This is a genomic window from Acidimicrobiia bacterium (assembly GCA_018057765.1).
Classification (GTDB): domain Bacteria; phylum Actinomycetota; class Acidimicrobiia; order IMCC26256; family JAGPDB01; genus JAGPDB01.
Genome location: JAGPDB010000004.1, coordinates 1 through 57,671 on the forward strand (window position 1 = coordinate 1; position 57,671 = coordinate 57,671).

At 36.0% G+C, this 57,671-nt stretch carries 51 protein-coding genes and 5 tRNA genes; 42 read left to right on the forward strand and 14 right to left on the reverse strand.

Features of this window, described 5'->3' with window-relative positions; translation table 11 throughout:
* The first annotated feature begins 120 nt into the window (after positions 1-120).
* Together KBF89_02485 and KBF89_02490 are read left to right on the forward strand one after the other, a co-directional pair.
* A complete protein-coding gene (locus tag KBF89_02485; protein MBP9115193.1) occupies positions 121-288 on the forward strand; it encodes a hypothetical protein in 168 nt (55 codons plus the stop codon).
* A complete protein-coding gene (locus tag KBF89_02490) occupies positions 285-737 on the forward strand; it encodes a hypothetical protein (GenBank protein ID MBP9115194.1) in 453 nt (150 codons plus the stop codon). Before KBF89_02485 ends, KBF89_02490 begins: the two co-directional genes overlap by 4 nt.
* Positions 738-747: 10 nt before the next feature.
* On the opposite strand, the gene KBF89_02495 is transcribed toward KBF89_02490, so the two are convergent.
* The gene (locus tag KBF89_02495) at positions 748-1,758 is read right to left on the reverse strand and encodes a hypothetical protein (protein MBP9115195.1); all 1,011 of its coding nucleotides are present in this window, start codon (positions 1,756-1,758) and stop codon (positions 748-750) included.
* Between the two features lie 198 nt (positions 1,759-1,956).
* Between KBF89_02495 and KBF89_02500 the strand changes: the two genes are divergently transcribed.
* From KBF89_02500 to KBF89_02525, 6 genes are all read left to right on the forward strand, one after another.
* The gene (locus KBF89_02500) at positions 1,957-4,080 is read left to right on the forward strand and encodes a site-specific DNA-methyltransferase (GenBank protein MBP9115196.1); all 2,124 of its coding nucleotides are present in this window, start codon (positions 1,957-1,959) and stop codon (positions 4,078-4,080) included.
* A 2-nt stretch (positions 4,081-4,082) separates the two neighbouring features.
* Complete coding sequence (locus KBF89_02505) at positions 4,083-6,767, forward strand: DEAD/DEAH box helicase family protein (protein MBP9115197.1); 2,685 nt, start codon at positions 4,083-4,085, stop codon at positions 6,765-6,767.
* Positions 6,768-6,849: 82 nt separating this feature from the next.
* The gene (locus KBF89_02510) at positions 6,850-7,632 is read left to right on the forward strand and encodes a MerR family transcriptional regulator (GenBank protein MBP9115198.1); all 783 of its coding nucleotides are present in this window, start codon (positions 6,850-6,852) and stop codon (positions 7,630-7,632) included.
* Positions 7,633-7,749: 117 nt separating this feature from the next.
* Positions 7,750-7,890 (forward strand): hypothetical protein, encoded by a 141-nt coding sequence (locus KBF89_02515; GenBank protein ID MBP9115199.1) that lies wholly within the window; start codon positions 7,750-7,752, stop codon positions 7,888-7,890.
* Positions 7,887-8,093: a recombinase family protein gene (locus tag KBF89_02520; GenBank protein ID MBP9115200.1), complete on the forward strand. Its 207-nt coding sequence runs from the start codon at positions 7,887-7,889 to the stop codon at positions 8,091-8,093. The genes KBF89_02515 and KBF89_02520 overlap by 4 nt, the downstream gene beginning before the upstream one ends.
* Positions 8,094-8,309: 216 nt before the next feature.
* On the forward strand, positions 8,310-9,395 hold the full coding sequence (locus tag KBF89_02525; protein MBP9115201.1) for a recombinase family protein: 1,086 nt from the start codon (positions 8,310-8,312) through the stop codon (positions 9,393-9,395).
* Here the strand turns inward: KBF89_02525 and KBF89_02530 are convergent.
* A tRNA-Lys gene (locus KBF89_02530) sits at positions 9,346-9,421 on the reverse strand. The genes KBF89_02525 and KBF89_02530 overlap by 50 nt on opposite strands.
* A 121-nt stretch (positions 9,422-9,542) precedes the next feature.
* Between KBF89_02530 and KBF89_02535 the strand changes: the two genes are divergently transcribed.
* The 5 genes from KBF89_02535 to KBF89_02555 all read left to right on the forward strand — a co-directional run bounded on the left by KBF89_02535 (position 9,543) and on the right by KBF89_02555 (position 12,384).
* Positions 9,543-10,439 (forward strand): TIGR01777 family oxidoreductase, encoded by an 897-nt coding sequence (locus KBF89_02535; GenBank protein MBP9115202.1) that lies wholly within the window; start codon positions 9,543-9,545, stop codon positions 10,437-10,439.
* 4 nt (positions 10,440-10,443) lie between these two features.
* On the forward strand, positions 10,444-11,286 hold the full coding sequence (locus KBF89_02540) for a hypothetical protein (protein MBP9115203.1): 843 nt from the start codon (positions 10,444-10,446) through the stop codon (positions 11,284-11,286).
* A gap of 89 nt (positions 11,287-11,375) precedes the next feature.
* Positions 11,376-11,449: transfer RNA gene (locus tag KBF89_02545), tRNA-Arg, on the forward strand.
* A 178-nt stretch (positions 11,450-11,627) separates the two neighbouring features.
* Positions 11,628-11,704: transfer RNA gene (locus tag KBF89_02550), tRNA-His, on the forward strand.
* A gap of 26 nt (positions 11,705-11,730) precedes the next feature.
* Entirely contained in the window at positions 11,731-12,384 is a 654-nt protein-coding gene (locus KBF89_02555) for a hypothetical protein (GenBank protein MBP9115204.1), read from the forward strand.
* Between the two features lie 22 nt (positions 12,385-12,406).
* Here the strand turns inward: KBF89_02555 and KBF89_02560 are convergent, their stop codons facing one another.
* The 6 genes from KBF89_02560 to KBF89_02585 form a co-directional block, all read right to left on the reverse strand.
* Entirely contained in the window at positions 12,407-14,110 is a 1,704-nt protein-coding gene (locus KBF89_02560) for an MFS transporter (GenBank protein MBP9115205.1), read from the reverse strand.
* A gap of 51 nt (positions 14,111-14,161) precedes the next feature.
* A complete protein-coding gene (locus tag KBF89_02565; GenBank protein MBP9115206.1) occupies positions 14,162-15,103 on the reverse strand; it encodes a hypothetical protein in 942 nt (313 codons plus the stop codon).
* A gap of 6 nt (positions 15,104-15,109) precedes the next feature.
* The gene (locus tag KBF89_02570; protein ID MBP9115207.1) at positions 15,110-17,107 is read right to left on the reverse strand and encodes a hypothetical protein; all 1,998 of its coding nucleotides are present in this window, start codon (positions 17,105-17,107) and stop codon (positions 15,110-15,112) included.
* A gap of 1 nt (position 17,108) precedes the next feature.
* Positions 17,109-17,183 (reverse strand) — tRNA-Gly (locus KBF89_02575).
* A 52-nt stretch (positions 17,184-17,235) separates the two neighbouring features.
* A tRNA-Pro gene (locus tag KBF89_02580) sits at positions 17,236-17,313 on the reverse strand.
* A gap of 48 nt (positions 17,314-17,361) precedes the next feature.
* Entirely contained in the window at positions 17,362-18,084 is a 723-nt protein-coding gene (locus KBF89_02585; GenBank protein ID MBP9115208.1) for a VIT family protein, read from the reverse strand.
* Between the two features lie 86 nt (positions 18,085-18,170).
* Here KBF89_02585 and tig point away from each other — a divergent pair, with 86 nt between their 5' ends.
* From tig to KBF89_02680, 19 genes are all read left to right on the forward strand, one after another.
* On the forward strand, positions 18,171-19,619 hold the full coding sequence (tig, locus tag KBF89_02590) for a trigger factor (protein ID MBP9115209.1): 1,449 nt from the start codon (positions 18,171-18,173) through the stop codon (positions 19,617-19,619).
* A 162-nt stretch (positions 19,620-19,781) separates the two neighbouring features.
* Positions 19,782-20,351, forward strand: coding sequence for an ATP-dependent Clp protease proteolytic subunit (locus KBF89_02595; protein ID MBP9115210.1), 570 nt, complete (start codon positions 19,782-19,784; stop codon positions 20,349-20,351).
* Between the two features lie 17 nt (positions 20,352-20,368).
* Positions 20,369-21,628, forward strand: coding sequence for an ATP-dependent Clp protease ATP-binding subunit ClpX (gene clpX / locus KBF89_02600; GenBank protein ID MBP9115211.1), 1,260 nt, complete (start codon positions 20,369-20,371; stop codon positions 21,626-21,628).
* A gap of 160 nt (positions 21,629-21,788) precedes the next feature.
* Positions 21,789-24,254: a S8 family serine peptidase gene (locus tag KBF89_02605; protein MBP9115212.1), complete on the forward strand. Its 2,466-nt coding sequence runs from the start codon at positions 21,789-21,791 to the stop codon at positions 24,252-24,254.
* A 48-nt stretch (positions 24,255-24,302) separates the two neighbouring features.
* Positions 24,303-24,833 carry an NUDIX domain-containing protein gene (locus KBF89_02610; protein MBP9115213.1) on the forward strand — a complete coding sequence of 177 codons (531 nt, stop codon included), beginning with the start codon at positions 24,303-24,305 and terminating at the stop codon, positions 24,831-24,833.
* Positions 24,811-25,479, forward strand: coding sequence for a hypothetical protein (locus KBF89_02615; protein ID MBP9115214.1), 669 nt, complete (start codon positions 24,811-24,813; stop codon positions 25,477-25,479). Before KBF89_02610 ends, KBF89_02615 begins: the two co-directional genes overlap by 23 nt.
* A 46-nt stretch (positions 25,480-25,525) precedes the next feature.
* Positions 25,526-28,153, forward strand: a complete 2,628-nt coding sequence (gene valS, locus KBF89_02620; protein ID MBP9115215.1) for a valine--tRNA ligase — start codon at positions 25,526-25,528, stop codon at positions 28,151-28,153.
* Positions 28,146-29,468, forward strand: coding sequence for a bifunctional folylpolyglutamate synthase/dihydrofolate synthase (locus KBF89_02625; protein ID MBP9115216.1), 1,323 nt, complete (start codon positions 28,146-28,148; stop codon positions 29,466-29,468). The genes valS and KBF89_02625 overlap by 8 nt, the downstream gene beginning before the upstream one ends.
* Before the next feature lie 64 nt (positions 29,469-29,532).
* A complete protein-coding gene (locus tag KBF89_02630; protein ID MBP9115217.1) occupies positions 29,533-30,390 on the forward strand; it encodes an FTR1 family protein in 858 nt (285 codons plus the stop codon).
* A gap of 7 nt (positions 30,391-30,397) precedes the next feature.
* Positions 30,398-31,519 (forward strand): iron uptake system protein EfeO, encoded by a 1,122-nt coding sequence (gene efeO, locus KBF89_02635; GenBank protein MBP9115218.1) that lies wholly within the window; start codon positions 30,398-30,400, stop codon positions 31,517-31,519.
* The gene (gene efeB, locus KBF89_02640) at positions 31,520-32,785 is read left to right on the forward strand and encodes a deferrochelatase/peroxidase EfeB (protein ID MBP9115219.1); all 1,266 of its coding nucleotides are present in this window, start codon (positions 31,520-31,522) and stop codon (positions 32,783-32,785) included.
* Positions 32,786-32,845: 60 nt separating this feature from the next.
* Positions 32,846-33,247: a nucleoside-diphosphate kinase gene (gene ndk / locus KBF89_02645; protein ID MBP9115220.1), complete on the forward strand. Its 402-nt coding sequence runs from the start codon at positions 32,846-32,848 to the stop codon at positions 33,245-33,247.
* 124 nt (positions 33,248-33,371) lie between these two features.
* Positions 33,372-34,370: a rod shape-determining protein gene (locus tag KBF89_02650; protein ID MBP9115221.1), complete on the forward strand. Its 999-nt coding sequence runs from the start codon at positions 33,372-33,374 to the stop codon at positions 34,368-34,370.
* Between the two features lie 68 nt (positions 34,371-34,438).
* Positions 34,439-35,254: a rod shape-determining protein MreC gene (gene mreC / locus KBF89_02655; protein ID MBP9115222.1), complete on the forward strand. Its 816-nt coding sequence runs from the start codon at positions 34,439-34,441 to the stop codon at positions 35,252-35,254.
* A 4-nt stretch (positions 35,255-35,258) separates the two neighbouring features.
* Positions 35,259-35,870, forward strand: coding sequence for a rod shape-determining protein MreD (gene mreD / locus KBF89_02660; protein ID MBP9115223.1), 612 nt, complete (start codon positions 35,259-35,261; stop codon positions 35,868-35,870).
* Positions 35,871-35,883: 13 nt separating this feature from the next.
* Complete coding sequence (gene mrdA / locus KBF89_02665; protein ID MBP9115224.1) at positions 35,884-37,824, forward strand: penicillin-binding protein 2; 1,941 nt, start codon at positions 35,884-35,886, stop codon at positions 37,822-37,824.
* On the forward strand, positions 37,824-38,993 hold the full coding sequence (gene rodA / locus KBF89_02670; protein ID MBP9115225.1) for a rod shape-determining protein RodA: 1,170 nt from the start codon (positions 37,824-37,826) through the stop codon (positions 38,991-38,993). Before mrdA ends, rodA begins: the two co-directional genes overlap by 1 nt.
* Before the next feature lie 24 nt (positions 38,994-39,017).
* Complete coding sequence (locus KBF89_02675; GenBank protein MBP9115226.1) at positions 39,018-39,704, forward strand: SOS response-associated peptidase; 687 nt, start codon at positions 39,018-39,020, stop codon at positions 39,702-39,704.
* Between the two features lie 39 nt (positions 39,705-39,743).
* Positions 39,744-41,555, forward strand: coding sequence for an ABC transporter ATP-binding protein (locus KBF89_02680; GenBank protein MBP9115227.1), 1,812 nt, complete (start codon positions 39,744-39,746; stop codon positions 41,553-41,555).
* 26 nt (positions 41,556-41,581) lie between these two features.
* Here the strand turns inward: KBF89_02680 and KBF89_02685 are convergent, their stop codons facing one another.
* Complete coding sequence (locus KBF89_02685; GenBank protein ID MBP9115228.1) at positions 41,582-42,169, reverse strand: class I SAM-dependent methyltransferase; 588 nt, start codon at positions 42,167-42,169, stop codon at positions 41,582-41,584.
* A 12-nt stretch (positions 42,170-42,181) separates the two neighbouring features.
* Positions 42,182-43,267, reverse strand: a complete 1,086-nt coding sequence (locus tag KBF89_02690; GenBank protein MBP9115229.1) for a fatty acid desaturase — start codon at positions 43,265-43,267, stop codon at positions 42,182-42,184.
* A 210-nt stretch (positions 43,268-43,477) separates the two neighbouring features.
* Here KBF89_02690 and KBF89_02695 point away from each other — a divergent pair, with 210 nt between their 5' ends.
* Together KBF89_02695 and KBF89_02700 are read left to right on the forward strand one after the other, a co-directional pair.
* Positions 43,478-45,193, forward strand: a complete 1,716-nt coding sequence (locus tag KBF89_02695) for a CHASE domain-containing protein (GenBank protein ID MBP9115230.1) — start codon at positions 43,478-43,480, stop codon at positions 45,191-45,193.
* Positions 45,171-45,578 carry a response regulator gene (locus tag KBF89_02700; protein ID MBP9115231.1) on the forward strand — a complete coding sequence of 136 codons (408 nt, stop codon included), beginning with the start codon at positions 45,171-45,173 and terminating at the stop codon, positions 45,576-45,578. Before KBF89_02695 ends, KBF89_02700 begins: the two co-directional genes overlap by 23 nt.
* Here KBF89_02700 and KBF89_02705 read toward each other — a convergent pair.
* The 4 genes from KBF89_02705 to KBF89_02720 form a co-directional block, all read right to left on the reverse strand.
* The gene (locus KBF89_02705) at positions 45,575-46,249 is read right to left on the reverse strand and encodes a Crp/Fnr family transcriptional regulator (GenBank protein MBP9115232.1); all 675 of its coding nucleotides are present in this window, start codon (positions 46,247-46,249) and stop codon (positions 45,575-45,577) included. The two genes, KBF89_02700 and KBF89_02705, sit on opposite strands and share 4 nt — an antisense overlap.
* Before the next feature lie 90 nt (positions 46,250-46,339).
* Positions 46,340-46,669: a hypothetical protein gene (locus KBF89_02710; protein MBP9115233.1), complete on the reverse strand. Its 330-nt coding sequence runs from the start codon at positions 46,667-46,669 to the stop codon at positions 46,340-46,342.
* A 206-nt stretch (positions 46,670-46,875) separates the two neighbouring features.
* Positions 46,876-47,019 (reverse strand): hypothetical protein, encoded by a 144-nt coding sequence (locus KBF89_02715; GenBank protein ID MBP9115234.1) that lies wholly within the window; start codon positions 47,017-47,019, stop codon positions 46,876-46,878.
* Positions 47,020-47,272: 253 nt separating this feature from the next.
* Positions 47,273-48,040, reverse strand: a complete 768-nt coding sequence (locus KBF89_02720; GenBank protein ID MBP9115235.1) for a pyrimidine reductase family protein — start codon at positions 48,038-48,040, stop codon at positions 47,273-47,275.
* A 157-nt stretch (positions 48,041-48,197) separates the two neighbouring features.
* Here KBF89_02720 and KBF89_02725 point away from each other — a divergent pair, with 157 nt between their 5' ends.
* The 8 genes from KBF89_02725 (at position 48,198) to KBF89_02760 (ending at position 57,637) form a co-directional block, all read left to right on the forward strand.
* Positions 48,198-49,805 (forward strand): copper resistance protein CopC, encoded by a 1,608-nt coding sequence (locus KBF89_02725; GenBank protein MBP9115236.1) that lies wholly within the window; start codon positions 48,198-48,200, stop codon positions 49,803-49,805.
* A gap of 429 nt (positions 49,806-50,234) precedes the next feature.
* The gene (locus KBF89_02730; protein ID MBP9115237.1) at positions 50,235-52,235 is read left to right on the forward strand and encodes an Rne/Rng family ribonuclease; all 2,001 of its coding nucleotides are present in this window, start codon (positions 50,235-50,237) and stop codon (positions 52,233-52,235) included.
* Positions 52,236-52,387: 152 nt separating this feature from the next.
* Positions 52,388-54,322 (forward strand): PilZ domain-containing protein, encoded by a 1,935-nt coding sequence (locus KBF89_02735; protein MBP9115238.1) that lies wholly within the window; start codon positions 52,388-52,390, stop codon positions 54,320-54,322.
* A gap of 101 nt (positions 54,323-54,423) precedes the next feature.
* Entirely contained in the window at positions 54,424-54,723 is a 300-nt protein-coding gene (gene rplU / locus KBF89_02740) for a 50S ribosomal protein L21 (GenBank protein MBP9115239.1), read from the forward strand.
* A 35-nt stretch (positions 54,724-54,758) separates the two neighbouring features.
* Positions 54,759-55,058: a 50S ribosomal protein L27 gene (rpmA, locus tag KBF89_02745; GenBank protein ID MBP9115240.1), complete on the forward strand. Its 300-nt coding sequence runs from the start codon at positions 54,759-54,761 to the stop codon at positions 55,056-55,058.
* Between the two features lie 6 nt (positions 55,059-55,064).
* Positions 55,065-56,303, forward strand: a complete 1,239-nt coding sequence (obgE, locus tag KBF89_02750) for a GTPase ObgE (protein MBP9115241.1) — start codon at positions 55,065-55,067, stop codon at positions 56,301-56,303.
* On the forward strand, positions 56,300-57,208 hold the full coding sequence (gene proB, locus KBF89_02755) for a glutamate 5-kinase (GenBank protein MBP9115242.1): 909 nt from the start codon (positions 56,300-56,302) through the stop codon (positions 57,206-57,208). The genes obgE and proB overlap by 4 nt, the downstream gene beginning before the upstream one ends.
* A gap of 174 nt (positions 57,209-57,382) precedes the next feature.
* The gene (locus KBF89_02760; protein MBP9115243.1) at positions 57,383-57,637 is read left to right on the forward strand and encodes a helix-turn-helix domain-containing protein; all 255 of its coding nucleotides are present in this window, start codon (positions 57,383-57,385) and stop codon (positions 57,635-57,637) included.
* The last annotated feature ends 34 nt before the right edge of the window (positions 57,638-57,671 follow it).

Consider the following 57,671-nt stretch of genomic DNA (forward strand, 5'->3'; position numbering starts at 1 on the left):
ATATTGCATTAGTAGCAACGCCAGGAAACTTGGACTGCACAGCAATACCAATCTCAGATTTATCATCAGAAATCGCCAGGATTGAGAAAGTCATATTGACATAATACTATAAAATATAAATTGGTACACCCAACCATTTCTGATTGGAACCGTTTTGAGGAGTGGATTTATGGTTTAAATGGGCTTGCTCAGTTCGTGAAAAATGAAGAAGAAGAGGGATATAAACCTTATAACCCGCAAATATTAACTTCGTCAATGACTACTGCTACAGACTGGAATCAGAAATGAGTAAGAGAACTAGCAACAACGAAATGCATCAAAACGCTACAGATATAGAACTCTCTCCTAAGCAAACTATGGCTTTGGACTTACTTCTTCAAGGGCAAGGAATTACAGCTGTTTCTAAAGAGATTGGCGTAGACCGGTCAACAATCTACAGATGGCAAGGCGATGTCAACTTTGAAGCTGAGAAAAACAAGAAGGCTCGTGAGTTGAGAGATGCAACTAACGCACGTTTAGTGCAGCTTGCTGAAAAGTCGTTATCTGTTGTTGATGATGCACTAGAAAGTGGTGATGCGAAGGTAGCACTCTCAGTATTAAAGGGTATTGGCTATCTAAATGGTTCTATTTCCCCTATAGGTCCGGCTGATCCGGAGCAATTGGAGATGGAACGTCTGTTAGATGAAAAACGCAAAGATCATGAGGATACAATGAATAGGTTAATGTTTTCTTTATGACTAATAAGGTCTATATATCTATTTGGAGTGCATCTATAAACTCGTTTCGAAGCTTGTTGAGCTTGATCACTTCTTTGCAGAAATAGTCGTCGTTTAAGCCATAAACCAAATAATTCCAACAAACAACGTTTATAAGGAATGTTTGAGCCATCATCAAGTTGTCCAAAATGCTTGGATGTAATGAAACTGCGAGTGCTTTTTGACCACCTATCGTTTTTATCTTTGAATATTGAAGAATTGCGTAGTCAGGGGAATGTGAAAGGAAACTGAAGTTTGCGTAGGGCTTCCTTGCTTTAACGGCTACATTGCTCATTGAATAATACTTTTTAATGAAGTTGGAAACTAAAGATGTGCGATCAGGTACGCCAAATCCAAAAACTTTTTTAGTTTTTATATAATCGTATAACTCAATGTAGCTTTCGCTGTGAATATCTAGGTCTAAGTCCTCGAAGAGTTCTTTAACAGTTTTTATAGACGAAGTGAGCTTTGCATCTATCTTGCTTGGTAGTCGACTTTCGATGTCAGGGTCGTCAAGGAAAAGCTCTTCTTCTTTCAAGCCCGATAAAATTTCACAAAGCTCAATTTTTGCGGTACGTTTAAAAATCTCTTGAATCGCCCCGGGTTCTCCTACTTTTCTAGCACTGAATTTACTGATTCCTTCATCGTTTGTGACTGATAAGGTATCACCAATAATCCAGTTTATCTTCGCTAATTGCTCAATTTCTGTTCTCAGTATTGGAAAAATTGATACTTGCGTAGACCCAATATTGTTTGAAGCAATTGAAATAAATACACTTTGAAGTAGTAACCAGCACGAGTGAATTTTGCGGACGAAATAGTAACGAACAAGTTCTGTGGCATCTTGGGACAATACTTCGCCCATAATTTTAAGCATAGGTATCGAATTTGGGTCTTTGTATAACTTTGTTGCTCCAACGTGCCACTTACTGAAGCTTTGTTCAAAGCGGTCGTATAAACGGCCTTCAAAATGCATTAGTAAGTCCATATGTTGCTGTACCATGCTTTCGCTCCTTGGTTTTTCTGCTCTTTATCTATATTCTCCCATATCGAAGTCTCGTTTTTGCGTAGACATTTTGACTCATAGTGAATCTTCTGGTTCGAAACACCTAATAGCTGTCGTGAAAGGGCTCTTTAATTTTTGTTTATTCAAGTAACTTGGCACGATTTAACCTAAAATACATTGGTCGAAGGAGACAGAATGCTTTTAAGTGAACATGAGAAAAGGGATATTATTCAATATCTTGAAGCTGGCAAACCTCTGCCTGAGAAATACCGGTTTCTGCTTTTTGATGACAAACGAGAGATTGAACTTGTCTGGAATGGCAAAACAAGTGAAGTGACGAACACAGTTCTTCCGTTTCAGGTAATTGAGCAGATCGATGAACCAAGAGGTGAAGACAAAATCAACATGAGTGCCACGCTTTTTGACGACAGCGGCCGTCAAATCCACGGGTGGACAAACAAGCTTATATGGGGAGATAACAAGCTGATACTTTCTTCTCTGAAAAATGGCCCAATGCGAAAAGAAATTGAAGCACAAGGAGGCCTCAAGCTTATATATATTGATCCACCTTTTGATGTAGGTGCAGATTTTTCAATCGATATTAAGGTCGGTGAAGGAATAGATGAGGAGACTTTAACCAAGAAGCCTTCTGTAATTGAAGAAGTCGCATACAGGGATACTTGGGGAAAAGGCGTTGACAGCTTTAACGCAATGATCTATGAGCGGTTGCAGATAATGGCAGATTTGCTTTCTGATAATGGAAGCATTTATGTGCATTGTGATTATCGGGTATCCTCATACATGAAGCTGATTCTCGATGAAATTTTTGGTGTAGCAAATCTAAAAAATGAGATCATTTGGTATTACAAAAACGGTGGAGGCCGTGCCAGGTCCTGGTTCAACCGAAAGCACGACACCGTGTATTGGTACTCTCGAAATTCAGAGGATTATATCTACAACGGCAAGGAAGCTGGAGATGAAAGAAATACGGATGAAGGAACATTTGGAGGATACTTCAAAACAGATGAAGACGGTAGACGCTTTCAAGAAGTAAGAGCAGGCGGCAAAGTATACAAGTACTACACAGACGAACTGAAAAATGCCGATGATGTATGGGACTTTGGAATTATTTCTCAACGCGACAAAACTGAACGTGTAGATTTTCCTACTCAAAAACCAGAGTCGTTGCTGGAAAGAATCATCAAAGCTTCCTCTAATGAAGGTGATCTAATTGCTGATTTCTTTGCAGGCTCTGGGACAACTCTTGCGGTTGCCGAGAAATTGAATCGCAAATGGATTGGTTCTGATTTAGGGAAGTTCTCAATTCATACAACAAGGAAACGAATGATCGATGTCCAGCGTTCAATGAAAAAAGAGGGCAAAGATTTCAGGGCATTTGAAATTCTCAATATCGGTAGATATGAGCGAGAAAGTTTTATTTCTGTTAATGATGATTTGAGAGCCGAGGAACGAGTAAAACAGGCTGAACGAAAAGAAAAAGAGTTTGTTCAACTTATTCTTAATGCGTTCGGTGGTGAACTTGTTGAGTCATTCTCAAATATTGTTGGCAAGAAACGAGATCGCCTAATTGCAATCGGCCCAATTAACTACCCGGTATCAGCTGAACTGATTGAATCGATCTTCGCTGAATGCATAGAAAAAAATATTACCAAAGTTGATGTACTTGGATTTGATTATGAGATGGGTGTTGATTTTTCTGAATATGGAGAAAAGGGTGTTGACATTGCCTTTAAAGTTATTCCTCGTGAGGTTTTTGATAAGAAAGCCGTAGAGCGTGGACATGTGAAGTTTTATGATGTTGCTTTTATTGAGGTTAAACCTATTGTGAAGGGTACGGCAAAGAATCGAGAGTTGACTATTGAGTTGACGGATTTTTCGGTTTTCTACAGTCAAGATAGTGACGATGGAGCACTAGAAAAATTAAAACCAGGAAGTTCGAAAGTCATTGTCGAAAATGGCCAGGTTGTGAAGGTCTCGAAAAATAAACAATCTGGTGACGTTTCGAAAGAGATTTTGACAAAAAAATGGAGCGACTGGATTGATTATTGGGCTATTGATTTTGATTTTCAAAGTCGTAAGGAAATCGTTTTAGTCGAAGAAGCTGGTGAAGAAAAAGAAGTTTGGACAGGTGACTACATTTTCGACAATGAATGGCAAAGTTTTAGAACGAAAAAGAACAGGGAATTAGAGCTGGCATCTGCCATCAGACAAATCACCAAAGGTAAAAGAAAAGTCGCAGTCAAAGTCGTTGATATTTTCGGAAACGATACGACCAAAGTTATTGATGTGGAAGGCTAAAAGTGGCTTTACATAAAGACTTCCCTCAAGATCCATACGCGATATTAGAACCCGAAATCAGATGGTTTCCTGCAGATGAAGACCTAAGGGATCAGGGTCATGAAAAGCTACTGCCCCCGTTAGTCGCGCAGCTCAGGAAAGAAGTTTATGCGTGGCGAAAAGCCAACTATGCAGGTGCAAGTGAGACTTCAATATCGTTACTCAATTGGTGGTTTAAAGAAAATCATCTTTTTTATGACACACATGAGGAAGCTTCTAACTTTCGTTATTACTTTGCTCAAAGAGAAGCAATTGAAACAGTGATATGGCTTTATGAAGTGGCAAAAGTTAAAGACAAAGTTGACCTCATTCGTTACGACACTATAGGGCGGGTTAGTGCCGGGATGTTCGATGAAAACTGGCTCCGATTTGTCGTAAAGATGGCTACTGGTGCGGGAAAAACAAAGGTAATGAGTTTGGTCGTTGCTTGGGTATATTTTCACAAGAAATATGAACCTGATTCAGCTCTCGCAAAAAATGTTCTTTTGATCGCTCCTAATGTAATTGTTTTTGAGCGTATTAAAAATGATTTTGAGGGTTTGAAAATTTTCCACCAAGACCCAGTTCTGCCTGACAATGGTTATGATGGGCGAAATTGGCAAGATGATTTCCAAGTAACCTTGCATCTTCAAGACGAGGTGCGAAATGTGTCGCATGACGGAAACATATTTTTAACCAATATTCACCGAGTCTATGCGAGCGACTATTCAGAGCCCAGTTTTGATGATGAAGACTTGTCAGAATATTTTCTTGGGGGCAAACCTGTAGCAAAAACAAATGACAGCAAAATTGATTTGGGAGACATCGTTCGAGATATTGATGAATTGGTTGTCATTAATGATGAAGCTCACCATATTTGGGATGCTAAATCAACCTGGTTTAAGTCTATCCAGGACATCGATAACCGGCTCAAACAAAAAGGCTCAGCTTTGTCATTACAGTTGGATGTAACAGCCACGCCAAAGAAGAGCGATGGCTCAATATTTGTTCAAACAATATCTGACTATCCGCTAGTGGAAGCAATACATCAGAAGATTGTTAAAAAGCCTGTAGTCCCAGATGCTGTAAGTCAAAGTCGGCTAAAAGAAAACCAAAGCTCAGTTTTTAGCGAGAAATATCGTGATTTTATCAATCTTGGGTTAGAAGAATGGAAGAAAACTTACGAAGTCCATCAGAAAATGAACAAAAAATCTTTGTTATTCATAATGACGGATGACACTAAAAACTGTGATGATGTAGCGAACTATATAAGAACTAGTTTTCACGAACTACGTGATTCAGTGCTTACTATCCATACAAACAAAACAGGTGTTATATCTGAGTCAACTACCGGAAAGCAAAAAGAGGAGCTTGATTTACTTAGGAGACAAGCAAATGAAATTGATAGTTGGGAGAGCCCTTTTAAAGTCATAGTCTCTGTAATGATGCTTAAAGAGGGGTGGGATGTAAAGAACGTAACGACCATTGTTGGACTACGGCCTTATGCAGCAGATTCAAAAATACTACCTGAGCAGACCCTCGGACGTGGTCTGAGACGAATGTTTTTCGGATTTGATGATGTTGACGAATACGTAAGCATTATTGGAACGCCTTCATTTATGGAGTTTGTGAGTTCAATTAACGGTGAAGGCGTTATTTTGGACCATCGTCCAATGGGCACGACATCGAAACCAATCGCACCCGCAGTAATCGAAGTCGATTCAGAGAACGATGACAAGAACATTGAGGAACTCGATTTCGAAATACCGGTCATGTCACCGAGGATTCAGCGAGAGTACAAAAATCTTTCAGACTTGGATGTTTCTACTTTCGAAATAAAGAAATCACCTATCAAAATATACTCTGAAGAAGAAAAGCGTGAGATTGTTTTCGAAGATGTCGTGGCGGAGAGCTTTCACCATACAACAGTCTTTGACGGAACTGTGACCCCGGATTATCAAAGTGTAATAGGATTTTTCGTCCAAGGAATCATGCGTGAACTTAGGTTATTTAGTGGGCATAATATACTTTTTGAAAAGGTCAAAGATTTCATTCAGAATTACTTGTTCGAAACCCAAGTTGATCTTACGGATTTGAACGTTCTTACAAATCTATCGAATGTTTCGAATGTTGCCGTTATCAAAGATGCTTTCAAGCAAGGAATCAACTCTCTAATTGTTAGAGATAGCGGAGAAGCTGAAATCAAGAGATATATAAAAATTAGTGACTCACGGCCTTTTGTCGTGAACGACAAGCCGTTCTTACTGGCCAAAAAATCTATATTTAATCGTGTGGTGGGTGATTTTGGATTCGAACTCGAATTTTCACAGTTCCTCGAGAAAACTAGTGACGTAATTGCGTTTACTAAGAACCATCAGAATAAAGAAGCTTCTGCATTGCGAATCGAATACAAAAAAGAAGATGGCTCAATCGGAAACTATTACCCTGATTTCCTAGTTAGAACTGCCGACAAAACTGTTTATGTCGTTGAAACCAAAGGAAGGGAAGATTCTGATGCAATCCGTAAGTTTGATCGGCTTCAAGAGTGGTGCATGGACGTGAATAAAAGACAATCTAAAGTCAGATACGAAGCAATGTATATAAAACAGTCGAAATGGAATGAATTAAAACCGAAGACTTTTGAAGAATGTACGAGCCTCTTTCATTAGCTCATAATGAATCATTTGAACACTTGAAGTGAACAACTGATATTAAATTGAACACTACGGTATAATCTGATATAGTAAAGCTATGACTGAGAAGGCAGCTCGTATCGATGAAGATGTAGCTCTTAAAGCCAGCGATGTGCGTGAAAATGCAGGGTTGAGTTACCGTCAATTAAACGACTGGGAATCTCGCGGTGCATTACCTGAGGATGATGACAGAGGTGCAGGTTGGCGTAATTACACACCGCGTGAAGTATTTGTCGTCATGGTTATGAGCGAGTTAAGGAAGCAATATGGCATTCCTGTAGAAAAGTTAAAGTACATCAAAGATTTCATGCTGCAAGAAGGAGCCGACCATTTTCGATATTGCATTGAAAAGATTTCATTACTTGGAACGAGCATATGGTTAATAACTGATTTTGACGAGACGTTTCTTTTAGATACTGAATTAGAAATAAGTGACATGTTTAGCTTGGGATATTTTCATACAGAAAAACAAAAAGGCTATTGCCTACTTAACTTGACACCCCTTGTCCAACGACTTGTAAAGACTTTAAAGCCAGATGTGGATTTAGAACTAACGGATAGCGGTTTTCAGTTAAGGGCTGCAGTGCGTAAAGGTACAACAATACAAAATAACTTAGAAGCACAACTGTTGAAACATGTACGAACTGAAGACATAACAAAAATTGAGATTGCAATGGACAGCGGGGAAATAAAGACCCTGAAAGTTTCACAAGATCGCGATGTAAACAGTGATGTCAATGATTTATTAGCTCAGAGCGATTTTCAAAATATTCTGATCACACATAGAGATGGGGAAACAGTTCGCATTGAGCAAACCTTTACTCAAAAAGGGAAAAGCTAAAAAGCTGAGCCAAAAACAGCAGGCTATTTAGCTGAAACTAAAAACATAACCGGAGCTACTGGAAGCACCAGCGTAACGGTCTGATAACGCGTAGTGATACGCGGGATAAGGCACGTCATGCTAAGTGTAGAAAGATGCCGAGAGATACTCGGAGTAAAAGAAGAATTAAGCAACAACGATATACGGGACTTACAAATCCTTCTCAGGGGTTTTGTAAATTCGATGTTGGATGAAGAGATTGGTGAGGTACAAAAATGAAGGCTGTTGGATATATACGGGTTAGCTCTGATGAGCAAGTAAAGAACTACTCATTGGATGCTCAGAAGCAATCAATAGAGCAACACTGCAAAGAGCAAGGCATACGTCTTACGAAAGTTTTTCGTGAAGAAGGTGAATCAGCAAAAAGTGCAAATAGACCTCAATTGATGGAGATGATCAACCTTTGTACGAGTAAAAATTAAGACATTGACTTAGTAATTGTCAAGAACTTTGACCGGTTTGCACGTAATGCGGCAGACCATACAGGGGTTAAAGCCAAGCTCTTGCAACACGGTGTAAAGCTGCATTCGATTGATCAGCCTGTTGACGACACGCCAGCCGGAAGGCTGGTTGAAATTGTTTTTGCTGGACTTGCGCAGTTCGATAATGAAACACGAGGCGAGCGTTCAGCTACGGGAATGATAAAAGGCTTGGAAGCAGGTAGGTGGATGTGGGCTGCGCCTCTTGGTTACATCCGCAATTTACCTAAAACATCGCCGAGCCTTTTTGTCGTGGAAGAAGAGGCCGAACATATACGCTATGCATTTGAGCAAGTTGCAAAAGGAAAATCAAAAGCAGATATTCTGATCGAACTTCAAAGACGTGGGTTAAGAACTCGTAAAGGCAATACGTTGACTAAGCAATCACTTAATAACATTCTCAAAAACCCTCGATATGCGGGGATAATTGACAACATGGGAATTGAGATCGAAGGGGATTTTGAGCCAATTGTCTCGCGTGATCTGTACGAAATAGTAAATAGGAAAAAATCGTCACAACGGAATGTAGTTCATCCTCGATTGAACCATAAATTCCCGTTGAGAAGATTCATCAAATGCGTTGCATGCCACAGGCCACTTACGGGTAGTGAATCAACTGGGCGAGGCGGAAAGAAATACGGTCATTACAGGTGTGAAAATAAAGAATGTCGAACCGTAAAGCTGCCTAGAGCAAAATTAAACACACTGTTTGAAGAGGAGCTAAACACATTGTCAGTTCGACCGCAAACACTTGACCTAATTGAAGCAGTTGCACGAGACGTATGTAATGAGCGAACTGCAGAAGAGATAAAAGGCAAGAAATTGCTCCAGTTGCGCATTGAGAAGCTCACACAACGCATTGACAGTCTTGTAGATGCAAACCTAGAAGGAAAGATCGACCAGGAGACATACGAGCGTAAGAAGGCGAAGTGTGATGAGGAAATAAAAGAGGCACGTTCCCTGATTCCTCATGAGTCTATTTCACAAGAACAACTCTCAAATGCAATCGTTAAAACAAAAGCAATGTTGACTGATCTTAAGCAAACTTGGAACCGCTTAGAAATCCAACAAAAAGTAGCGTTTCAACAACTTATCTACCCCGAGGGACTTTGTTGTGACGGAGAACAACTTGGAACCGCTAAAAAGTCCTGGTTGTTTATAGATTTCATAGACGAAAATAGCGAAGAGAATGGTTTGGTACGCCGCCCGGGACTTGAACCCGGAACCTGCAGATTAAGAGTCTGATGCTCTGCCAATTGAGCTAGCGGCGCGCATTCTATACAAAATCGATCTAAGATAAACTGTGTATAAAGCGGTTAAAATCTATCACAAATAGTGATTTAATATACAAACGCACAACCAAAAACCATAACTGTAACGTAGAAAGTATATATGAAAATTGCAATAACTGGATCACATGGATTTTTAGGCTCATCACTAATAGATGAATTAGTAAAACAAGGTCATGAAGTCATCCGAATTTCACGCTCACCAAAGAATGAGAGTGAAATAGGATTTGATATAGAAAAACAAGAAATGGACTCCCAGAAACTAGATGATGCAAAAATTGACGTTCTAATCCATTTAGCAGGTGCAGGGATCGGTGAAAAAAAATGGAGCAACGAACAGAAGAATGAAATCTTAGATTCACGAGTATTCGGGACAAAATTAATTGCTCAAACACTTTCAGGGCTAAAAAATAAACCAAAACTATTCATTAGTGCATCTGCAATAGGTATCTATGGAAACAGGGGAGAAGAACTCTTAACCGAAGATTCAAAACCTGGGGAAGACTTTCTTAGTTCAGTATGTATTGCTTGGGAAAAAGAAACAAAAGTAGCGAAGGATGCAGGAATAAATACAGCTATTTTACGTACAGGAATAGTTTTAGGAAAAAATGGTGGAACATTAAAAAGAATGTTATTGCCATTTAAAATAGGTGCAGGTGGACGATTAGGTTCTGGAAAACAAATGATGAGTTGGATTACCCAAAACGATTGGACCAACGCAGTAATCTACATTTGCGAAAAACAGCTTGCGGGAACCTATAACCTAGTAGCGCCATGTGCGGTAACCAACGAACAATTCACGAAATCATTAGGCGCAACATTGCATCGACCAACAATATTGCCAACACCTCTATTACCACTAAAAATTATCTATGGTTCAGAACTAGTAGAGGCATTATTATTAGGATCACAAAACGTTGTACCAAAAGCGTTACTAGAAGCTGGTTATAAATTCGAAAGCGAAGATATCGACTCGGCGCTAAAAACAGTTTTAGACTAGTTATATGATAAAAAGAGTATGGTTCGATGTTGAAATCGGAACAAATCCTGACGTAGCAACAGCATTATTATTTGCATTAAAACATCCCGGAATAGAAGTGCTGGGAATATCGATATCTGGAAGTGAAAGATCCATCGAGCAACGTATGGACGAAGCAAAATCGTTACTTGAATACGCAGATCAATTACATCTACCTTTATATAAGAGTAGTGAACTTAATGGCGATGTAATAAATTCGATAAACCCTGATCATACAATTGTATCAGGCGCATTATATGATATTTCTCGTCTTATTTTAGACGAAACAAATTTCGGGCAAATAAATATTTTTGCAGGTATGTTTTCACAAGTAAACTACCGAGGAACTACCGTCTCAATTGGAGAAACAATAGCAAAAGATATTGACAGTGCAAGAGTAATATTTTCTCAATCTAAAGATCTAGTAATTTCTTCATTCGATGCAACAAACACTTTATCTTTAGATTCAGGTACACAATCAAAACTTGAAAAAAGCAATAAATTCTTAAAAGCTAGATTTGAAGGCTATGGAGAATATTTAGAAACAAAATATGAAGATAAAAATACTCAGATGATAATGCATTCATTATTACCCGTATGTGACATATTAAAATTACCAGGTATAACAAGAGAGACAATAGAGTTTTATATACAACCAGACGGATCCCTGTTTCCAACATATGAACTAATAGATGTTTTAGAGCCAATTAGAGAATATATACATCCATCAGATATTGAGAAAATGCCAATGCCAAAAGTGAAACAAGAAGTAATCCGAAGCATAGTGCCTAAGATCATATTTGAAGAATTGCTCAATACACTAACTTAACAATATGTATGAAAATAGACGAAAGTCTCAACTAAGTCAATGTTCGAGTTAAAAGCACAAGAATAAAAGTGTTAGAATCTAGCCTTCGAGTGCTCGTAGCTCAGTCGGATAGAGCGACAGACTTCTAATCTGTAGGTCGTGGGTTCGATTCCCTCCGGGCACACGAGTTCGTAGTGTTGAAACATGATTCGAACCTAAGGGTTCGCGTCGATTTCCGCGCTCCGTACACACTTGTTCGTAGTGTTGAAACATGATTCGAACCTAAGGGTTCGCGTCGATTTCCGCGCTCCGTACACACGAGATATTAACTTGTAGCCAAGTTTATAAACTCGAAAAATATGGTGGCTGTAGCTCAGTTGGTTAGAGCGCTAGTTTGTGGTACTAGAGGTCGGGGGTTCGATCCCCCTCAGCCACCCCAACATAAAAGAATCATGTCAGGCCAAAATGATTACATTAGAAGGTAAGAAAAAGCAGATAGCGATAATAGCTACAGTAATTATCTTACTAATAATATTAATTGGCATACTTTTTGGTACCGACTCAAATACAAATAAAGAAACAGTAAACAAATCAAAAACTACTTCAACTAGTACAACGCTTCCGCCAGCAAACTCACAAGCGTGCGAATTTTTTAAAAAAGGTATATTGGCTGCAGCTTTAATAGTCCCTGATGTAAATGCCGTACCTTCAAAAGATCTAAAAAGATGTACTTATAGTGGGTTAAATGGTGGAATAAATTATCTAACATTATTTTTAGGTAAATCAGCGCAGTGCGATATTTTAAAAGATGACGCAAAAGATCCAAGAAATATACCTAAAATCAGCCCTGGAGCATTTTATTTTGAAGTAATAGACCCAACAATAATTGTAAAAATGCCTGATAGATGTTTCTTTGTGCAGGGATCAAAAACATTAGTGAATGAAACGCAATTAACTGACATGGCAATAGCCATATATGGACTATTCAAATCAGTTGATTCAACTACAATTACAACTACAACTCCATTAGACCCGAATGCTACAACAAGCACAGTTCTGCTACCAGGACAGAATACTATAGTAGTCCCATCAAGCGAAACTACGACAACAACTAAATAGATTCATATACACGGGCTTAAGATCAGTGTGCGTGTCCTGCTTCTTGGTTTTCACTCATAGAATTTTGTGGCATAAGTATAAATGCAATAACTATTCCAATTAGTGTAGCTATACCCGCAACAGTCACTCCAGCATGAAGTCCGTGCACAAACGAATGACGTGATGAATCTATAATAGTTGCCGCAATACGATCTCGCTCTGTTTTAGGAATCATATTAATACCTGCTTGCGCACTTTCATCACTCACTAAAGATGGATTAATATATGCTTTAGCTGTACCAATAGCTTGACCTATAGAACCAGAAATTGAATTGGAAAGTACTTTCATCGTGGATTCATTCATCCCATTTTTTCCCATACTTGTAAAAAGTGAAGATAATTTCATGTCTTTATCTAGGGCATTTTGATAATAACTAGAAAAAATAGATCCGGTAATAGCTAAACCAAGTGCTCCACCAATCATACGTGTAGTATCGTTCATCGCCGAACCAACACCTGCCTTTTCCCTCGGCACAGAATTCATGATTGCGGAAGTAGCCGGAGCCATTGTAAGACCCGTACCAAGAGACATTAAGACCATCATCCAAACAACATGCAAATAGGTTCCTCCAACCTCAAGAGTGGTCATTGAGAATAATGCAACTGAGACTAAAGATAAACCAATTAATACAGTGGATTTGGTTCCAATTTTTGCACTGACTTTCGCACTTGATGGTGCTGTTATTATCATTCCTAGCGCGAATGGTATAAATCCAACTCCACTTTTTAGAGCTGAGTATCCCAATACACTTTGTAAGTATTGGCTCAATAAGAAGCTCATCCCAAACATAGCGAAAAATAGTAGTGTAATCGAAAGCGCTCCAGATGAAAATCTTTTATCTTTAAAGAAATGTAATTCCAACATTGCATGGTCGACTTTTGACTCCCAGATAAAGAATGAGATTATTGATATAAAGGCAATTACAAATGCAATTAACACATTAGATTCTTTAAAGCTAGTATCAGCACCAAATATAATTCCGTATAATAATGACGATAGTCCAACAATGGATAGTGCCGCGCCAATAATATCTAATTTAGTAGCATCTTCATGTTTTGACTCTGGAACCATCATCGAGTTTGCGATTATTCCACCAACAACAAATGGAACATTTACCATAAATACTGAACCCCACCAAAAATGTTCGATTAAAAAACCACCAGTTAGAGGACCAATAGCTACTCCTACACCAGCAAATGCCGCCCAAATGCCAATTGCTTTTCCGCGCTCTTTTGGTGGAAATACATTTGTGATAATCGAAAGTGTAGCTGGCATGATTAATGCGCCACCTATACCCATAACTGCTCTACCTATTGTCAACTGCATCGGATTTTGTGCAAATGAAGATAAAAAAGACGCTGTACCAAAAATAAATAAACCAGTTTGTAAAGCCAGTCGACGACCAAACTTATCTCCAATAGTTCCACAAGTTAATAATAAACCAGCAAAAATTATTGTATATGCATCTATGATCCATATCAAATCTGTATCTTTTGTCTTTAATTTATCGCTAATAGTCGGTATTGCAACATTAAGGATTGAATTATCTAAAACAATTACAACAAGTGACAAACACATGACCGCCAATATCGCGTTTCTTTTAGGATGACCAACCATAGGGTCATATGATGCGTTTATTGTCTTGCTTGATTGATCTTCAGTAGTATTTTCTTCGGTATTTGTCATTTTTCGATTTTAGTTCAAATTAAAACAAAATCAAGTTGTGTGGAGATAAAATTATAGCGAGGGTTTTTTTTCATTATGAGTAAATCTAGATACTAATTCTCCACCAAAACACGCCACTAATACCCATGTTATTGAGGTTATCGTACACCATGTAGCAACAGTCATAGCTACACCAATTGAATTGAATCCTTCCCAGCTATTAAGTAACAGTGGAATTGTAGTTTTCATAATAATAGGTAAAATCATTGAGTCGACAATCGCGCCAGCGAGACCTATTGTCATTAAGAATTTTATACCTACAATGCCGTCCCTAACTAGTAGTGCTGGCGTGAAAATCCAAAATAGGTATACCGCTAGAAATTTAACTACAAAATGAACAATATGTAATAGGTTTGAAGAATTTTCTGGTAGGAAGTTTGATAAGACTAATGTGATTAAAAATAAATTAAACCAAATAATGCCTCGAGTGATTTCTGAACCGAGACTAAAGCGGCGAGAATCATATGACGCTGCGAAAACACGTCCAACTTGTATGGCCATTGGAATACCCCAAATGAGAAAGCTTAATAGACCAAAAAAAGTATAGAAAGATTTTAAATCGGCTCCTGATGGAAATGCACTATGTACTGTTCTTGCTGATTCTCCAACTAGACCAAGTCTGGTGATAACTGCATCGCCAATATTAAATCTTTTGTTAAAACCACTTATGCCACTTGCGCCTAAAATGATTATCGGTATTAATGTAGTGAAAAATTCGAGTGTTAGTAGTCCAGCTAGATCTAATCCATTAATTTTAAAAAACCGTTTTCCAGTTGAAACAAAAATTCCGACACTTTTTGTATTTTCGATTTTTTCTATAGAAACCGTTGTAGTCTCAGTCACTTTTTCAATTACCGAACTAGTAGCCTCTTGTGTTTTTTCAACAACAACCTCAGCTATTTTCTTAGCATTGTGGTGATGCGATATAAAACTAAAACCTTTGGTAATTTTCATGTACTTTTAGATTAACATCTTCTTAGATCTAATAGAATCATTCGTAGACATTAGATAAGAAAATCCCAAAATTAATACAGTAGCGCCAACTAAGATTCCAGCGTCATTTAAAAAAGTTCCGAAAAAAGCAAGTATATATAATGATATGTATACGTTGTTATTAATATACAAATATCTTCTTAATATCAATATCGCCGTAATAAACAGTAATGTTACTAATAGCCATGTAGAACCAAAAGTATAAAGCATCCCTGAGAATTTTCTTATAATTACATCGGCTAAACTGTGGAATCCTTTGACTTTTATGTCATTAAATAATCTTCCAAGATGAGTTCTTTTATTTGATGGCCTTAAATAGTCTATGTATCCAACAATAATTATTAGAGAACTACAAATCAAGCCAGCTAATAGAGTGAAAAGAATATTTATCTTTATTTTTGTTATATATAAATATGTGGCTATAAATGCAGGAATGCTAGAAAGTGCACCACCTACATCAGCACCTAATTTAGGATAGCCAATAATAAATAATCCAAACAATAATATTAAAGCATTTAATATTTTGCTTATTTTATTTATTTTGGAAAATCTTTTATTAAAACCAATCATTAATACAATTAATGATATTGAAAATGCGGCCGATGCAAAATTTGAGAAACCGTATGAACGTGAATTCGCAATAAAAGAATAACCTAATGCTGAATTTGATTGGAAAATATTATTTGTAAATAGATCAACTATTAACATAATTATGAAAAAAGAAAACAAAAAATAAGATTTATTGTTTATTTTTTTTAACGGCCATATAGAAATTATAATTCCAATAGAGCTGACGCCTATTAGCCCAATAAACCATTCGAGTAAATTATCTGGATTAATTATATTTACAAAAAAAGTTGATAGAAACATCCAGGAAGTGAATAAAGAGAAATAACTAATAATTTTAAGAATTATAGGCCGATATTTTTTAAGTGATCTCAATAATATACTTAAACAAAGTAAAATTGAACCAATTACCACAAATAGTTTTGAAGTAATACTGGATATTTTACTTCTAAATAGTCCTGAATTATTCTCATCAATTCGATCTCTTATTAATTTAGAAATAGAATCATGGCTTTTATTTAATGTAACAGCATTTCCTTCAATGTTGGCTATATCGCCTAAACAGAATTGATCAAGAATACTAGGAGTTATATCGGAAATTTCTATTAGCCCATCACGTTGTCTTGTACCGCTTAACATTGTTCCTGTTTGGTTATTTACATTTAATGATGCAACACGAAGTTCGTCTTTCCCTACAAAAGAGTGAGACCCTAATATCAATACCTCTGTTTTGTCATTAGAAAATTTGTCAATAATACTATTAAACTCTGTATCACTACTTCTTAATGAAATGGAACTTAAATGCACAAATAAAACAGATCTCTTAGTTTTATTTAAAATATTATTTATTTCAGGATCCAGATCCTTGTATACATTTTTTGCGATGCCCTTTGAATCAGACACCATCATATATGAGTTTTGAATATCGCCCTTTTCTATAAGCGCATAGCTAATATCATTTACTTTTAATGTGTGGCCCAAAGTTCCAATGGACGCCCCATAAGTACCTTTAATATTATCAGCATATAGTTTTTTTAAATTTAAGTCATATTTATGCTCACCTATTTTTGTTGGAAAAGTATTCTCTCCGTGATCAAAAGTTCTGGTACCCGCACTAAATGTTGAATAAAAATTGATTGGTGAACGTACCTTGTTAATTCGGCCAGGAGAGAGCGATGCTATATAGCTCTTTGATATATTTTTTTTTAAATTCGGCGTTTCATTTCCAATATCGGACCATTTCAAATTATCAATCACAAAAACAATCATTCTTTTATTTTTACAAGTATCTTTTTTAGAAATATTTGAATTAGAAGCAGTATTCGAGCCAAATAAGGATGAAGATAATATCAAAGTAGAAAGTAAAATCTTATAAGCGTAAGTAAATACTTGTTGCATGTGGAGCGGGTGACGGGAATCGAACCCGCATCACCAGCTTGGAAGGCTGGTGCTCTAGCCATTGAGCTACACCCGCAACTCTTAAACATATTTGCATATGTCCGTTCACTTAAGTATTACCACTTAAGTGGTCGGGATGCAGGGATTCGAACCCTGGGCCTCCTGGTCCCAAACCAGGCGCGCTAACCAAGCTGCGCCACATCCCGAAGATGAAGAGTTTAATACATTGAGAATGTCTAACTTGGATCATTGTCTTATCCTGCTGCTATACCCAGTAATGATGAAACTGCGAAAGCGCTTATTCCTCCGAGCATAATCCTTGTAAGTGCGGGTTTTATTGGTGCCCCACCTAGTCGAGCGCTGAAGTATCCTAAAAATGCGAGAGAGATAATTCCTACAAAAATAACTGGGCTGATCAACTCAATCACATTATTATCTAATAACTTTCTTGATATTAGACTAAATATGAAAGGGGTAGCTCCTCCTAAAGCGAAGGCTATAAACGAAACATAAGCGGCTTGGATCGGATTTGCTTTCGCAAATTCGGTAATACCAAGTTCATCTCTCAAATGAGCCTCTAAAGCATTGTGAGCTGTTAATTCTTTTGCTACCTCTAATGCTAGATCTTTTGATAGACCTCTATGGCGATAGATTCCTGTTAGTTCAGCTAATTCATCGTCGGGTTCCGTTTCTAGCTCATAGGTTTCTTTGTCGATATTTGCTTGCTCTATATCTTTTTGTGATGCTACTGAAACATATTCGCCAATTGCCATCGAGAATGCACCTGCCACTATTGCGCTAAGTCCTGTTAGCCATAATGTGTTGAACGTTACTTTTGCAGCCAACAAACCTAATAACAATGCAGTCATAGAGACCACGCCATCGCTCGTTCCAAGCACTCCTGCTCTAATCCAATTGTGCCTATCTAGCTTATGGGGCTCTAGATGGTTTGGTCTGGTTTTTTTGGATTTTTGCATTTGACCATACTAACACTTAGATATTGTTGTCCTATTAGATTTGCGATAGTGAATTATCGTTAAAATTATCCTAGAATATAAGGCTTATGCAGACAAAAATTGAACACCTAGTTGAAAACTCTATCAGACTTACTATTACAGTACCTGAGGAAGAATTTGAAAAATCTATTGACCAAGCTTTTAAGACAATAGCTAAGCAAGTTAGACTTCCTGGGTTTCGTCCCGGTAAAGCACCTCGTAAAATTCTAGAACAACAAGTTGGTAAAGAAGCTGGTAGAGAGCAAGCATTAAATGATTCACTAGGCGAATACTACATAGTCGCTATAGACGAAAATGATATTGATCCTATTGACTATCCGGAAATTAAATTGACTTCTGGACAAGAGCAAGGCGATGTTATATTTGAGGCAGTTGTTGATGTGCGGCCTGTAATTGAAGTAACTGGATATGACAAATTAGAAGTTCAAGTTGACGTACCTAGTATTGATGAAGACGGAGTGAATAAACAACTTGATTTATTGCGAGATCGTTTCGCTGAACTAGAAAATGTTGACGGGGAAATACAAGATGGTCATTTTGTGACTATCGATCTTAAAGGCTCAATCGATGGAGAAGAACAAGACGGATTAAGCGCTGATGATTATTTATATGAAGTTGGTACTGCTCTTATTAGTCCTGCAATGGATGTTGCTTTACGAGGAAAAAAAGTTGGTGATGAAGTAACATTCTCAGATGAACTTTCAGAAAACTTTGGAGCGCTAGCTACTCAAGAAGCAGAATTTACTATCAATATTAAAGAAGTTCAGAAAAAGAATCTACCTGAAGCAAGCGATGAGTGGATAAAAGAAAATACTGAATTCGAAACGCGTGAAACGTATGATGCAGATGTAAAAAAGCGTCTAGAGAATTTACGCTCGTTCCAAGCGCAAATGCAATTGAAACAAAATGTAATGAATTCATTAGCTGAAATTGTTACAACAGAGCTTCCTGAGAAATTTGTTAAACGTGAAATAGATGCACGTATAGATCAAATGGCACAAGAATCAAAGATCTCTAGAGATCAAATAGCTCAAGTGATGGAAACTTGGCCAGCAGATGAACGCGATGAATTTATGGCAAACGTACAAAAAGATGCAGAAAGTGCTATTAAATCAGACCTTGCAATTCGAGCAATAATGATTCAGGAAGCTATCGAAGCATCTGATAGCGACGTAGAAGATGAAATACTTAAATATTCTCAAAGTTCTGGCGAAAAAATTAATAAAGTAAGGAATAGACTTGCAAAACCTGGTGTTGAGAAACAGATACGCCAAGATATCGCACGCAATAAAGCAGTAGAGTTTGTTCTTGAAAATGCTGTCGCTAAAGATAAAAATGGTGAAATAATAGACATAAAGAAAACCGATCTAAGTGGCGATGAAGATACAGTGTTAAATAACGTTATGGAGATGATCTCCGCTAGCGCTACTGAACATTCTGGACACGATCACGATCATGCAGATCATGACCATTCAGATCCTAACCACGTTCACTAGGACTTATAGATTTAATTTAAAAAGTGTAAGCAAAGTTAAAATCTGTAAGCTAAAGTGTTCAATAGAAAATAGTTAAATTTAAACAAGGAGCCCTAAGTGAGCGATTTTTACATTCCAAACCCATCAGTTGTATATAAGAACAACCGTGGACAAGAAGTTTCAATGGATGTATGGTCACGTCTTTTACAAGACCGAATTATATATCTAGGAACTCCAATTAATGATTCTGTTGCAAACATGATCATTGCACAATTACTACATCTTGAAAGCGAAGATCCAGATAAAGATATTTCAATTTATATCAACTCACCTGGTGGAGAAATCACTGGTCTATTTGCAATATATGACACTATGCAATTCATTAAATGTGATGTTGCAACAATATGTATTGGTCAATGTGCATCTGCTGCAGCTGTTCTGCTTGCTGCAGGTACTAAAGGTAAAAGATTTGCACTTCCAAATGCACGTATATTAATTCACCAACCACTTGGTGGAGCACAAGGACAAGCTACAGAAATAGAAATTCAAGCTAAAGAGATTTTAAGAATTCGTGCCGCACTTGATGATTTGCTAAGTGAAAAAACTGGACAAACTGCAGAAAAAATTCATGCTGATACTGATCGTGATTATATTATGAGTGCAGAAGAAGCAAAAGAATACGGAATGATCGATGCTGTTATGACATCGCGTGATCTTTCAAGTGCTGCATTAGTTGCTGCGAGTTCAAACTAGTAAAGAGGTAAGTAATAGTGGCAAAGTTTGGTGACAGCGGAGATCTTTTAAAATGTTCTTTTTGTGGAAAATCACAAAAGCAGGTTAAAAAATTAATAGCTGGTCCTGGTGTCTATATTTGTGATGAATGTATAGAACTTTGTAATGAAATAATCGAAGAAGAGCTTCATGGTCGTATTGATTCTGAGGCAGTAAATCTTGATGAATTACCAAAACCAGCAGAAATTTTAGATTACCTAAATGGTTATATAATTGGCCAAGAACGTGCTAAAAAAGTTATGTCGGTAGCGGTCTATAACCACTATAAACGAGTTCGTTTAGGGACTTTTGGCGACGAAGAGGTTGAATTACAAAAATCTAATATTTTGATGCTCGGGCCTACTGGTTGCGGAAAAACTTTGCTTGCACAAACTTTAGCAAGAATGCTAAATGTTCCTTTTGCCATTGCTGATGCAACAGCATTAACTGAAGCTGGTTATGTTGGTGAAGATGTTGAAAATATTTTATTAAAACTTATTCAAGCAGCTGATTACGATGTTAAAAAAGCAGAAACTGGTATTATCTATATTGATGAGATTGATAAAATAACTCGTAAAGCAGAGAATCCTTCAATAACAAGAGATGTTTCTGGTGAAGGAGTTCAACAAGCATTATTAAAGATTCTTGAAGGTACCATTGCTAGTGTTCCGCCTCAAGGTGGTCGTAAACATCCTCATCAAGAATTTCTACAATTAGACACTTCAAATATATTATTTATTTGTGGTGGTGCTTTTCCAGGTTTAGAAAAAATTGTTGAGTCTCGTCTTGGTGGAAGTGGTCTTGGTTTTGGTGCCGATCTTAAAAAGACAGCTGAAAAAAACCTTAGTGAGATTATGAGTAATATTCTTCCTGAAGATTTAATGGCTTATGGTTTAATACCAGAATTTATTGGGCGACTTCCAGTTGTTGCTACAGTGAATCATTTAGACGAAGAAGCATTAATTTCAATTTTAACTGAACCGAAAAATGCACTTGTTAAACAATACGAAAAATTCTTTAGCTACGATAATGTAGAACTCGAATTTAGTGAATCTGCATTACATGCAATTGCTTCACAAGCATTAACGCGTAAAACTGGTGCTCGTGGTTTGCGCGCGATCATGGAAGAAGTCTTACTAGAGACTATGTATGAACTTCCTTCTCGAACTGATGTTAAAAAATGTGTAGTTGATGAAAATGTTATTTTAGAACGAAGTGCGCCAAAATTAATTCTTCAAGGTAACCGAAAGTCTGCATAAAATTTTTCTGTGGATGATTTAGCTGAAAAGTATAAATCTTGTCACGCTAATTGATTCGTTTAATTCGCAAAAATTCTCGTATATATATTAATTATAATGTAAACCTTTTGGTATGAAATGCCGACAATATACTGTGGTTATTAGTAGATTAAAGATTCTATTGAGCATATTATTATGCAGTGTATTATATCTCGGCGTCTCAGTTCCTTCGTATGGAACTGATCAAGCAATTAAAGCTGATGTTAATGTTTCGCAAAAAGTTGAAATTGCAATTACAAAATCTGGTTCTGACAAGATTTCTGTAATTTTAGAATTAAATGATTACACCAATTCAGATTTAAAAAATTCTAGTGATCGTCGTGAATTAAAGAACGATCAAAATGACATTATCGATGATATAAATCTAGATGCTGATCTCACAACTAAATTTTCTCGTTTTCCACTTGTTGCGACAGAGATAACTTCTGATCAGTTAGACCAATTAAAAAATGACTCAAGAATAAAATCTATCTCATTGCAAGAACGCTACACAATTGATGATTTAAAAACACAAGCAACTCTTGCCCCAATGGGAGTTCAAATTCCATCTGATATTTTAAATGCAAAGGATGCTTGGAACCATTCGCCGTCCTATACAGGTATAGGACAAAAAATTGTAATACTCGATAGTGGAATTGACAAAAACCACCCATATCTAGATGGTGCTGTTGTACACGAAGAATGTTTTGCATCTGGGCCAATGCCAAGGACTCAAGGAGTTGGGTCTTGTCCTGACGGTACACCTGCACAATCTGGAAACGATTCAGCATTACCTTGTGACAGTTCTATTCCTGGTTGTTACCATGGTACACATGTTGCAGGTATTGCAGCTGGTCGACAAAATGTTCTTGGGGCACCATCACAAGCTGCGGGTGGTGTTGCTCCTGGTGCTTCTATAATAGCTATTAGAGTTTTTGGTGTATATTCATCTGCTCCATATTCAACTGGTCAAGATTGTGGAAATAATAGTACCGGCATTCTAAAGAAGTGTATTTTGGCAGAAAATGTTGATATTCTTCTGGCACTACAGTGGATTATTGCAAATCCTACTGGTGTGGCCTCAGTTAATATGTCTTTAGGTGGCATAGGTGTGACCAATAATGCCTGTGATGGTGTTTATGATTACTATACAATTGAACAAGGTGGTGCTCCTGGTTTAGGTAATGCTGTTACATCATTGAAAAACGATTACAAAATTGCAACAGTAGTCGCATCTGGAAATGGTGGATCTAAAAATGGAATCTCAGCACCAGCATGTGTCACAGATGCTATTGCAGTAGGTTCAACCCAGACAGGAAATAGTGTTGTTAGTACTTCGAATACAGGAGTTCTTTTATCGCTTTTTGCACCTGGAGATAATATTCTATCTAGTATTCCCGATGATGGATATGCCTATTCGGGTGGTACTTCAATGGCAGCCCCTGCTATTGCTGGAGCATTTGCTTTGATCAAACAAGCTGTTCCCTCTGGAACTGTTTCATCTTGGCTAACAAGATTCCAAAATTCAGGTACTAATATAATCGATGGTTCACCAAGTATAACTCGCAAATTACCAAATATTTTAGATGCAATTAATAATGTTGCATCTTCGGTGCCGACTGCTCCTGGTTATGTCAATGCGAGTACTGGATATGGATATGCTTATTTAACCTGGTCTAGTGTCGTTGGTGCTAACTCATATCGGATAATCAATAGTAGTGGCAACACAATTGCAGATGTATCATCTGGAACTACGGCATATAATGTTGCAACCATACCATATACAAATAATTATTTTGCAGTAAGGGCATCTAATAGTTCTGGTTCATCAGTGTATAAATATTCAAATAATATTGTTGGACTACCTAACACCTCTCAAGTTGGTTATACATTTTTTGCATCGAATGGAGCTACAGTTGGTTTTGGATCAGCTAGCCTAAGCACACATAGCAACTTAGGAATTAATAATGTAGTTGGTGGAAGTTCAAATCGTTATAGCACTGGTGCTTGGGGTGTATCATCAGCAGGAGACGTTTATTCATATGGCTCCGCAGGATTTTATGGTTCTATGGGTGGACAGCGTTTGAATAAGCCCATGATTTCTATTGCCTCAACTGCAACTAGTAATGGTTATTGGATGGTTGCTAGTGATGGTGGTATCTTTAGTTTTGGTGATGCTCAATTTTATGGTTCGACTGGTTCAATCAGATTGAATAAACCTGTAGTCGGGATGGCACCTACTCCGAGTGGTAATGGTTATTGGATGGTTGCTAGTGATGGTGGTATCTTTAGTTTTGGTGATGCTCAATTTTATGGTTCGACTGGTTCAATCAATTTGAATCGACCTATTGTTGGGATGACTCCTACTCCGAGTGGTAATGGTTATTGGTTGGTTGCTAGTGATGGTGGTATCTTTGCTTTTGGTGATGCTCAATTTGCTGGTTCTCTTGGGGGCCTAAATGTTAACGATGCTATTGGTATGAAACGTAATGATTCTGGAACAGGCTATTGGATCTTTAGATCTGACGGTAGTGTCTATAGTTTTGGATCGGCACCATTTCTAGGCCATGGTGCTGGACGAGGGCTTTCTTACGTCCAAGCTGGCTAAAAAGTGAATAGCTTCGCGGGTTGAACCTTGGAAAGCTAAGATATATAAATGGTTTCAGAATCCGAAAAGTGGCAAGCATTAAATGACTTATACATTGAACATGCCGAATCCCTAGATAAAGACCATTTAGTGGTTTCGGCGGTTATTGCTAGTGGTAGAAAAATTTTAGTTATTAGACGATCTAAAAAAGATACATACCCTGGAATGTGGGAATTTCCAGGTGGTGGGGTAGACAAGGGCGAAAACGTCATTCAAGCGATTAAAAGAGAAATTAAAGAAGAAACAAATCTAGACGTTGGCGAATTTCCTGTTTCAGAACTGATGACCCATCCAACTCGTACTGCATTAAGAATCATTATGGAATTTAATTGTCAAAATGTTGATGATCTTATTTTATCTAGTGAACATGATATGTGCTATTGGTTAGATATTGACCAATTAGCTCGACCTGACACCATGAATGATATGGCTAGAGAAATTTATGCGACTATGCGTGATGAAAATAAATCTGTATTAGATATGATGATTACCCGATTCATAGATCTGAGGTTTCCAGATGACGATCATAATATTTGGTGATTCAATTACTAATCGTGCTGATGACCAAACTGGTGGAGGCTGGACGTCACGATTGTGGTCGAAAATATATTCCGATTTTTCACAGAAATATGCTGAAGGTGTTGTTTTGAGTAAACACTCAGTTTTAGAACTTGGTATTGGTGGAGATGATATTTTAGGGATCGAAAATAGGTGGGAATCCGAATACCATACCCGAGTAAATAATGTAGATAATATAGAAGAAATAATTGTAGGTATCGCAGTCGGCATTAATGATTCTCGTTTAGAACTAGATACTGGTAAAAATCATATTTCAATAGAAGATTTTACAAATGCTTATATTCGTGTTTTAGACAAAATGAAAATATTAAAATTAAAAGTTTTTATAGTAGGTTTGACTCCAGTAGACGAAAATAAGGTAAATCCTTGTTTATGGATTGACCCTCCAACAAGTTATCAAAACGATATTATTTTAAAATATAATGAAGTATTAGTAGGTTTGGCTAAAAAATATAAGCATAACTTTGTTGATGTGTATAGTATCCTTCAACAACAAATTGAAGAAAATGAGCCAATTAGCATATTGAGTGATGGCTTGCATCCGAATGCTGATGGCCATGAATTAATAGCACAGCAAGCATATAGATCAATTAAGTCAATGTTGTAGCCAAGATTTGGGGTGAATATTTGACTTTAGCCTAGAATATATCTCCATGAGTTTTAAAGTACCAGACAAAGTTAATCCAGATGGACTTGAAGATAAATGGTCTATTGTTTGGGACAAGAAACAGATTTATAAATTTGATCGTACCCGTGCCCGCGACGAAATCTTTTCGATTGATACACCTCCGCCAACTGTAAGTGGCTCACTTCATATTGGTCACGTATTTTCATATACTCACACCGATGCAATTGCGCGCTATAAAAGAATGTCTGGAAAACATGTTTTTTATCCTATGGGTTGGGATGATAACGGTTTACCAACAGAACGCCGTGTCCAAAATTATTTTGGTGTTACTTGTGATCCAAGTATTGCCTATGATGAAAATTTTGATCCACCACAAGAGCCATTTGATCCACCACAAGCAATCTCAAGGAGAAACTTTGTTGAACTTTGCTCATTGCTAGTTGGAGAAGATGAAGAAAAGTTCGAAGAATTGTGGCGCCATATGGGGCTTAGCATTGATTGGTCTATGACTTATACCACTATAGGTACTGTGTCTCAACAGATTTCTCAAAACGGTTTTCTCCAGATGGTCAATAGAGGTGCGGCATATTTAAGTGATGCTCCTACAATGTGGGATGTTGATTTTAAAACTGCTGTTGCCCAAGCGGAAATTGAAGACCGTGAAAAAGGTGGTAAATTTTTTAAACTAAAATTTCACTTTCTAGATGAAGCCACTAACAAGGCATCAGAAGAATATCTAACTATCGAAACAACTCGTCCTGAACTTATTGCAGCCGATGTCGCTATAGTTGTAAATCCAGAAGATGAAAATCTAAAGCATCTTATTGGGAGAAAAGTACTTACCCCTATTTTTAGTATTCCGCTTGAGATTTTTCCACATCATTTGGCTGACCCCAAAAAAGGTTCAGGTGCAGCTATGGTTTCTACTTGGGGCGATATTACCGATGTTATTTGGTGGAGAGAACTTGATCTCCCTGTTCATTGCATTATCGGTCGCGATGGCCGAGTGCTTGATATTGAAGGTGGACTAGCAAAGTTTGGTTCTATAGATCCAGAAAACGCTGATAAAAATTTTGCTCGCATTATTGGTAAATTTATGAATCAAGCCCGTAATGAGATGGCGGTCATGCTTGAAGAATCAGGTGATATTTTAGAGGATCCTCGCGAGATAATGCATCCTGTTAAATTTTTTGAAAAAGGTGATCGCCCATTAGAAATTGTTTCGTCTCGTCAGTGGTATTTTAAAAATGGAGGCAGAGATGATGATCTAAAAGTTGAATTAAAAAAACTTGGATCTGAAATAAAATGGCATCCAGAATTTATGGAGTCTCGTTATCAAAACTGGATTGATGGTCTAAATGGGGATTGGCTAGTTTCTCGTCAACGTTACTTTGGCGTTCCGATACCTCTTTGGTACGCTATAGATGCTGATGGTGATATTGATTTTAACAATATTTTAAAGCCATTGCTTGAACAATTACCCATTGATCCTTCTAGCGATGTACCTAATGGTTATAGCGAATCTCAACGTGGTATTCCTGGTGGTTTTACAGGAGATCCTGATGTTATGGATACTTGGGCTACTTCATCGCTGACACCTCAAATTGCTGGACTTTGGTCTATAGATGATGACCTATTTAGAAGAATTTTTCCAATGGATTTGCGTCCACAGGCACATGAGATTATTCGGACTTGGTTGTTTTCGACGGTTGTACGTTCATATTTTGAAGAAGGCACCATTCCATTTAAAAATACGATTTTATCCGGATGGGTATTAGATCCAGATAGAAAGAAAATGTCTAAATCGAAAGGCAATGTAGTTACACCAATGGCGATGTTACAAGAATACGGCTCCGACGCAGTGCGATATTGGGCTTGTAATGGAAGACCTGGTGTTGATACTGCTGTGGATGTTGGTGTGATGAAAAATGGTCGTCGATTAGTAACAAAAATGTTGAATGCTTCTAAATTTGTTCTTACTATTCTTAATGAGATCGGTGTTGATTCTGAATATTTAGATGAAGTTGAAATTACAAATAAAGTAGATCAATCATTTTTGCTTTCATTAAATGATATGGTTACACGTGCAACGAACTCATTTGAAGATTTAGATTACGCTCGCTCATTAGAAGTAACCGAAGCTAGTTTTTGGGATTTCTGTGATAACTATGTCGAGATTGTTAAGTCGCGTGCTTATGGCTCACAGGGTAAAGATTTAGCGCTACAAGCAGGTGCAACACTAAAAATAGCTTTAAATGTATATACGAAACTACTCGCACCAATAACTCCTTTTACCAGCGAAGAGATATATTCGTGGATAAGTGGAGAGTCAATACATATACAGAGCTGGCCATCTCAAGATGAAATTATTAGATTTAGTTTAGACTTAGATAATAATCAAATCGAAATAGATGAATTAAAATCTGTTTATCGATATTTAAGTGAACTATCTGTCCATCCACGCGGGTTTAAAACTACACAGAAGGTATCTTTAAAAACGGAATTGGCATTTTTTAATATTAATGATGTTCCAGGTAATATCAGTTTCAAGGATATGATAGAGCCAGATCTAAAAGATGTATCTAAAGCTGATGCAATTAATTGGTCTGAATCAAATGAATTCAGTTTTCAGATAGGTCTTAAAAATGATTGATCCAGAATTAGAACAATGGCTTGAAAATCGACCTAATATGGAGAAAGATAACCCAAGTGGGTTATCTCGCAGAGCGTCGCGTCCTACTCTAGAGCGTATGAAATTGCTATGTAAATATCTAGGCGATCCACAGCTTGGTATAGATGCAATTCATATAACTGGAACAAATGGCAAAACATCCACTTGTAGAATTACCGAATCTTTGATGTCTATAAAAGGTTTCTCAACAGGACTACTTTCGTCTCCTCATTTAGGAAAATTAAATGAACGTGTTTCAATTAATTCTGAGCCTATTTCGGATTTTGAGCTTGAAAATTCATTAAATGTAATCAAAAAATTAGAGTCCGAGATCGATGTTATAAGTGCCGATTCTCCATCATATTTTGAAATCATGGTTGCTGCTGGATTTTATGAAATGGATTCACAAGCTAGTGACGTGGGGATAATTGAAGTTGGTATGGGAGGTCTTTATGATGCAACTAATATTTGTGAGAGTAAAGTTAGCGTAATTACTAATGTTGGTTTAGATCATATGGCATATCTAGGTGATAATGTTCACGATATTGCTTTAGAAAAAAGTGGGATTATCAAAGAAAATACAACAGTAGTTATTGGAGAAAAAGACGAAGAACTAGTCTCGTTGCTCAAAAGTATTGCATTAGAAAAAAATTGTCGTATTTATGTTGTGGATGAAGATTTTAAACTATTGAAAAATGATCAAGCAGTTGGTGGACGATTACTTACAATGCAAACACCTTATGGTTATTATGAAGATGTTTTTTTGCCTCTGCTTGGTTTTCATCAAGGTGAAAATGCATTACTTGCACTAGTTGCTTGTGAAAGCTTTGTCGATGATTGTTTTGGTGATGAAATCATTCGTGAAGGATTTGATAAAGCTACTTCTCCGGGCCGTATGGAAATTATCTCTCGTCAACCTTTAATTATGTTAGATGGTGCTCACAATGTTCCTGGAGCGCAAGCATTGGCTTCTGCGTTAAGCGAAGAATTTGTTGCCCCTAGAAGGATATTTGTCATAGGTTTAACAAAAGAAAAAGATGCAAATGCAATGATCGATTCTTTAGGTATTGAAGACGAGGATATAATTATAGCATGTGCAGCTGATTCGGAAAAGGCGATGGAACCTGGGGAAATAGTAGAGATTGGCAAATCTATGGGATTAGAAAATATCTCTATGAAAAATTCTCCTATAGAAGCTATTGAATTTGCACAAAGTATTGCTTTCGATGATGATCATATAATAGTTACTGGTAGTTTGTATGTTGTTGGTGAAATAAGGGATTTTATTCTTTCCTGAGTTTGACTATTATCCCGATGTTAGGCTAACCTAACTTTCGATATATCTAATCAGAAGGTGAAATATGCTTGCAACATTCTTAATAATGCTCCGCGAAGGTCTTGAAGCTGCTCTAATCATTGCAATCATTGCAATATTTTTAGCGAAAATGAATCGTCAGGATTTATTTAAATACCTATATATAGGGATTGCTTTAGCGGCAGTTATTTGTGTTGGAGTGGGTACATTTTTTCATTTTGCACAAAGGGAATTCCCGCAACGCGACCAAGAGCTTATTGAGGGTTATATAGGAATAGCAGCGGTTTGTGTTTTAATTTGGATGGTATTTTGGATGCGTAAAGCAGGACGTAAAATTAAAGGTGAATTAGAGGAAAAGCTTTCAGTAGTAATGAAAAGTGACGATAGTGCACAAACTAAGATTTTGATATCTATGGCATTCTTTGCTGTACTTCGTGAAGGTGTCGAAAGCGTACTGTTCTTATTTGCAGCAACTGAATCAGCTAGCATCCTCAGTTTTCTCGGAGCGGCATTAGGTCTTATAGTTGCAATAATAATTGGTGTTCTAATTTACAAAAGATCATCAAAAATTAACATTGCTAAATTTTTCCACTTCACCTCTATTGCAATAATCATATTTGCCTCTGGGTTGGCTGCTACTTCTACTAGAAAATTTGCAGAGGCTGGCGTTATTTCATCCTTGCAACAATCGGCGTATGACATACATAGTGTATTGCCAAACAATTCAATTTTTGGAGCAATATTTGGCTCATTTTTTGGATATAGCGATTCACCAGCTGTAGCTGAAGTACTTGTATTCTTCGCAGTGCTTATTGTCACATTGTTTGCATTTTATACATTCAAACCATCAAATTCTAAAATTCAAAAATTAAAAACCGAAAAAGTTTTACAAGTCACTAAATAAGGAAAAAATGAAAAAGATAGTTGTCGTTTCAATTTTAATATTGTCTATATTTCTAGTTGGATGCTCAGATACAAAGACCTCGTCGGGTTCAAATACGATTTCGATAGGCTTTGATGCGGACAAAGGTTGCACACAAGATAAATATGTTGCGCTTTCAGGTTCAATTGAGGTAACCGCAAAGAATGAGGGCAGTGATGTCGGAGAACTCGAAATACTTGATGGTGATCGAATTAAAGGTGAAGCAGAAAACATTATTTCTGGTGTTGCAAAAAAATTCACAGTTAAATTAGACGAAGGTGAATATGTTATTTACTGTGGTCGAAAACAGGCCAAGAGAGCAACATTAACTGTAGAGAAAAATAGTAACGCAACAGATTCAAAAGCTAGTGAAGATATTATAAAAGCAACTGCTCAATATAAAGATTATGTTATCGCGCAGACAGTTCTGCTAGAAACCAGCGTTAAAGCTTTAACTGATGCAGTACGTGCTGGCGAAATAGAAGCAGCAAAACAAGCATTTGGACCATCGCGAGAGCCATGGGAAAGAATTGAACCTATTGCAGAATTATTTGCTAAATATGATGGTGTCATAGATTCAAGAGTAGATGATTTCTTGAGTGAAACAGACCCAGAATTTACAGGGTTCCACCGAATTGAATATAGCATATTTGAATTAAATACTACTGATGGGATATCACAAATAGCAGATAAATTAGATGGGGACATATTGGCTCTAACAATAGAAATAAAAGCGTTAGATATTGATCCATTCGATATGGCTAAAGGTCCTCAAATTTTAATGGAGGAAATTGCTAATGGAAAAATTACAGGAGAAGAAGATCGGTATAGTGGAACAGATTTATTCGATTTCAATGCAAATATTGAAGGCAGCAAAGCAATAGTAGACTTTTTGAGGCCAGCACTGCTAGATGTAAAATCAGATTTAGCTAAGAGGTATGATGAATTAAATACTAAAATCGTTGACCGTCTAAATAAGTATCGAAATACTGATGGAACATACCAGAATTATAAAATGTTAACTGAACAAGATAAAAACCAATTCAAAGCAGATGTTGCTTCTGCAAGTGAATTGCTTGCAGAATTACCAGGCGTTTTAGGGCTAAAGTAATTGTCAAAAGATAATAAAAACTCGAAAGATTTTTCGCGCAGAAAATTTATAGGAACAATTGCAGCTGTGGCAGGAGCTGGTGTTGCTGGTGCTGCTATAGGTGTAAATATTGAAAGCGCCCATGGTGAATCTATAGGAGTTGACAAGCTCTCAAATAAGATAATTCCGTTTTATGGAAAAAATCAGAGTGGTATCCTCAACGATGCGCCTGCCTCTGCAATTGTGTGTTCATTCGATATTGTAACAACTGGAAAACAGTCGCTACAAGATATATTTAAAATCCTATCTTTAGAAATTGAAGCTCTAACTCAAGGTAAAAATATTGAAGAAGTTGATAGAAAGTATCCACCTATCGATAATTTAGTTAATGGTGAATCTCCTGATGTTGACGAGCTTACAATAACGCTTGGTGTCGGTGCATCAATATTTGACGACCGTTTTGGTATTAGTGAAAAAAAACCTAAAGAATTAATAGAAATGCAGAACTTTCCGAATGATCGTTTAGATAAAAAAAGAATTAATGGTGATCTTGTAATACAAATATGTGCACAGCATAGTGAAACATGTCTACGTGCTCTGAGAATAGTAATGAGAAAGACAAGAAATTCATTAGTGTTAAAATGGTTAGAACAAGGTTTTGTTCAACCAAATACTCTTGAATCTGGTAAAACTAGTACAAGGAATTTGCTCGGATTTAAAGACGGTACTTCGAATCCAAACCCTAAAGACTCAAAAACAATGAATAATTTGGTATGGGTAGACGACTCAAGTGATGAGCCCACATGGGCTGCTGGTGGAAGCTATATGGCCGTAAGATCGATAAGAATGTTCGTCGAGCACTGGGATAGAACAAGCCTTGATGAACAAGAAGTAATAATGGGTAGACATAAACATACTGGCGCACCAATAGGTAAAAAAAATGAAGATGATATACCAGTATTTCACAAGAATCCACATAGTAATCAAATTTCAGTTGATGCGCATATACGTCTTGCTAATCCTAGGACAAAAGAAACAGAGAAAAATATAATTTTACGTCGCGGTTATAATTATTCTAGAGGTTTCGATAGTGCTGGGCATCTAGATCAAGGGTTGCTATTTATTAGTTTTCAAAAAAGTCTTAATGACGGTTTCTTGGCAGTTCAAAAACGTTTGAATGGAGAATTGTTAGAAGAATATATTCAGCCAAACGGTGGAGGATTCTATTTTGTTTTGCCAGGAATAGAAAAAGACTCATTTCTTGGTGAGAAGCTTTTTGCAAGTTAAAATCTACATATCACTCGCTCGGTGTGTGAGCTAAAGAGTCTTTCCTCTAGGATAAATACTATGACAGATAAAACTTTTTTAATATTAAAACCAGATGCAGTTAAGCGTAAATTGACAGGTGAAATTATCACTCGTATAGAACGAAAAAACCTAAGCATAACGAAAATGGAAATGCGGGTATTAGATCACGAAACTCTTGAAGAACACTATGTTGAACATAAAGGGAAACCATTTTTTGAAGGAATGGTTGACTTTATGGCGAGTGGTCCCGTTGTTATACTTCAAGTTGAGGGACGAGAAGCTCAAAAAGTTATGCGTACACTCATAGGAACAACAGATCCAGCAGGAGCAGAACCAGGAACAATTAGAGGTGATCTTGGTATAGAATTTTCAGAAAATCTAATTCATGGATCAGACTCGCCTGAATCTGCTGAACGCGAAATAGGCATTTTCTTCAAATAGATCTTGACTATATAGGCAAAACAGTTCTCGTTTGGACGAATACTCACTATTTAGCCTAATCTTGTAGGTTAAAGGAGTTCTTAAATTGTCTGAATCTATTCTATCTACTATCGTCGGTCGAGACATGGCTGTTGATTTAGGCACGGCAAATACACTTGTTTACGTTCGTGGTCGTGGAGTAGTGCTAAACGAGCCAAGTGTTGTTGCAATAAATACTCGAGATGGCAGACCTTTAGCAGTTGGTTCTGAAGCAAAAAGAATGATTGGTAGAACACCAGGACATATTCAAGCTATACGTCCACTAAAAGATGGTGTGATTGCCGATTTTGATGTTTGTGAAAAGATGCTTCGCTACTTTATTCAGCGAGTTCACCAGCGTCGTTGGGCAAAACCAAGAATGGTAATTTGTGTACCAAGTGGAATTACAGGTGTTGAACAACGTGCTGTTCAAGAAGCTGCAGAATATGCTGGAGCAAGAAAGCCTGCATACATAATTGAAGAGCCGATGGCTGCAGCAATTGGTGCAGGACTTCCTGTTCATGAGCCTACAGGAAATATGATTGTTGATATAGGCGGCGGTACAACTGAAGTTGCTGTTATTTCATTAGGCGGAATTGTTTCTAGCGAATCAGTACGTGTGGGTGGCGATGAATTAGATGAAGCAATTATTACCTATATTAAAAAAGAGTATTCTTTAGCTATTGGTGAACGTACTTCTGAAGAAATAAAAATGCGATTAGCTAGTGCCTATCCACTTGACGAAGAACAGTATGCTGAAATTCGCGGTCGTGATTTAGTAACTGGGCTTCCAAAAACTATTGTTTGCTCGACTGTAGAAATTAGAGAAGCTATAGAGGAACCGGTTAGCGCTATTGTTGATGCATTGAAAGTAACTCTAGACAAGACACCGCCGGAATTAGCAGCAGATATCATGGAAAAAGGCATAGTAATCACTGGCGGTGGTGCATTATTACATGGTTTAGATAGGCGACTAGCCGATGAAACCGGAATGCCCATAATAATTGCTAAAAACCCACTTTTTAGTGTCGTTGTGGGCTCTGGACAATGTCTCGAAGAGTTTGATGTACTCAAGTCTGTATTAATTTCGTCTAACTTACATTAATCGTCCAAGTCGTATCGATCTTATTAATACTGTAAAATTAGTGTTTATATATGAAGGTATACTTATAAATGGCATTGAAAAAAAGGCTCGTATTGCTTTTGTGCATAACTGCACTAACTCTAATCGCTGTAGACGTCACCGGATCTCAGCCTCTTAATTTCGTCCGTTCAACTATGAGAGAAATTTTTTCTCCTTTGCAAAAAGGAGTAGGAGTAATTACTACCCCTATTGGAGATTTTTTTGATGGAATCACCAATGCGTCTGATCTAAAAGACGAGAATAGAAAATTGAAAAAAGATCTTTCAGAAGAAAAAACTAAAAATCAACAATATGTTGCCGCAGTTAGTGAGAATGAAAAATTAACTAAATTATTGAAATTAAATTCAATTGTTCGTGCAGATAAAACAACCGCTCGCGTCGTAACTGGTGCTCCTTCAAATTTCGAATTAACAATACAAATTGATAAAGGAAAAAATGATGGCATAGTAGTTGGTGATGCTGTTATTGAAGGTAACGGGTTAGTCGGACGTATCATTGAAACATCATCTTCTAGATCTACAGTGCTTCTTTTAGGAGATGCTTCTTCAGGTGTGGGTGTTAGAGATTCTCGATCATCTATTGTTGGAATTTTTCAAGGACATGCATCCAATAATGAACTAGATCTTAATTTTGTTGATCCAGATGCTGACATTAAAAAAGGCGATTTGTTAGTTACAAGTGGTTTGCAAGGTGGACGTTTTCCTGTTAATTTGCCTGTAGGTACAGTTAAATCTGTTGGAAAAGATCCTAGTGGTCTTGCTAATAAAATTGTAGTTACTCCGATAGTTGATTTATCTCAAGTAAGCGTTGTCTCCGTTCTTCATACATCAGATTCAAGAAAATGATGATATGTCACGCCTAGATTTAATGACAAATTCCTCAAATGAAAGTCGAATAGGCAGAGCTAGAAAGAATTTTTCTATTGATCCTTTAGCTGCAGATATAAACACCGATCGTTCACCATTTTTTAGATGGCTTTCTATAGGTATTCTCGTGGTATTAGGTTTATTATTAGAAACAACGGTATTTTCTTCTTGGAAGGTTTTCGACTCATCGCCGACATTTGGATATGTTGCTACAGCCGCTGTTGCATATTATTGTGGTGCAAATACTGGGATGGTCTTTGGTTTCTTTGCAGGTTTGGGAAGCGATTTCTTTTATTCGACACCAATTGGAATTAGTGCATTGTCTATGTTGATATGTGCAATTATTGTTGGAGTTGCACAAACCGGAATGATGAGACCAACACCTTTAGCTATCCCATTATTAACATTTATTATCTCTTTTACAGGTAATACTTTGTATGTCTTATTTTCAATAATGGTTGGCTTTGAAGAGTTATTTAGTTTACATAGTGCGTACTTGATTGTTGTAAGCTCACTATTGAATGTTATTGCATCCCCATTTATTTTTGCTATTACAAAAAACTTTATTGGTGCTCCTGCTTGGAAAAATAGGTAGGTTGATTATATAAATGACTGATCAGATTAGAGATAAAAGAATAGGTATTGTAGGTGTTGTAATAATCGCAATATTTTTGACTTTAGTATCGAGGCTTTGGTATTTACAGATAGCCAATGGTGATGAATACAAACAAGTTGCATCAAAAAATCAATATAGAACAGTTCAAAGCGAAGCACCAAGGGGACGGATTCTAGATGTAAATGGTGTTGTTTTAGTTGACAACCGAATCTCACGATCAATAGTTGTCGAGCGTTTAGAACTTAAAGACAAAAAAACTAGAGCAAAAGTAATAGAGAAATTATCAATTGTTTTAAATGTGGATCGTAAAGATATTGAAAAACGCATAGCAGATCAAAGAATTTCTCAATACAAACCAGTTCCAGTTGCATATGACGTTGATATTGACAAAATACAATATATTAAAGAACATCAAGAAGAATTTACTGGTGTTGATGCAGTGCCTCTTCCTATAAGACGCTATCCTCAAGGAAATGTTGCGCCTCATGTGATTGGCTATGTAGGAGAAATAAATGATGTTGAATTAGGTAAAAGAAAAAATGGATACCAGCTGGGTGAAATTATAGGTAAATCTGGAATTGAATTAGCATATGAAAAAGAACTTAGAGGGACACCTGCTAAATCAAAAGTGCAAGTAGATAAAAATGGTTCCGTATTAAAAACGGTTTCTTATACTCCTCCAATTCCTGGTGATGACATAATCTTATCGTTAGATGTCGATATACAAAAAAATGCAGAACAATCTTTGGCAGATCAAATTGATCTGACTAGAAAAGTACAAGATAAAAATACTAAAGATAAATTTGAAACATTTAAAGCACCTAGTGGTTCAGTAACTTTAATAGATCCTAATACTGGAAAAGTTAAAGCTATGGCAAGCTATCCAACATATGATCCATCTGCATTCGTAGGTGGTATTTCTACACAGGCATATCAAGAATTAACCGCACCGGACAGTGGGCTACCACTAAATAATTGGGCAACACAAGGCCAGTATGCACCAGGTTCTACATTTAAACTCATTTCAGCTTTAGCGGGTTTAAAGTCTGGAATTATTACACCAACATCTTCATTTGATGATACAGGGTCATTAAAAGTTTCTGATGTAACATTTTATAATGCTGGAAAAGAATCCAATGGCACAATAAATCTACCTACAGCAATCACCGTTTCATCAGATACATATTTTTATAATATCGGTTCTAAATTATGGTCCATGCAATATAAAAAGGACCCTAAAGGTGATGCCATTCAAGATACTGCTAGAGAATTTGGATTTGGAAAAAAGACAGGTATCACTATTGGTAACGAATCTATTGGACGTATTGCAGATCAAGAGTGGAAAGCTAAAGTTCATAAAGAAAATCCTGCTGCATTCCCTTATGCAGAATGGTTGCCAGGTGAAAATGTTTTTGCAGCCATTGGTCAAGGAGATAATTTAGCTACACCAATTCAACTTGCAACAGCTTACGGCGCTTTTTTAAATGATGGAAAGTTATATCAACCACAACTTGTTCAGGAGATCCGAAAGTTTGATAAGAATGGTAATTATAAATCCACCTTTCTTGCCTCAGTAAAAAATGGAACTATAGATTTAAATCCTACTTATGTAGAATCTATCAAACAAGGATTTTTTGGAGCGGTTAATAATGAAAAGGGTACTGCGCACCAAGCATTTCTGGGTTGGCCAAACACCATATCTGTTGGTGGTAAAACTGGTACAGCTGAAGTCCAAGGTAAACAAGATACCTCATTATTTGTAGGTTTTTCGCCAGTGGATAACCCTACGTTCGTTTGCGTTAGCATTGTAGAACAAGCAGGATTTGGTGCGTCAACCGCTGCTCCTATTGTTAGAAGAACATTAGAAGGAGCATACGCATTACCAATAAGCAATACTGGTTATGTAACTGTTGATGCTGGAGGATCAAGATAATGTCAACAATAGTTGGATCTTTTGCTAAAGCAAAAAAACAAATGATTTCTAAAGAATGGAAATATGTAGATCTATTATTATTAGGATCTGTCGGAGCCTTATCGATTTTGGGTTGCGTGATGGTATATTCTGCTTCGAAAGCTAGAGCACTTAGTCAAGGTCTAGATTCTACATATTATTTAGAACGCCAAGTAGCATTTGTGATTCTTGGATCAATCTTGATGGTTCTTGTTATGTTATTCGACTATCGAAAATTAAGAGACATGTCTCCTTTATTATATATAGCAATTATTGGAGCTTTAGGGTTAGTGTTAGTACCAGGCATAGGTTCATCTTCTAATGGAACTCAAGGCTGGTTCGCTTTACCTGGCGGTTTCCAACTTCAACCCAGCGAGTTCTCTAAATTCTTTCTAATTATTGCATTGGGTAGTTATATTTCTCAACATGAACAATTTCATTTTAGTGCGCTGATAAAAACAATGATTGTAGGTCTTCTTCCTGTGGGCTTAGTTTTAATGCAACCTGACTTAGGTACAGCAATGGTAATGGTAGTCGTGCTTATTGGTATGTTATGTGTCGCTGGCACAAGGGGTAGATTCTTAGTACTGATGGCTTTTATAGGTTTTATTGGTGTTGTCGGTGTATTACAATTAGGCGTTCTTAAACAATACCAAATTAATCGACTTACTGTTTTCTTGGACCAAGGGAGTGGTGCCAATGCATCTCGTGAATCACAAGGGTCAGCCTATAATCTTGATCAGTCTAAAACCGCTATCGGTAATGGTGGATTTTTGGGACAAGGAATATTTCAAGGTGATCAGACAAAATTAAATTATGTCCCAGAACAACATACCGATTTTATTTTTACTGCAATAGGCGAGGAACTAGGTTTCGTCGGATCTGTCAGTGTAATCTCCCTATTTGGGATAGTAGCTTGGCGGATTTGGCGTATCTCACGTGCTGCTCCAGATTCGGCTGGTACTTTTATTTGTATAGGGGTCGTGTCTATGTTTGTTTTTCATATATTTGAAAATATTGGTATGACAATGGGGATTATGCCTATTACTGGTATACCTTTGCCATTTATTAGCTATGGTGGTTCGTCGATTCTGTTAATGTTTTTATCTATTGGCTTGGTTAATAATGTCTATATTCATAGATTTGAGTAGATAGCTATGTGTGGTCGCTTGGTTATGTCGTCTACGCCTGCTGACTTTATTGACTATCTGCAATCAACTGGAGCGTTAGGCGATATATCTATAAAGAATGCTTTTAAAAACAGTTTCATCCCTCGTTATAATGTTGCTCCTGGTGCAAACATTTTTGCTATAACTAATTCGCGAGATGAAGAAGGTCTAGAGATCAATATGTTTAAATGGGGGTTGGTCCCTCATTGGGCAAAAGATGATTCTTTCGGTGCTAAATGTTTTAATGCTCGTGGAGAAACTATGACTACTAAACCTACTTTTCGCGAAGCTTTTAAGAAATCAAGATGTATTGTATTAGCAGATGGATATTATGAGTGGAAACAGTCTGGATATGCAGGGACAACTATGAAAAAATATCCATATTTCATTCATAATTCTAATTCTTCGCCTATGTTTTTAGCTGGACTATATGAGCTACAAACCAACTCAAGTGCTATTATCACTATAGAAGCAGATTCTAAAATGCGTGAAATTCATCATAGGAGACCAGCTTTTATTGATGTTGATTCTGCTCTAAATTGGCTTAAACCAGAAGCAAGCCAAGATGATCTACTCTCAATAATTCAAAGATCAAGTGACAAAAATATTGAAGCATATACAGTGTCAACATTGGTAAATAAGTCATACTTAGAAGGAGCAAGTCTTATTGAGAAAACTGATTCTCTGTTTTAATATATGGAAGATATCTTTGCATTCGTTTAAACTAGATTAATGAGTAGATCGAATAATGTTGATAAAAGAAAATTAGAAGTTGCATCAAAAGCCCAAAGGGCATTTATATTTAAACTTTTTTTAGAGAATTCTAAAGAAAAACGCTCATTTTTTTGGACAGCGGTAGTATTACAAATTTTTGCTATTGCAATGCAACAATTGGCTTATCTTTTTATAATTGCTAAAATTTTAAAAGATATTTCAAAACGTAAAGAAATAGAAACAATTGATCCTTATGTAAAACTAATTATTTTATTGGCTATTCTTGAGCTGATTGCTTTAATTGCAAGAAGAATTGCTACATACCTAGAGGAGAGATTTGATGCCATTTCGCGCAGGGCATTAATTAAGGAAATATATAATCGCCTTTTAGAGCAACCAGCTTATTTCCATCAATCTAAATTTGTTGGTGTTACTATAAATCTGATTTCTAAATGTTCTGACTGTTTTGGTAGGACTAGCGGAATATTCGTTTTTCCTATTTTATCTAATATTGTTGTTTTTATTGGAACAGGTATAATTCTTATCCCTATAATGCCTATTTATTTTTTAGCTATGGTAATTATTGGAGCTATATATTTAACTCTATATTTAAACTTTTTACCTCATCAAATGGCATTGAGCGCCGATGCATCTGATGCCTCGTCGAAACTATACGGTGCAATTGCAGATGGTATAAGTAATATTGCAGCAGTCAAGGCTGAATCAAATGAAGATATTGAACAAAGCAATGTGAGTTCTTTAGGAGACAAATGGGTATTACTTAATAAGAAGTTTGCTAAAAGGGTACTTATTGTTGATGCTCTAATAATCAATTCTATAAATCGATCTTTAAGAATACTAAGCATATTATTTGCTGTGATTTTAGCAATTGGTAATGTTAGTGGTGCGACGAATATATTTTTAGCTACAACTTTGACACTTGCATTCACTGAAGGCCTTTGGAGTATGGGTGATGCCATATATGAGCTAACTGTTGCTTTTGGTGAAGCTGCTCCCATGGTGCCAATATTGCAAGAGAAAATTGCAGTTGCAGATAAATCTAATGCTCATGACATCGGTATTATTAATGGTGAGATAGTTCTAAAAGATATTACTTTTAAATATCCGAATGCTAATAACGATGTTTTTGATGAATTAAATATTGTTATATCAAAAGGTGAGCGTGTTGGATTTGTAGGAAAATCTGGTGCAGGGAAATCTACATTAGTTAAATTAATTATGCGTTTTATCGATCCAATCTCAGGCGATATTCTGATAGATGGTAAAAGTATTTACGGTATTACTCAAGAATCATTAAGAAGAAATATTTCTTACGTTGCTCAAGAACCAATGCTATTTCACAGAACTGTATTCGAAAATATTACCTATAGTTGTGAGCAAGTTAGTAATGATCTGATAAATCAAGTGCTCATACGTTCGCACTGTAAAGAATTCATTGATGATTTACCCTTGGGCTTGAATTCAATTGTTGGTGAGCGAGGTGTAAATTTGTCTGGTGGTCAACGCCAAAGAATTGCTATAGCTCGCGCCATGCTAAAAAATGCTCCTATTTTAATTTTAGATGAAGCTACATCAGCTCTGGATTCAGAATCTGAATATTTTGTGCAAGAAGCATTCGCTAATTTAATGTCGTCAAGAACCACAATTGTAGTTGCACACCGATTGAGTACATTGCTAAATATGAATCGTATAGTTGTTCTTGACGGTGGAAAAATTGCAGAACAAGGCACTCATGTCGAATTAGTAGGCAATAATGGTATATATTCTTCTCTTTGGGAGCATCAACGTGGTGGCTTTATAACAGAATAATAGGAGCACTATTTGTTTAATGGGTATTAAGTGCTTCCCCAGAGTTTTTTGCAGATTTCCAACTTTGTTTTATCCTTAGATGAGAACGCAATGTCTCCAAAACGTATAGTTGTTGATCCAAGTTTGAGTATTTTATCTAAATATTCATCCACTCGATATATCTTGCTCGGTAATTCTAAATTTGTTGTAATTAATAACCCTGAATTATTCAGAAGTTCAATATAATCATCCACTTCATCAGGGTTTGGGCTGAACCCGTCGAAAAAAATGATATCGTATTTCTTGTTATCAATTTTTAAATCTTTTATTATTTTTCCTGAAACACCAAATAGGATCTCTACCTGATCGATAACATTGTTTTCTTTAAAGTTTTTTGTAGCTAGTTCACAATGTGTTTTATCTTTGTCTATTGTTGTTATTTTTACAGTGTCAAAAGCTCGTGCAAAACAATTTGTCGAATACCCAATTGATGTGCCTATCTCTAAAATATTTTCTGATCTTAACTCTTGAACTATATCAGTTAAAAATTGTCCATTTTCGAAAGGATATCCGCCACACTTATGTTGATTGCGGTGTTCAATAGTTAGCTCATAGTATTCGTTGTTTGAAATCATTTCTATTTAAATTTAACCAGTTATTTTTCCATCATAATTATGCCAAGTGTGATTCTCGAAATCATAAAGCTTACATTTAGAAGTTGTAGAGAAATAATCGTTAAATTTAAGTTTTCTCGATTTTATGTCTGGGTATAATTCAACTAAAGCATCACCTGCTTGTGGTAAATGATAACAAGGTATTCTCATATCAACATGGTGAGGTACATGAACAAAAATGTTATGAAAAAATAACCAATTAACCAGTGGCTGACATTTAAGTATCGTGGTTCCTTCAACTTGTCCTTTAAAGCTATCCCATTCACTTCTTGGCCACCATTTAATATCTGGTGCAATATGTTGTACATAAACAGTCCATCCAATAATTGACATAAATCCAAACCACGGAATTGCGATAATTTTAGTTAGCATCCAAATTGCTCCTAATATTGACCCATAGTGGAAAAATCCATATGTTATAAGTGTGAATACGGAAATCGTACCAAAAATTCCAACAAGACGAACATCTTTTTGAATGCGTAATTTATATCTTTCTGGGGGAGTGAACGAAATCATTTTATTCCACCAGACGTTTCTAATATAATAAAAACCTGATCCTAAAAAACTCCATTCAATGCGATGCTGAAATTTCTTATACTTATTCATTTGTGAATATTCTTCTATTGTTGAAGGCATCCATACAAAATCCATTTGTTCACGCACAGTGTGACCATGGTGAATTCTGTTGTGACCTAATAGCCAAGCTTCATAAGAGTGCAGTTCTGGCAAAAAGAGTAGCCGTCCAATAATTTTATTAGCTTTTTTTGAGTTCAAAAGAGAGTTGTGAGCACAATCATGACCAACGACGAACATTCCAGCAAGTGTAAATGAGCTGAAAACAAGACTTGGCAAAAGTATAAAGATATTATCACTAGAAAATAGGATTACTAAAGATACTAACCATAGAACTAAAGCTCGTATGACAATCAATGAACCTTTAAGGTTTGATCGTTCAAAACATTCTTTTGGTATTGCATTTATAGCTGGCTTAAGTGTTCCAACTTTTCGTGTGCCTACGCCTTTGAATTCACTTGAGATTGATTTTGTGTCGTTTATCATGACTGACCTTCCGTTAGGTAGGGAGAATATACATATATCATACTTATCTATATTAGATATGTCCACTAGTGTGCTTATTTTTGTGTGCAATAATCAACTTTTTGTATCTATAGTATAAATAAGGCAATTCTATACTGATCTTTTGTTTTATAGGTTTTATCTATATAAAATTTAAGATGCTATGGTCTTTATTGTTTAAGGAGAAAATACTTGAAATTCAAGTCAAAGGTAAGTTCACCAATTATTGCATCTGTGATTATTTTTATTTTAGGATTAACAGCTACATATGTCACCTGGAATGAATCTCGGGATAAAACTTTTCAAAGAACAGAGACTCAACAAAAAGAAATAACAAATTCTCTTGAGTCTGGAATTAGAACAAAAACTACAGCAATAGAAGAAATATTGCATGGCACGATGTCTTTTACATCTAACTATGATTTTAATTCGGACAGATTCTCAAAATATTTGGATTCATTAAAGATCTCTCAAAGATATTCAAGTATTGATTCAATAGGTTATATTGCTTTGATTGATAGTGAAGAATTAGAGCCAATACTAGCGATAATGAGACAAACGATTGATCCAAATTTTACAATTTACCCTTCAAGTAAACAAGAAAAATATGCACCCGTATTATTCATAAAATCAATTGCCGATAAGTATAAGCGCTCTAATATTCTAGGTTTAAATTTATTCTCTGACAAAAAATTCTCAGAATTATTAGAAAAAGCAAATAAAGAATCAAAACCAACTTTTTCAGGTTTAACATCTTTTACTGGATATAAAGATAACGACTCCCAGTCGAGTATTGTTTATATTTCTCCAATATATTCTTCAAGCAATCAAATATCTGCAAATATTACAGGCTATGTTTTTGCAACAATACGAGCATCTTCGATGATAAGAAATGTTGTAGCTGCTATCGATCCTAATATAAATGTAAGTGTTTATGACAGTAAAATTATCGATAAATCAAAATTACTCTATGGCATATATGATAAAAATACTACTGATGATTATCTCAAAACATTTAATATTGGCGGACGCTCGTGGCTAATAGATTTAAGAGCTAACACGAATACTAGTTCCAATTCTAATAATCAATCGGGTACCCTGTTGATTCTTGGTTTTGTACTCTCGCTTTTGATTTCACTATTTTTATTATTTGTCATTAAGTCTAAATCAAGAGAAATTGAATTAGAAAAACAATTAGATATTGATTCAGCAAAAGAAGACCTGATATCGCTTGCATCACATCAACTGAGAACACCAGCAACCAGCGTTAAGCAGTATTTAGGGCTCGTGCTAGAAGGTTATGTAGGAGATATAACTAAAGAACAGGAAATGATGTTGACAAAGGCAAATGAATCCAATGAACGACAATTAGCTGTAGTAAATCAAATTTTAAACTTATCAAAACTTGATAATAATAGTGTTACATTAAAGAAAATACAGGTCGATTTAATATCTTTGGCAAATGACGTTATATTAGATCAAACCCTTTTACTCTCAGACATGGATGTAACAGTAAAACCAAAAGAGTCAAAAATATTCGCAGATGTAGATCCATTATATATGAGGATGGTCATAGAAAATTTAGTTACAAATGCAGCTAAATATTCATCTACCAGCACAAATATTGACATAGAAATATCGGAATCACAAGAAGAGTTTTGTGTTGCAATAAGGGACTATGGAATAGGTATCGAAAGCGAAGACCTTGATAATCTGTTTGTATTATTTAATAGAATTGATAATGATTTAACTACTAACATAAGTGGCACAGGGATTGGTTTGTATATTAGCAAATTGATCGTCAACCTTCACGGTGGAACAATTGAAGTAGAATCTGTTATTGGTGAAGGATCGACATTTAAAGTATGTTTACCTAAAGAAGCCGATGGGACAACAAATGCTAGTTGATAGTTCAAATAAAAAAATTCTAGTAGTCGAAGATGATGTCGATTTAAACAATACCTATAGTATTGTTTTAAGGAAAGAGGGCTTAGATGTGTCTTCTGCAAAAGATGGACTAGAAGCTATCAAATTGTTAGATAAATTTACCCCTGATCTAGTTCTACTAGATTTGCGAATGGCAAAGATGGGTGGAGTGGAATTTTTAAAAGAATCCAATATTGCTAACAATCTTCCGAATACTAAAATAATAATATTTACAAATTTTGATTTAAATGATGAAATACAAGAAGCATTTGAATTAGGTGCGAGTCGGTATGTGCTTAAAGCAATGTTGTCGCCTAAACAGCTTGTTAAATTAGTAGAAGAAGAATTGGATATAGAAGTAAGTTAAGAGATCTCAATATCTTTCCATTCCTCAGTTCCTATTAAGTCCGATAGTGCTTTTATATCAACGGTATAGTGGAATGAATCGTATTCAATAATATTTAGTTTTTTTAATTTCCCCAATTCAGTTGCAGCTGTTTCTCTTGCTACTCCTACCATATTTGCAATGTCATGTTGCTTGAGCCGAAGCACAATAAGCCAATTACCAGCTTTATTTTTTTCGCCAAATCTCAAAACTAAGTATTGCAGGATCCTCAGTATTTTATCTTGTGCGCGTGTCTGTTCTAAGGCCTGTATATGAATTTTTGCACCTACATATTGTGTAGCTATGCTATCTAATATAATGTTAGATAATTTTATATTGTTATTAAATTCTTTTCTAAGAATTTCTGTTGGTATTACTGCAATTTCTACGTCGCTCGTTGCTTCGTAGTAATGAAGACAAGAAGTATTTTTTTCAAAAACTACTTCAACAGGGAATATGTTACCTGTTGAAATGAATGAGATATTACTTTCATCTCCACGTGTATTTAATGAATAGATCCTTACCGTTCCATTTACAACTATATAAGAAGATCTAGGTATTTCACCCTGATAAATAATTGTACGACCTCGCGCAACCTTCTTTAAAGGAAAAGAAGAAATCATCTCTTCTAAAACTGGGTCTAAATTCGGCATTTATATATGCTAACTCTTGATAAGTTTATTTTCAGCAATATATAGCAGATTTAATCTGTGTTTTAAGTGGAGCTATTTATATAAATCTAATCAGCTATTTTTGAATTTAGTTATTTTGTCAACTAATTCCTTTTTTAAATCTTTGTTTTTAGAGGTGAAATCTTTTGTGATCAATTTTCCTTTAGTCTCGATTTCATCAGCTTTTCCTACTACTTCATCCAATTTATCAAACGATTTATGAGCTCCACTCTTAGCCAAGTCTTTCGCAACTTCAGCTTTTTCGTCAATTAACTCGTCAATTTTATTGCGAGACTCTTTTGTATTGATTTTTTTCGCAAGTAAAAGTCCCCATCTTGTTAGAGCTGCAATGATCGCAGTTTTAAATAAAAACTTAAAAAATCTTGATATTATCTTTGTCATAAGTTGTTCCTCTGTATTTCTGTTTGTTTTAATCTTATCTTAATGATGATCTTTTTCTGTAATATTCTTAACAATTAGATGTAAATTAACCAATATCTTAACTAAATCTTAATATGTATATAAAAGCTGGGTTTACCAATAAGTAGTGGGTCTATCTATCTTAGAAGTATTTAAGATAGATAGACCCACAATATCTACTTATCTATCTACTTGTCTTTATTTTCTTCAGCTTCCTCTTCGAGGTGACGTTTCTCATTTTTAATTTCACCTTTCATTTCGTGTAATTTGTCGTCTACCTTATCTTTTGCATCATCATATGCTGATTTGGCTTTATCTATTACCTCTCCCATTGAGAACCTTTCTGTATGTTTATTGACAGTACTATTAGAACATGTTCATATAACTTTTAAAGTTATATTTCTAACAATTTTCACTTTAAGTAGTTACTTTTTATTAAATGATTTAATCTTCAATAAGCCCTGGTATGAAATAATATATAGCCACAAACTATGTAAGGATATTGTGTTTTGAATGAAGAACATTTATTGTAATATATAGTGAAGTTGAGATTGCACTTCCTGTAAATCATAGAGATGAGTATGTTTAAACTTGGCTTCTAGCCTTAGTCAATCTAAAGAATAGTTGTTCTTGTTCTAAAAATATATTTCTGTATTCAAATCCGATAGGTATATCTATATTGAGGCCATCAAAAAGTCGTTTACCATTTCCGCCAACAATCTTTGGTGTTATCGTCAAACATAATTCATCTATTAAATCCTCATTTAATAAACTTGTGTTTAAAGAAGGGCCTCCCTCACATAAAATATTTTTGTGACCTAACTTCACTAGCGTATCTACTGCAATATTTAGGTCAACTTCTACTTTGCCGCAGACATAAATATCAGCGAGACTATTTGCTTTTAATGCAGATTTAGATCCAATTTCTGTAGTTAATAATATAGGTTTAGTAATTGCCTTGGTGAAAAAGTCTGTTTCAAAATTAAACTTACCGCTATTAGATATTACAGCAATTGGTGGTATAGAAATTTGCTTACTTTCTCTTCTGTTTATAATCTCTTTTTTAGTCAGGGAAACTGGTCCGTATTTTTCTGTTCGCATAGTACCTGCACCTACCAGAATAACATCGGACAAGCTTCTCAGTATATGGAAAACTTTCCTATCAATATCACTACTTAATCCTCTTGCTGTACCACTTAGCGAAATAGCTCCGTCAATACTAGTAACCATATTTAAACGTAGAAATTTTTTGACAGCATCTGATACATTTATCGCAAATGCAGTTTCTATATCTATTGATTCAATACTATTTGGAAATATTTGTCTTAGTGCATTAACTGATTCTGTAGTCATATTAATTGTATATTAGCCAATAATTTTTTAAATGCAGAAATATTAATAAATAATTCGGGATCTACCATATGGATTGTTAAGATTATATATCTTAACAATCCATAAGCATCGCTCAATTTCAATCTATCTAAGCACTATTGTATTTTTTTGCATAATAGTGGTTCAGTCCATTCCTGCTTATGCACATAGCGAATTCACATCTAGCAATCCTACTAACGGTGCTGTATTAAAAGAATCACCAAAGAACATTGAAATATCATTTAGCGACAAAATAAATTTAAGTTTTGACTCATTTAGGTTATTAGATAGCGATTCAAAACAAATCAAAACGAAAATGCCAAAAGTAGAGAAAACTGGAAATTCAATGATTGTCGAAATTCCGAAACTCAAAGATGGTCATTATGTTGTTGTCTATTCAATAGTTTCAGAAGATTCACATGTTATCAAAGGTGCAATATCATTTTCAGTGGGAAAAAAAGTGATACAAAATGTTGATGATAATCAGATTTCAAAATTATTAGAATCTAAAAAAACACCAACATATTTGGATTTTACAAGAAATATCCTGCAATTTATTCTATATATATCGATTGCACTGACCATTTTTTTAATTGTATTTCGAGTTTTTATTTTTGATGATATAAAAAATAAGCAGCTAAATATTCTGTTCTATTTAGCAACTATTTTTGGGATAACATCATCAATCTTGAGCATTGGAATTCAAGCAGCCGCCGAGGGCAGTTTTTCTATTAGTAAAGTATTCTCATCAACTATAATTTTCCAAGAAATAGATACGCGTATAGGAACACTTTATGCAATACGTGCTGTTCTATTCATTTTGCTCGCAGTTTTATGGAAATTGAATATCAAAATATTTACAAAATTTATTTTACCAATATTGGCCTTATCTATATTGTTAACAATCGCACTAGCAGGCCATGCTTCGTCAGGTGAATACCAACAGATTGCTTTTATATTCGACATTATTCATGTCTTAGCTGCCAGCATATGGTTTGGCGGATTATTGGCGTTGCCTATATTATTAAAGAAGGCGAATTATAAAGAAATACTTCGAAAATTTTCAACAATTGCATTGTATTGCGTTATTGCAATATTAGTTACTGGTATTTTTGCTGCTTGGAGACAAATAGGAAATGTTGAAGTTGCAATAAATACATTTTATGGAAAATTAGTTTTAGCTAAAATGGCCATGTATATATTGTTAATATTAACCGCGGTTTATACTAGAAAGTTCACGAGAATGATTCTGAAACAAGAGGCCAACATATCAGATGATACAAGAATAAAGAAACGGATTCTTAAATATATTTATTTTGAATGTTTAGTTTTAATATTTGTGATGTCTACGACTTCTGTATTGGTAAATGCTGTGCCAGCAAGAATCTCTTATAATGCTTCTGTAACAAAACAAGTGGTGACAAAAAAATCTATTATTGAAATTACAGTCGACCAAACAAAATTTGGTCCTAACGAAATTCATGTTTATGTTTTAAACAAAAATGGTACGCCTAAACAGGTAGGGGTAGGCATTAATACGTTGCAAGAAAAAATTGCGGTACTATCGTGGTCTAATCCGGACGCGAAAATAGACAAATTGCCTGTAGATTTAAGATTTTTGGGATTGAATCACTTTATATCAACAAATTCTTTTATACCTTCACCAGGAAATTGGGAATTACAAGTACGAATTAACATTGACGATTTTAATTCTGAATATGCTTCTATAAAAATTAATTTTAATTAAAGTTTAATAAACTTGTGTTGGAATTTTCACTCCAATTCTATCTATATCGTCTGTTTTCGACCAAACCTTTAGAAAAAATTTTAATTTCTAAATACCGCCATTATACAGGGATAATAGCTTTTTGTTTAGCTAAAACAAGACCTAAACTTTAGTCCTGCGTATCGACTGTCGAGTAATATGGTTAATAGCTCGCTTATGAAAGCCATTTGTGTTTTAGTCGAAAAATTGAGACAGCACTATAAATCAGCTCTTATAAAATGAACTACGAAAGATAAACACCATGAACATAGCAAATATAACATTTTTATTGATAATAATTGCCTCATTATGTTTATGTATAGATCACTTTTTTAAAATTCAAAATCAAGTTGCAAAATTGCAACGCCACTATGCAAATGCAAAAGTGGAAAATCAAATTAAAGGTTTAAAATGTCCGACAATATACAATCCGGTGACGCAGAATTTAACTCACCAAATACAACAACAGAGAAAATATTAGAAACTCAAGTACCTAGACGACGTCGCAGAACAACACTCACAACGAGCGAAGATGACAACGACAGAGCTTTTACCAATGAAGATATAGCTGCTGAAGCAAAAATAGAAGCAATAGATGAATCAATTGCTGGTTCAGAGCCGCAAGCTCAATCAAAGGCTAAAAGTACTGAGGCTAAAATATCAAGAAGAAGACGTACATCAGCGCCAGATACAGCTACTGAATCGGAAGAAATAAAGCCGAAAGTAATTCCAAAGCCAACAATAGGTTCAAGTATTCCACCGTCTTTCGTTAACCAAGTTAATGCTGATATAAAAGATCGTGAAACTAAGAAAAATTCTGCAAACGAGAAAACATCTCGTAAAAGAACACAAAAAGATGTTACGAAAAAGGAATCTTCGAGATCTCACAAAAAATTGCGGTCAGATTCCCCAAGAAGTGAATCAAATTTATCTTATATTGAAGCTGATTTAGGCGATGATGATGCAGTAAAACTAGATAAAAAAACTCTAAAAGCTCGCCGTGGGCAATCTCGTAAGGGTAAACCAACGGGACGTTATACAATGTATGCTCATGTTGACAAAAAAGGTAATACACAATTAGCTATAACCGAAGGAAGAATTCTTACCGAGCACTATGTAGCTAGACCTGATATTGACGAAACTACATCAATTGATGGAAACATATATTTAGGAAAGGTACAAAATGTTTTACCTGGAATGGAAGCTGCCTTTGTAGATATTGGTACCCCAAAAAATGCAGTACTTTATCGTGCGGATTTAGTATTAGATGAAGAACATGGTGGCGATTCTGATGGCGAACAGCATTCAAGAGGTCGTTCACATTCAAGATCGAATAATTCTTCAATTCGTATAGAAAATATCTTAAAAAATAATCAGATGACTATGGTTCAAGTAACGAAGAACCCTATTATGCATAAAGGAGCAAGGTTAACTCAAGAAGTTTCATTAGCTGGTAGATTCGTTGTACTTATACCCAACCAGCCAACAACATATGGAATTTCAAAACGATTGCCTGACGATGAAAGAAGAAGGCTTCGAAGAATATTAGATGCTATTCGTCCAGATGATGCTGGTTTAATTGTGCGAACAGCTGCAGAAGGCGCGACTGACGATGAACTTCGACGTGACATGCTGAGATTAGTTGATCAATGGTCACAAATTAAAGAATTAAGTGTACGCGCTGCTAAATCAAAAAAACCTACTTTATTATATAAAGAACCTGATTTAGTTATGCGAATGATACGTGAAGAATTCAATCGTGAATATCGAGCAATAGTTGTTGATAATGAAGAATTACACAATGAAATTAAAAAATATGTTGAAGCAATTATGCCTGAGCTTACAGAACGAGTCGAATTTTATCAAGACAAAAAGAAATTAGAATTATTTGAACGATATCATATAACTGAACAATTGGTAAAAGGTCTTGATCGTAAGGTTTGGTTACCAAGTGGTGGCTCATTAATCATTGAACGCACAGAGGCTCTTACAGTAATCGATGTTAATACCGGAAAAAATGTTGGTACTACCAATCTAGAAGAAACCGTATTTGATAATAATATTGAAGCGGCACATGAGATCGCTCATCAATTAAGACTCAGAGACATCGGCGGAATCATAGTAATTGACTTCATCGATATGGAGATAGAAAAAAATCGAATTAAATTGACTGAAACTTTACGTGAAGCATTAGCAAGAGATAAGACACGTACTCAAGTCTTTGAAGTTACAGAACTTGGGTTAGTTCAAATGACTCGCAAGCGTTTAAGCGAAGGTATGGTAGAAAGTTTTACCTATGAGTGTCAAACTTGTGGTGGTCGTGGTTTCGTTATTGAAGACGAGATGGTTGGTGGGTACTCACCCGAGCAACTACTTTTAGATAGTAAATCAATGGCTCAACCTAAAGCCTAGAATCACACAAATTAATATTTGGACAACTTTGGACAATGTATTCTGTCCATATTGCCTTAAATGCGTAATTTATAGACAATTTCTTCATATTTTTACTTGAGTTTCACTCAAATTGTTTCGATAACCTATAGATCAATAATCGGAGGTAATCAATGTATAAAATTAAAAAACTAGGTGCTGTACTGACTGTATTAAGTGCAATCGCATATATTGTTTTTAGAGCTAGTACTCTTACTTCGTCTGGATCATTATTTAATGTAGTCTCTTTCGCGATAGAAACTACCTGTGCTTTAGCATTCGCAACTGAAGCAATTTTGCTTAGCGTAATAATGCCAACTAAGAAATTTCATTCAAGCGAAGACGAAATTATGCAGTCAGCATCTAGATTATTGTCGTCAAACACAACTGCGTCTAATTCAATTATAGGTGGTACTTCGGACACAAAAATTGGTGTGACACAAGAGACTACAATTTCAAAATATATTGAGGAAGCTGATGTAGTTGTTTTTGTAGAGACAGCAACACCAGCTGATCTAAGAAGAAATTTCTTATCCTTAGAAGGTATTGAAGGTATTCATTCTGTTTTCGTAATTGATCCAACTCAATCAAGTTCCACAAAAGAATTATGTAAAGAATTTAGCCATGAGCTAATAACAAATTTTTCTCAAACTGCAATTAATACTTCAACATATTTAGTATGTCGAGGTGTCGATATAATTTATCCAGATGTTCTGAACATCGCAAGACATTATGATTTTAAAGGTAAGGCATGGCTTGAATTGCGAAGTGTTTATTCTGACGAACACGTATTTGGTGGTAAGAGTGAAGTAGTTATTGATGATAAGAGACAAATGATCCGTGAATCTTTAAGTTCACGCTCACTAGCTCCATGGTCTACAGGTCCAGCCATAGTTGGAGTCGACAAGCTGGAATCATTTTCAAAAGTAACTCGTGCTCAAGATTTTTTCAACATTTGTGAAAAGAATTCGATTCATGGTGTAATTACTGAAGAAATCGCTTCTGAAGAACTATCACATGAACAAACATTCTCTGAGATTTTGTGGAGAAACCTCGAAATGTCATATTTAGTAAAATCTTTTGGCGCTAAATATTCAAAATCTTCACAAAGAATATTAGGTACATTTATAAAAATATTTTCATTCTTTTCGGTTACAAGTATTTTAAGGCGCCTTGCTTTATTAAGTGCAACTATTTATATTGTGCTTGTACCAAAAACAATTGAATATGTGGATTCGACATATGTCGCAATCTCTGCTGTTCTACTATGTCTTGCAGTCTTTGGTTCTTATATGGCTGGTGATAGAAGACCTTTCGTATTTAGAGTTAGAGAATTTTATTTTGATATCGAGGCAGTACTTTGGAATTTTTATAAAAAAACAATATTGAAAATGGATTACAAGAAAATGGTTAACCTGACAAAAAGAATGCCGGCAGTGTCCACATTGTTAATAGCAGCAGACGCAGCAATTGTGTATAGGGTTTATAGAGAATCAAATTTATTGCCAGGTGCTGGAGTGACAACCATTTCAAGAAATATAACTATGATTGCTGGGTATGCGCTTATTGTCTCTCTACTTTTTGGACTCTCAATGGTTGTTGTTACTCAAATGCGAAAATCGATACGTCGTGAAGTTTCGCGAGGAGCTGTAGTAAACGAAGAGCCTGTTTCAATGGTAGACCTATCACCAGGAGGGGCTGGCATCATTTCTTCTGTGGCCTATAAAGTCGGAGAACATGTTAAATTTAAATCAAAATTATCTTCTCTAAATAATGAGCCGCTTGAATGCTCTGCAACAGTTCGGTCATGCTTTGAGAAAACTGGTAATTATAGAGTTGGTATAGAGTTTGATGAATTGATACAAGACCAAATTGATGAGTTAGAGACCTATTGCTTGGTGACGTATCCGCATTCATTGGCTCGCAATACTGATGGAGTCAGGGAAAGAAACGATTCATCTACCTCTAAAGTTGTTGGTAAGTCACAACGTAGAGCACTTGCATATGCATGTTCATTTGTTGCTTTAGGATCAGTGTTTTACTCGAATATCAGCCATTGGATTAAATAGAATACTTATATTTCATAACATTCCAAAGCTAAGTGCCTCTTCATTTGGAATTCCACCTTTGATTTCTAGTAGTATTTATAGTTCCTCGGAGGAGATTTTTAATGTATGCAATCATAAATACTGGCGGTAAGCAATATAAGGTAGAACAAGGCGATGAAATCGTTGTTGAGCGAATCCATAATGAAGAAAACGCTGTAAGACCAATAATGATAGTTGACGGAAAAACAGTAATCAGTGCTAAATCAGCGCTTGAAAAAGCAAAAATTGGCTTTTCTATTATTGGTGATACAACTGGAAAAAAGATCGATGGTTTTAACTATAAGTCAAAAGCCAACCAACGTAAACGATATGGCCATCGCCAAAAGTATCACGTTATTAAAATCGATAAGATCACTGCATAACAGTAGATTCAACAAATTTATAGTCTGGAGAGATAATGTCAAAGAAAAAAGGTGCTGGTTCCGTTAAGAACGGTCGCGATTCGAATGCACAACGATTAGGTGTAAAACTTTTTGGTGGAATGTTAGCTAAGGGTGGATCTATAATTGTCCGTCAACGTGGAACTAAGTTTCATCCTGGTCGTAATGTTGGTATTGGTAAAGACGATACTTTGTTTGCAAAAGCTGAAGGATTGGTTAGCTTTACAGAACGTAAAGGTAAAAAGACTGTAGACGTTATTCTTGTTGAAGATAATTCGGATGTAAAAACCAAAGCAAAATCTGACGCAAACGCATAAATAATCTTGAGCGAGTTTGTTGATAGCGTTCAGCTAAATGTCCATGCCGGAAAAGGTGGCAATGGCGCTATGTCATTTCGTCGAGAAGCACATGTCCCTGAAGGTGGTCCTGACGGTGGCGATGGTGGTAATGGTGGCAGTATAATAATCCAGGCCGATCACGGATGTGTTTCACTTTTTCCATATAGAGATCATCCTCATGTTAAAGCAAAAAATGGTGGTAATGGTGCCGGCAAAAAAATGCACGGTAAAACTGGCGAAGATACAATTGTTAAAGTTCCACAAGGTTCAATTGTTACCACTTTTGAAGGTGAACCTCTTGCTGACCTGATCAATCATGGCGATAAAATTATTATTGCTAGGGGTGGTCGAGGTGGTAAAGGTAATGCACGGTTTAAAAATAACACCACTAAGGCTCCCGCTTTTTCGGAAAAAGGAGAAGATGGCGATGAGTTCTGGTTAAATCTTGAATTAAAATTAATGGCAGATGTAGCCCTAGTTGGTTTTCCTAATTCTGGAAAGTCGACTTTAATTTCTAGTATATCTGCGGCTAAACCAAAAATAGCCGATTATCCTTTCACGACTTTGGTGCCTAATCTCGGAGTAGTCAAACATGGTAGCCATAATTTTATTGTTGCAGACATTCCTGGTCTTATTGAAGGTGCCAGCGAGGGCAAAGGTTTAGGCTTTCAATTTCTAAAACATATAGAGCGTGCGCGCATTTTAGTTATACTTCTAGATTTAGCAGCTGTTGATGGAGTTGAACCACTAGAGCAAGAAGAAAAATTGCTTTTTGAGTTAGAGAATTATCGTCCAGAACTACTTGAACGACCTCGACTTGTAATCGGCTCAAAATCTGATGTTGCTGGGTTTGATTATGATGGTATTAAAATTTCGGGTGTAACTCGTGATGGACTAGATAATTTTCTAAATATTTTGGGTTCCATGGTTGAAAAAGCACGTGAAGATGTACCTATTAGTGAAAGTTATGTTGTACACACACCAGTAGCACAGGGTTTTCGGGTTGAACGTGAGGGTGATAAAGAATTTCGGATAGTTGGCAAATCTATTGAAAGAATTATTTCTATGCATGATTTGTCAAATGAAGAAGCATTGAGTTACATACAACAAAAATTTGTTAAAATGGGAGTTGAGAAAGCAATACGACGGGCAGGTGTCGGAATCGGTGATATTGTTCGTGTTGGAAATTTTGAATTTGAGTACTCCGAAGGGGAACTTTTGTGAACGAACTAGAAAAGCCACTTATCGTCATTAAAATTGGTTCTTCTTCGATAGTCAAACACGAGGGTAACAATACTGATATTGATTTAAATAAAATTTCTGGATTGTGTAAATCTATTAATGAATTGAGAGATAGTGGTCACAGAGTCATATTGGTTTCATCTGGAGCCGTAGCTGCTGGTACTCACATAGTTGGAATAGAAAGACCCAAGAGTAATGATTTAAAAGGTTTGGCTGCCTGTGCTGCTATAGGTCAACCACAACTGATGACTTTATATTCTAAATTCGCTAAAGAATTAGGCTTTATCTTTGCGCAAGTTTTATTAACAAGATCCGATTTTCATGACCAGGATGCTCTTGACTATTTGGAAAGAACTTTTGAATCACTTTTTGAACTCGGTGTTGTCCCACTGGTAAATGAGAATGATGTCGTTAGCAATAGAGAGTTAAATTTTGGTGATAATGATGGTATTTCTGCATTAATCACAATCTTGTTAAAAGCAGATAAATTCGTTTTATTAACTGACCAGGAAGGTCTGTTAGATAAAGACCCGAACGAACATGATGATGCAAAATTAATTGAAGATATAGACGTTTATCTGCCTTCAATGGTTGATCAACATGCTTCGATGAGCGAGTATGGCAGTGGTGGTCACGGTACTAAAGTTGCAGCAAGCGATTTGGCAACTTACGCTTGTGCGGATTTAGTGGCCCATATTGCAAATTCAAAAAAAGCAGATTCGATAGTAAATATTCTTAATAGCACCGAAAAGTCTACACGTATTAAAGCGAAAAATACTGGATTATTATCACCTATTGAGGCATATGAAATATTTGGTGAACTTGAAAAAGGCCGACAAGAAGGTCGCCCATATATTTCTGTTGCTGATTTAGTTAATCAAAAGTGATAGTCGCGATAAGTTTGATAGTCGTCATTTTGAGTTTATTCGGAGTCATAGTGACCGAAGTCAAAGGGTGTTCAACAAATTATATTTCGAAATACTTGCAATTAGCCAGAATCTCTACAATGATGCGAGTAGAATTTTTTCTAATATAATATTTAATAACAGGAGATATATAAAATGCCAAAATACGATCGGACAACTTTACTCAAAGATCTAACTTCTGATTCTCCAGCCGCTGTAAAAAAATTGCTTCGTACTAGCGATATCGCATTATTGTTCCAAGTATCCGAAAGAACAGTTGCGGAGTGGGCAAGACGTGGAAGAATACCTAGTGTTCGTACACCTGGAGGCCATCGTCGTTATCCTAGTGAACAAATTGTTAGTTTGCTTCGTGAGGCTGAATTAGCTGGAGAAGGTTCTTCAAATAACTAATTCAAAAATAATTTATTACATGAATGCCTAAATA

What these genes read in the sequence shown, in the direction of transcription:
- rpmA (MBP9115240.1), top strand. Translation starts at nt 54,759, where the DNA reads ATGTCAAAGAAAAAAGGTGCTGGTTCCGTTAAGAACGGTCGCGATTCG.
- mrdA (MBP9115224.1), top strand. Translation starts at nt 35,884, where the DNA reads ATGACTGATCAGATTAGAGATAAAAGAATAGGTATTGTAGGTGTTGTA.
- mreC (MBP9115222.1), top strand. Translation starts at nt 34,439, where the DNA reads ATGGCATTGAAAAAAAGGCTCGTATTGCTTTTGTGCATAACTGCACTA.
- KBF89_02610 (MBP9115213.1), top strand. Translation starts at nt 24,303, where the DNA reads ATGGTTTCAGAATCCGAAAAGTGGCAAGCATTAAATGACTTATACATT.
- KBF89_02555 (MBP9115204.1), top strand. Translation starts at nt 11,731, where the DNA reads ATGATTACATTAGAAGGTAAGAAAAAGCAGATAGCGATAATAGCTACA.
- KBF89_02615 (MBP9115214.1), top strand. Translation starts at nt 24,811, where the DNA reads ATGACGATCATAATATTTGGTGATTCAATTACTAATCGTGCTGATGAC.
- KBF89_02650 (MBP9115221.1), top strand. Translation starts at nt 33,372, where the DNA reads ATGGCTGTTGATTTAGGCACGGCAAATACACTTGTTTACGTTCGTGGT.
- KBF89_02520 (MBP9115200.1), top strand. Translation starts at nt 7,887, where the DNA reads ATGAAGGCTGTTGGATATATACGGGTTAGCTCTGATGAGCAAGTAAAG.
- KBF89_02710 (MBP9115233.1), bottom strand. Translation starts at nt 46,669, where the DNA reads ATGACAAAGATAATATCAAGATTTTTTAAGTTTTTATTTAAAACTGCG.
- KBF89_02535 (MBP9115202.1), top strand. Translation starts at nt 9,543, where the DNA reads ATGAAAATTGCAATAACTGGATCACATGGATTTTTAGGCTCATCACTA.
- KBF89_02525 (MBP9115201.1), top strand. Translation starts at nt 8,310, where the DNA reads ATGATAAAAGGCTTGGAAGCAGGTAGGTGGATGTGGGCTGCGCCTCTT.
- KBF89_02515 (MBP9115199.1), top strand. Translation starts at nt 7,750, where the DNA reads ATGCTAAGTGTAGAAAGATGCCGAGAGATACTCGGAGTAAAAGAAGAA.
- KBF89_02715 (MBP9115234.1), bottom strand. Translation starts at nt 47,019, where the DNA reads ATGGGAGAGGTAATAGATAAAGCCAAATCAGCATATGATGATGCAAAA.
- KBF89_02705 (MBP9115232.1), bottom strand. Translation starts at nt 46,249, where the DNA reads ATGCCGAATTTAGACCCAGTTTTAGAAGAGATGATTTCTTCTTTTCCT.
- KBF89_02730 (MBP9115237.1), top strand. Translation starts at nt 50,235, where the DNA reads ATGTCCGACAATATACAATCCGGTGACGCAGAATTTAACTCACCAAAT.
- rodA (MBP9115225.1), top strand. Translation starts at nt 37,824, where the DNA reads ATGTCAACAATAGTTGGATCTTTTGCTAAAGCAAAAAAACAAATGATT.
- KBF89_02510 (MBP9115198.1), top strand. Translation starts at nt 6,850, where the DNA reads ATGACTGAGAAGGCAGCTCGTATCGATGAAGATGTAGCTCTTAAAGCC.
- valS (MBP9115215.1), top strand. Translation starts at nt 25,526, where the DNA reads ATGAGTTTTAAAGTACCAGACAAAGTTAATCCAGATGGACTTGAAGAT.
- KBF89_02690 (MBP9115229.1), bottom strand. Translation starts at nt 43,267, where the DNA reads ATGATAAACGACACAAAATCAATCTCAAGTGAATTCAAAGGCGTAGGC.
- KBF89_02700 (MBP9115231.1), top strand. Translation starts at nt 45,171, where the DNA reads ATGGGACAACAAATGCTAGTTGATAGTTCAAATAAAAAAATTCTAGTA.
- rplU (MBP9115239.1), top strand. Translation starts at nt 54,424, where the DNA reads ATGTATGCAATCATAAATACTGGCGGTAAGCAATATAAGGTAGAACAA.
- KBF89_02685 (MBP9115228.1), bottom strand. Translation starts at nt 42,169, where the DNA reads ATGATTTCAAACAACGAATACTATGAGCTAACTATTGAACACCGCAAT.
- KBF89_02495 (MBP9115195.1), bottom strand. Translation starts at nt 1,758, where the DNA reads ATGGTACAGCAACATATGGACTTACTAATGCATTTTGAAGGCCGTTTA.
- KBF89_02565 (MBP9115206.1), bottom strand. Translation starts at nt 15,103, where the DNA reads ATGAAAATTACCAAAGGTTTTAGTTTTATATCGCATCACCACAATGCT.
- KBF89_02570 (MBP9115207.1), bottom strand. Translation starts at nt 17,107, where the DNA reads ATGCAACAAGTATTTACTTACGCTTATAAGATTTTACTTTCTACTTTG.
- KBF89_02675 (MBP9115226.1), top strand. Translation starts at nt 39,018, where the DNA reads ATGTCGTCTACGCCTGCTGACTTTATTGACTATCTGCAATCAACTGGA.
- KBF89_02735 (MBP9115238.1), top strand. Translation starts at nt 52,388, where the DNA reads ATGTATAAAATTAAAAAACTAGGTGCTGTACTGACTGTATTAAGTGCA.
- KBF89_02540 (MBP9115203.1), top strand. Translation starts at nt 10,444, where the DNA reads ATGATAAAAAGAGTATGGTTCGATGTTGAAATCGGAACAAATCCTGAC.
- KBF89_02560 (MBP9115205.1), bottom strand. Translation starts at nt 14,110, where the DNA reads ATGACAAATACCGAAGAAAATACTACTGAAGATCAATCAAGCAAGACA.
- KBF89_02630 (MBP9115217.1), top strand. Translation starts at nt 29,533, where the DNA reads ATGCTTGCAACATTCTTAATAATGCTCCGCGAAGGTCTTGAAGCTGCT.
- KBF89_02490 (MBP9115194.1), top strand. Translation starts at nt 285, where the DNA reads ATGAGTAAGAGAACTAGCAACAACGAAATGCATCAAAACGCTACAGAT.
- KBF89_02585 (MBP9115208.1), bottom strand. Translation starts at nt 18,084, where the DNA reads ATGCAAAAATCCAAAAAAACCAGACCAAACCATCTAGAGCCCCATAAG.
- mreD (MBP9115223.1), top strand. Translation starts at nt 35,259, where the DNA reads ATGTCACGCCTAGATTTAATGACAAATTCCTCAAATGAAAGTCGAATA.
- KBF89_02720 (MBP9115235.1), bottom strand. Translation starts at nt 48,040, where the DNA reads ATGACTACAGAATCAGTTAATGCACTAAGACAAATATTTCCAAATAGT.
- KBF89_02760 (MBP9115243.1), top strand. Translation starts at nt 57,383, where the DNA reads ATGCCAAAATACGATCGGACAACTTTACTCAAAGATCTAACTTCTGAT.
- efeO (MBP9115218.1), top strand. Translation starts at nt 30,398, where the DNA reads ATGAAAAAGATAGTTGTCGTTTCAATTTTAATATTGTCTATATTTCTA.
- tig (MBP9115209.1), top strand. Translation starts at nt 18,171, where the DNA reads ATGCAGACAAAAATTGAACACCTAGTTGAAAACTCTATCAGACTTACT.
- KBF89_02500 (MBP9115196.1), top strand. Translation starts at nt 1,957, where the DNA reads ATGCTTTTAAGTGAACATGAGAAAAGGGATATTATTCAATATCTTGAA.
- KBF89_02680 (MBP9115227.1), top strand. Translation starts at nt 39,744, where the DNA reads ATGAGTAGATCGAATAATGTTGATAAAAGAAAATTAGAAGTTGCATCA.
- KBF89_02625 (MBP9115216.1), top strand. Translation starts at nt 28,146, where the DNA reads ATGATTGATCCAGAATTAGAACAATGGCTTGAAAATCGACCTAATATG.
- KBF89_02595 (MBP9115210.1), top strand. Translation starts at nt 19,782, where the DNA reads ATGGATGTATGGTCACGTCTTTTACAAGACCGAATTATATATCTAGGA.
- ndk (MBP9115220.1), top strand. Translation starts at nt 32,846, where the DNA reads ATGACAGATAAAACTTTTTTAATATTAAAACCAGATGCAGTTAAGCGT.